At 71.5% G+C, this 57,062-nt stretch carries 45 protein-coding genes and 1 riboswitch; of the genes, 27 read left to right on the top strand and 18 right to left on the bottom strand.

The window, feature by feature from the left end; translation table 11 throughout:
- Positions 1 to 135 precede the first annotated feature (135 nt).
- The 4 genes from lipB (at position 136) to ACWD10_RS12240 (ending at position 3,440) form a co-directional block, all read left to right on the top strand.
- Entirely contained in the window at positions 136 to 966 is an 831-nt protein-coding gene (gene lipB / locus ACWD10_RS12255; RefSeq protein ID WP_451089779.1) for a lipoyl(octanoyl) transferase LipB, read from the top strand.
- Positions 967 to 1,133: 167 nt separating this feature from the next.
- Positions 1,134 to 2,099 carry a lipoyl synthase gene (gene lipA, locus ACWD10_RS12250; RefSeq protein WP_451089777.1) on the top strand — a complete coding sequence of 322 codons (966 nt, stop codon included), beginning with the start codon at positions 1,134 to 1,136 and terminating at the stop codon, positions 2,097 to 2,099.
- A gap of 408 nt (positions 2,100 to 2,507) precedes the next feature.
- Positions 2,508 to 2,711 (top strand): SCO2195 family GlnR-regulated protein, encoded by a 204-nt coding sequence (locus tag ACWD10_RS12245; RefSeq protein WP_451089775.1) that lies wholly within the window; start codon positions 2,508 to 2,510, stop codon positions 2,709 to 2,711.
- Between the two features lie 30 nt (positions 2,712 to 2,741).
- Complete coding sequence (locus ACWD10_RS12240) at positions 2,742 to 3,440, top strand: DUF4191 domain-containing protein (protein WP_451089773.1); 699 nt, start codon at positions 2,742 to 2,744, stop codon at positions 3,438 to 3,440.
- Positions 3,441 to 3,653: 213 nt separating this feature from the next.
- Here ACWD10_RS12240 and ACWD10_RS12235 read toward each other — a convergent pair whose 3' ends face one another.
- Positions 3,654 to 4,064, bottom strand: coding sequence for an RDD family protein (locus ACWD10_RS12235; RefSeq protein WP_451090048.1), 411 nt, complete (start codon positions 4,062 to 4,064; stop codon positions 3,654 to 3,656).
- Positions 4,065 to 4,490: 426 nt separating this feature from the next.
- Between ACWD10_RS12235 and glnA (ACWD10_RS12230) the strand changes: the two genes are divergently transcribed.
- On the top strand, positions 4,491 to 5,900 hold the full coding sequence (gene glnA, locus ACWD10_RS12230) for a type I glutamate--ammonia ligase (RefSeq protein WP_451089771.1): 1,410 nt from the start codon (positions 4,491 to 4,493) through the stop codon (positions 5,898 to 5,900).
- An 85-nt stretch (positions 5,901 to 5,985) separates the two neighbouring features.
- Here the strand turns inward: glnA (ACWD10_RS12230) and ACWD10_RS12225 are convergent, their stop codons facing one another.
- Together ACWD10_RS12225 and ACWD10_RS12220 are read right to left on the bottom strand one after the other, a co-directional pair.
- A complete protein-coding gene (locus tag ACWD10_RS12225) occupies positions 5,986 to 6,777 on the bottom strand; it encodes a class I SAM-dependent methyltransferase (protein ID WP_451089769.1) in 792 nt (263 codons plus the stop codon).
- Positions 6,774 to 8,114 carry an APC family permease gene (locus ACWD10_RS12220; RefSeq protein WP_451089767.1) on the bottom strand — a complete coding sequence of 447 codons (1,341 nt, stop codon included), beginning with the start codon at positions 8,112 to 8,114 and terminating at the stop codon, positions 6,774 to 6,776. The genes ACWD10_RS12225 and ACWD10_RS12220 overlap by 4 nt, the downstream gene beginning before the upstream one ends.
- 113 nt (positions 8,115 to 8,227) lie before the next feature.
- Between ACWD10_RS12220 and ACWD10_RS12215 the strand changes: the two genes are divergently transcribed.
- On the top strand, positions 8,228 to 8,698 hold the full coding sequence (locus ACWD10_RS12215) for an Lrp/AsnC family transcriptional regulator (protein ID WP_451089765.1): 471 nt from the start codon (positions 8,228 to 8,230) through the stop codon (positions 8,696 to 8,698).
- Positions 8,699 to 8,793: 95 nt separating this feature from the next.
- Here ACWD10_RS12215 and ACWD10_RS12210 read toward each other — a convergent pair whose 3' ends face one another.
- Entirely contained in the window at positions 8,794 to 9,852 is a 1,059-nt protein-coding gene (locus tag ACWD10_RS12210; protein ID WP_451089763.1) for a macro domain-containing protein, read from the bottom strand.
- Between the two features lie 310 nt (positions 9,853 to 10,162).
- On the opposite strand from ACWD10_RS12210, the gene ACWD10_RS12205 reads away from it, so the two are divergent.
- Positions 10,163 to 12,928: a P-loop NTPase gene (locus ACWD10_RS12205; protein WP_451089761.1), complete on the top strand. Its 2,766-nt coding sequence runs from the start codon at positions 10,163 to 10,165 to the stop codon at positions 12,926 to 12,928.
- A gap of 28 nt (positions 12,929 to 12,956) precedes the next feature.
- Here ACWD10_RS12205 and ACWD10_RS12200 read toward each other — a convergent pair whose 3' ends face one another.
- From ACWD10_RS12200 to metE, 6 genes are all read right to left on the bottom strand, one after another.
- Positions 12,957 to 13,592 (bottom strand): GTP-binding protein, encoded by a 636-nt coding sequence (locus ACWD10_RS12200; RefSeq protein WP_451089759.1) that lies wholly within the window; start codon positions 13,590 to 13,592, stop codon positions 12,957 to 12,959.
- Positions 13,573 to 13,971 (bottom strand): DUF742 domain-containing protein, encoded by a 399-nt coding sequence (locus tag ACWD10_RS12195; protein ID WP_451089757.1) that lies wholly within the window; start codon positions 13,969 to 13,971, stop codon positions 13,573 to 13,575. The genes ACWD10_RS12200 and ACWD10_RS12195 overlap by 20 nt, the downstream gene beginning before the upstream one ends.
- Positions 13,968 to 14,477, bottom strand: a complete 510-nt coding sequence (locus tag ACWD10_RS12190) for a roadblock/LC7 domain-containing protein (RefSeq protein WP_451089755.1) — start codon at positions 14,475 to 14,477, stop codon at positions 13,968 to 13,970. Before ACWD10_RS12190 ends, ACWD10_RS12195 begins: the two co-directional genes overlap by 4 nt.
- A complete protein-coding gene (locus tag ACWD10_RS12185; protein ID WP_451089753.1) occupies positions 14,474 to 17,413 on the bottom strand; it encodes a sensor histidine kinase in 2,940 nt (979 codons plus the stop codon). Before ACWD10_RS12185 ends, ACWD10_RS12190 begins: the two co-directional genes overlap by 4 nt.
- 171 nt (positions 17,414 to 17,584) lie before the next feature.
- Positions 17,585 to 18,367, bottom strand: coding sequence for an MHYT domain-containing protein (locus tag ACWD10_RS12180; protein WP_451089751.1), 783 nt, complete (start codon positions 18,365 to 18,367; stop codon positions 17,585 to 17,587).
- A gap of 306 nt (positions 18,368 to 18,673) precedes the next feature.
- Entirely contained in the window at positions 18,674 to 21,007 is a 2,334-nt protein-coding gene (metE, locus tag ACWD10_RS12175) for a 5-methyltetrahydropteroyltriglutamate--homocysteine S-methyltransferase (RefSeq protein ID WP_451089749.1), read from the bottom strand.
- 151 nt (positions 21,008 to 21,158) lie between these two features.
- A riboswitch (cobalamin riboswitch) is annotated at positions 21,159 to 21,367 on the bottom strand.
- 106 nt (positions 21,368 to 21,473) lie between these two features.
- Here metE and ACWD10_RS12170 point away from each other — a divergent pair.
- Entirely contained in the window at positions 21,474 to 22,085 is a 612-nt protein-coding gene (locus ACWD10_RS12170; protein ID WP_451089747.1) for a hypothetical protein, read from the top strand.
- A gap of 76 nt (positions 22,086 to 22,161) precedes the next feature.
- A complete protein-coding gene (locus ACWD10_RS12165) occupies positions 22,162 to 23,646 on the top strand; it encodes a PepSY-associated TM helix domain-containing protein (protein ID WP_451089745.1) in 1,485 nt (494 codons plus the stop codon).
- 115 nt (positions 23,647 to 23,761) lie between these two features.
- On the opposite strand, the gene glnII is transcribed toward ACWD10_RS12165, so the two are convergent.
- On the bottom strand, positions 23,762 to 24,796 hold the full coding sequence (gene glnII / locus ACWD10_RS12160) for a glutamine synthetase (RefSeq protein WP_451089743.1): 1,035 nt from the start codon (positions 24,794 to 24,796) through the stop codon (positions 23,762 to 23,764).
- A gap of 222 nt (positions 24,797 to 25,018) precedes the next feature.
- Here glnII and ACWD10_RS12155 point away from each other — a divergent pair, with 222 nt between their 5' ends.
- A complete protein-coding gene (locus ACWD10_RS12155; protein WP_451089741.1) occupies positions 25,019 to 25,969 on the top strand; it encodes a Gfo/Idh/MocA family protein in 951 nt (316 codons plus the stop codon).
- A 51-nt stretch (positions 25,970 to 26,020) separates the two neighbouring features.
- Here the strand turns inward: ACWD10_RS12155 and ACWD10_RS12150 are convergent, their stop codons facing one another.
- Together ACWD10_RS12150 and ACWD10_RS12145 are read right to left on the bottom strand one after the other, a co-directional pair.
- Positions 26,021 to 26,491 (bottom strand): hypothetical protein, encoded by a 471-nt coding sequence (locus ACWD10_RS12150; RefSeq protein ID WP_451089739.1) that lies wholly within the window; start codon positions 26,489 to 26,491, stop codon positions 26,021 to 26,023.
- 118 nt (positions 26,492 to 26,609) lie between these two features.
- A complete protein-coding gene (locus tag ACWD10_RS12145; RefSeq protein ID WP_451089737.1) occupies positions 26,610 to 26,987 on the bottom strand; it encodes an arsenate reductase family protein in 378 nt (125 codons plus the stop codon).
- A gap of 157 nt (positions 26,988 to 27,144) precedes the next feature.
- On the opposite strand from ACWD10_RS12145, the gene ACWD10_RS12140 reads away from it, so the two are divergent.
- The 9 genes from ACWD10_RS12140 to ACWD10_RS12100 all read left to right on the top strand — a co-directional run bounded on the left by ACWD10_RS12140 (position 27,145) and on the right by ACWD10_RS12100 (position 40,628).
- The gene (locus ACWD10_RS12140) at positions 27,145 to 27,489 is read left to right on the top strand and encodes a hypothetical protein (protein WP_451089735.1); all 345 of its coding nucleotides are present in this window, start codon (positions 27,145 to 27,147) and stop codon (positions 27,487 to 27,489) included.
- A 179-nt stretch (positions 27,490 to 27,668) separates the two neighbouring features.
- Positions 27,669 to 29,201, top strand: coding sequence for a DUF1996 domain-containing protein (locus ACWD10_RS12135; RefSeq protein WP_451089733.1), 1,533 nt, complete (start codon positions 27,669 to 27,671; stop codon positions 29,199 to 29,201).
- A gap of 192 nt (positions 29,202 to 29,393) precedes the next feature.
- Positions 29,394 to 32,579, top strand: a complete 3,186-nt coding sequence (locus ACWD10_RS12130; protein WP_451090046.1) for an alpha-N-acetylglucosaminidase — start codon at positions 29,394 to 29,396, stop codon at positions 32,577 to 32,579.
- Between the two features lie 85 nt (positions 32,580 to 32,664).
- Positions 32,665 to 34,680: a hypothetical protein gene (locus tag ACWD10_RS12125; RefSeq protein WP_451089731.1), complete on the top strand. Its 2,016-nt coding sequence runs from the start codon at positions 32,665 to 32,667 to the stop codon at positions 34,678 to 34,680.
- Between the two features lie 134 nt (positions 34,681 to 34,814).
- On the top strand, positions 34,815 to 35,774 hold the full coding sequence (locus ACWD10_RS12120) for a metal-dependent hydrolase (protein WP_451089729.1): 960 nt from the start codon (positions 34,815 to 34,817) through the stop codon (positions 35,772 to 35,774).
- Between the two features lie 2 nt (positions 35,775 to 35,776).
- On the top strand, positions 35,777 to 36,856 hold the full coding sequence (locus ACWD10_RS12115; protein ID WP_451089727.1) for a PDR/VanB family oxidoreductase: 1,080 nt from the start codon (positions 35,777 to 35,779) through the stop codon (positions 36,854 to 36,856).
- 47 nt (positions 36,857 to 36,903) lie between these two features.
- Entirely contained in the window at positions 36,904 to 37,602 is a 699-nt protein-coding gene (locus ACWD10_RS12110; RefSeq protein WP_451089725.1) for a TetR/AcrR family transcriptional regulator, read from the top strand.
- Positions 37,603 to 37,770: 168 nt separating this feature from the next.
- Positions 37,771 to 39,489: a glycoside hydrolase family 13 protein gene (locus tag ACWD10_RS12105; RefSeq protein ID WP_451089723.1), complete on the top strand. Its 1,719-nt coding sequence runs from the start codon at positions 37,771 to 37,773 to the stop codon at positions 39,487 to 39,489.
- A gap of 161 nt (positions 39,490 to 39,650) precedes the next feature.
- Complete coding sequence (locus tag ACWD10_RS12100) at positions 39,651 to 40,628, top strand: phosphatase PAP2 family protein (protein ID WP_451089721.1); 978 nt, start codon at positions 39,651 to 39,653, stop codon at positions 40,626 to 40,628.
- A gap of 43 nt (positions 40,629 to 40,671) precedes the next feature.
- Here the strand turns inward: ACWD10_RS12100 and ACWD10_RS12095 are convergent, their stop codons facing one another.
- The gene (locus tag ACWD10_RS12095; RefSeq protein WP_451089719.1) at positions 40,672 to 43,668 is read right to left on the bottom strand and encodes a bifunctional [glutamine synthetase] adenylyltransferase/[glutamine synthetase]-adenylyl-L-tyrosine phosphorylase; all 2,997 of its coding nucleotides are present in this window, start codon (positions 43,666 to 43,668) and stop codon (positions 40,672 to 40,674) included.
- Between the two features lie 221 nt (positions 43,669 to 43,889).
- Here ACWD10_RS12095 and ACWD10_RS12090 point away from each other — a divergent pair, with 221 nt between their 5' ends.
- Positions 43,890 to 44,312, top strand: coding sequence for a VOC family protein (locus ACWD10_RS12090; RefSeq protein ID WP_451089717.1), 423 nt, complete (start codon positions 43,890 to 43,892; stop codon positions 44,310 to 44,312).
- A gap of 78 nt (positions 44,313 to 44,390) precedes the next feature.
- Here ACWD10_RS12090 and glnA (ACWD10_RS12085) read toward each other — a convergent pair whose 3' ends face one another.
- Positions 44,391 to 45,752, bottom strand: coding sequence for a type I glutamate--ammonia ligase (gene glnA / locus ACWD10_RS12085; RefSeq protein ID WP_451089715.1), 1,362 nt, complete (start codon positions 45,750 to 45,752; stop codon positions 44,391 to 44,393).
- 208 nt (positions 45,753 to 45,960) lie between these two features.
- On the opposite strand from glnA (ACWD10_RS12085), the gene ACWD10_RS12080 reads away from it, so the two are divergent.
- Both ACWD10_RS12080 and ACWD10_RS12075 read left to right on the top strand, forming a co-directional pair.
- Positions 45,961 to 46,653 carry a DUF3105 domain-containing protein gene (locus ACWD10_RS12080; RefSeq protein WP_451089713.1) on the top strand — a complete coding sequence of 231 codons (693 nt, stop codon included), beginning with the start codon at positions 45,961 to 45,963 and terminating at the stop codon, positions 46,651 to 46,653.
- Positions 46,650 to 47,330 (top strand): DUF305 domain-containing protein, encoded by a 681-nt coding sequence (locus ACWD10_RS12075; protein WP_451089711.1) that lies wholly within the window; start codon positions 46,650 to 46,652, stop codon positions 47,328 to 47,330. The genes ACWD10_RS12080 and ACWD10_RS12075 overlap by 4 nt, the downstream gene beginning before the upstream one ends.
- Positions 47,331 to 47,336: 6 nt before the next feature.
- On the opposite strand, the gene ACWD10_RS12070 is transcribed toward ACWD10_RS12075, so the two are convergent.
- Positions 47,337 to 48,308, bottom strand: coding sequence for a hydroxyacid dehydrogenase (locus tag ACWD10_RS12070; RefSeq protein ID WP_451090044.1), 972 nt, complete (start codon positions 48,306 to 48,308; stop codon positions 47,337 to 47,339).
- Positions 48,309 to 48,616: 308 nt separating this feature from the next.
- On the opposite strand from ACWD10_RS12070, the gene ACWD10_RS12065 reads away from it, so the two are divergent.
- From ACWD10_RS12065 to ACWD10_RS12050, 4 genes are all read left to right on the top strand, one after another.
- Complete coding sequence (locus ACWD10_RS12065) at positions 48,617 to 49,471, top strand: ABC transporter permease (protein WP_451090042.1); 855 nt, start codon at positions 48,617 to 48,619, stop codon at positions 49,469 to 49,471.
- A gap of 128 nt (positions 49,472 to 49,599) precedes the next feature.
- Positions 49,600 to 50,463 (top strand): carbohydrate ABC transporter permease, encoded by an 864-nt coding sequence (locus tag ACWD10_RS12060; RefSeq protein WP_451090040.1) that lies wholly within the window; start codon positions 49,600 to 49,602, stop codon positions 50,461 to 50,463.
- A 41-nt stretch (positions 50,464 to 50,504) separates the two neighbouring features.
- A complete protein-coding gene (locus tag ACWD10_RS12055) occupies positions 50,505 to 52,169 on the top strand; it encodes an extracellular solute-binding protein (protein WP_451089709.1) in 1,665 nt (554 codons plus the stop codon).
- 70 nt (positions 52,170 to 52,239) lie between these two features.
- Positions 52,240 to 53,307, top strand: coding sequence for a LacI family DNA-binding transcriptional regulator (locus tag ACWD10_RS12050; RefSeq protein WP_451089707.1), 1,068 nt, complete (start codon positions 52,240 to 52,242; stop codon positions 53,305 to 53,307).
- Positions 53,308 to 53,392: 85 nt separating this feature from the next.
- Here ACWD10_RS12050 and ACWD10_RS12045 read toward each other — a convergent pair whose 3' ends face one another.
- Together ACWD10_RS12045 and ACWD10_RS12040 are read right to left on the bottom strand one after the other, a co-directional pair.
- Positions 53,393 to 54,238, bottom strand: coding sequence for an alpha/beta fold hydrolase (locus ACWD10_RS12045; RefSeq protein WP_451089705.1), 846 nt, complete (start codon positions 54,236 to 54,238; stop codon positions 53,393 to 53,395).
- A complete protein-coding gene (locus ACWD10_RS12040; protein WP_451089703.1) occupies positions 54,235 to 55,002 on the bottom strand; it encodes a DUF998 domain-containing protein in 768 nt (255 codons plus the stop codon). Before ACWD10_RS12040 ends, ACWD10_RS12045 begins: the two co-directional genes overlap by 4 nt.
- Positions 55,003 to 55,194: 192 nt before the next feature.
- On the opposite strand from ACWD10_RS12040, the gene ACWD10_RS12035 reads away from it, so the two are divergent.
- Positions 55,195 to 56,949 carry an NAD+ synthase gene (locus ACWD10_RS12035; protein WP_451089701.1) on the top strand — a complete coding sequence of 585 codons (1,755 nt, stop codon included), beginning with the start codon at positions 55,195 to 55,197 and terminating at the stop codon, positions 56,947 to 56,949.
- Positions 56,950 to 57,062 lie beyond the last annotated feature (113 nt).

Genomic DNA, 57,062 nt, shown 5'->3' with positions numbered 1-57,062 from the left:
GGCGGCCGCACCCCGCGGCCGCTCCCCGGGCCGGGCCGAACCGATCGCCCCGGCCCGTACGCCCCGTCTGATAGGGCCGTACAGTGGCTGAGGGCGCAAAACGTGCAGGGTGAATGTTTTCAGGGAGGCACTGCCGTGAGTGAAGCCGTGAGTGGTGGGCTGCGATTCGTACGCCTTGGTTTCGGCCCGGACAAGGTCGAGTACCAGGCGGCCTGGGACGAGCAGCGCCGGGTGCACGCCGCCCGCTTCGCCGACGAGATCCCCGACACCTGCCTGCTCCTTGAGCACCCCTCGGTCTACACGGCCGGCCGCCGCACCGCGGACAGCGAGCGTCCGCTCGACGGCACCCCGGTGATCGACGTGGACCGCGGCGGCAAGATCACCTGGCACGGCCCGGGCCAGCTGGTGGGCTACCCGATCCTGAAGCTGCCGCGCCCGGTGGACGTCGTCGCGCACGTGCGCCGACTCGAGGAAGCGCTGATCCGTACCTGCGCCGAGTTCGGCGTCGAGACCAGCCGGGTCGAGGGCCGTAGCGGCGTCTGGATCCTGGGCGACCCGAAGGACCCGGCGGAGCAGAGCCTGGGCGGCCTCACCCTCGACTTCGACCCGCGTACTCAGGACGAGGAGTTCGACCCGCGGCTCAACGGCCCGGAGTACGCCCCGTCCAACGCCGGTCAGCGCCGCGAGGACCGCAAGTTGGCCGCCATCGGCATCCGCGTCGCCAAGGGCGTCACGATGCACGGCTTCGCCCTGAACGTGAACCCGGACAACAAGGAGTTCGACAAGATCGTGCCCTGCGGCATCCGGGACGCGGGCGTGGCCTCGCTCGCCGACGAGCTGGGCCGTGACCTCACCATCGAGGACGTACTGCCGGTCGTGCAGAAGCACCTGCGGGACGTCCTGGAGAACGCCGAACTCAAACCGCGCGAGATCGTCCGCGAACAGCCGGAGACCGCGGCGGTCTAGCCCCGGCCGGAGCCCCCCGGCCCAGCCCCACCCAAGGGGAATCCCGGGGAATACGAACCGAGGTCCATAGGTTGGCCGGGCGTAGGCCCGAATGAACGACGGGCGTACCCTGGTGGTCGCCGACGAATCAAAGCTGTCGACGTAATCGAAGTTGTAGGGAGCCGCACGTGTCCGGAGTCGCACCCGACGGACGCAAGATGCTGCGCCTGGAGGTCCGCAACAGCCAGACCCCCATCGAGCGCAAGCCCGAGTGGATCAAGACCCGGGCGAAAATGGGCCCCGAATACACGAAGATGCAGAACCTCGTGAAGAGCGAGGGCCTGCACACCGTGTGCCAGGAGGCAGGCTGTCCCAACATCTACGAATGCTGGGAGGACCGCGAGGCGACCTTCCTCATCGGCGGCGACCAGTGCACCCGGCGCTGTGACTTCTGCCAGATCGACACCGGAAAGCCGCAGCCGCTGGACCGCGACGAGCCGCGCCGCGTCGGCGAGTCCGTGGTCACGATGGACCTGAATTACGCCACCATCACCGGCGTCGCCCGCGACGACCTGGAGGACGGCGGCGCCTGGCTGTACGCCGAGACCGTGCGGCAGATCCACGCCCAGACCGCCGACCGCGAGGACGGCCGTACGAAGGTGGAGCTGCTCGCCCCGGACTTCAACGCCGAGCCGGAGCAGCTGGCCGAGGTCTTCTCCTCCCGCCCCGAGGTCTTCGCGCACAACGTGGAGACGGTGCCGCGAATCTTCAAGCGGATCCGCCCCGGCTTCCGCTACGAGCGCTCCCTGAAGGTGATCACCGAGGCCCGCGAGGTCGGCCTGGTCACCAAGTCGAACCTGATCCTCGGCATGGGCGAGACCCGCGAGGAGATCAGCGAGGCGCTGAAGCAGCTGCACGAGGCGGGCTGCGAGCTGATCACGATCACCCAGTACCTGCGCCCGTCGGTGCGCCACCACCCGGTGGAGCGCTGGGTCAAGCCGCAGGAGTTCGTGGAGCTGAAGGATGAGGCCGAGCAGATCGGCTTCTCCGGCGTGATGTCCGGACCCCTGGTCCGCTCCTCGTACCGCGCGGGTCGGCTGTACCAGATGGCGATCGAGAAGCGCGGTACGTACATCGCCGCGCAGGCCGTCTGAGCAGTCCGAGTCGTTCGAGCCGTTCGCGGCCTACGCCTTTCAGCAGTTCGAGGCCTACGCCTTTCAGCAGTACGCCGTGGAGCACCCGCTGAAGCACCCGCTCGGCCCTTGAGCATCTGCTCGCCGCAACTCTGTGAATTCAGGCACAAGCGCATAACGGCCGGTCACGGCCGGGACGACGCGGTCCGTACAGGTCCCCGCAGGTGGGGGCGGGGTACGGGCCGCGTCGGCGTTCCGGCGGGCCGTCGGGGGGTGGGTGCCGGGCCTTCATGGGTGTTTGACCAGCTGGTCATGCGCTGGTAACACCCTTGAGTGACACTGTCCTTACGTCACGTAGCATCGCCCGCCCCCCGCACCCAGCGCACCCCCCACCCCGCCATTACCGGACATCCAGAGGGGACCCCCGCCATGCAGGCCGCGCCCGTTCGCGCCACCGCCATCCCGTCCGTCACCGGCGCTCTGCGCGCCGTCGAGTCAGTGCTGCTGCGCGGTGGACAGCGCACCGCCCGCCGTAACGCGTGGTCCTCCGTGCTCGAGGACCGGCGCCGCGCGAAGGACCGCGTCGAGACGGAGCAGGTGCTCCAGGCCGTTAGCCCGGCCCGGACGTCGTAAGCCATCCGGCGGGCACGTAAACTTCAAGGCATGGCGAGGAAGGACAACGCAGCGAGCACTGCGAACCCAGGGCGACTCAAGCAGATCGCCCTCACGTACAAGATGACCAGCAAGGCCGACCCCAAGATCGGTCTTGTCATCGCCGCTGTGGGAATCGTCACCTTCGGTGTCCTCCTCGGCATCGGCTTCCTGATCGGCCACCCTGTCTACCTGGGCATTCTCGGCTTCCTGCTCGCCTTCCTCGCGATGGCGATCGTGTTCGGCCGCCGGGCCGAGCGGGCCGCGTTCGGGCAGATGGAGGGCCAGCCCGGGGCTGCGGCCGCGGTGCTCGATCAGATGAAGCGGGGCTGGACGTCGACTCCGGCGGTGGCGATGAACCGCAGCCAGGACGTGGTGCACCGGGCCATCGGCAAGGCCGGCATCGTACTGATCGCGGAGGGCAACCCGAACCGCGTGAAGAGCCTGCTGGCCGCCGAGAAGAAGAAGATGGCCCGGATCGTCACGGACGTCCCGGTGCACGACTTCATCGTCGGCAACGGCGAGGACCAGGTCCCCCTGAAGAAGCTCCGCACCACGCTCATGAAACTGCCGCGCGTGCTGACCGGCCCGCAGGTCACGGCGACCAACGACCGGCTGCGCGCGATGGGCGACCTGATGAGCAACATGCCGCTGCCGAAGGGCCCGATGCCCAAGGGCATGCGGATGCCGCGGGGCGGCCCGAAGATGTGACGTCCGCGTTCACGGACATACGTGGAGGGGGCGCCGGAACCGATGGGTTCCGGCGCCCCCTTCGCGTATCCCCAGGCGTGTGAAACCCGCGTATCGCGCCGTATACGAAGACGTGGAAAGGCTGCCGCCTCGACCAGGCCCTGATCCGCCGGACCAGAACCAGATCCGCACCCGCACGGCGCGGAACCAGATCCGCACGCGCACGGCGCAGAACTAGATCCGTACCTGCACGGCGCGGGCGATGCGGTCGTGCAGGCCGCGGCCGTCGCGGTCCCAGATGAGGGGCGGGATCGCCAGGCAGAGCAGTACGCAGCGGACGAGGACCCGGCCGAGGCCGAGCCGGCCGCCGCCCTCGGCGACCACGCGCAGGCCGAGCAGCCGCTTGCCCGGGGTCGAGCCGAGCGTGCCGACGGTGAGCAGGCTCAGGACGAAGAAGATGCCCAGGGCCCAGTTGCCCTGCGCCTGCCGGTCGCCCTGTGCGAAGAGCCCGTATGCGATGAGCATGCACGCGGCCCAGTCGATCGCCAGGGCGCCGAGGCGCCGCCCGAACGGGGCGATGGCGCCGGAGCCTTCTTCCGGCAGCCCGAGGCGCTCGCCGCGGTAACCGAAGTCGGCGACACCCATGTCCTCGGCGGTCTGCCGGGGGCCATTGAGCCACGATCCGATGACCTGTCGCGTGTCCGCGCCCTGACTGTTCTTGGCGGACTGGCTCTTCTTAGCGGCCTGACCCTTGTCCGCAGCAGCCTGTCCCTGGTCCGCGGCTTGTCTCTTCTCCACCCGTCCACGGTACTGCGCCCGGTTTCGCCCGTACGAGGCCGGGTCCGGGCCGAGTCCCTGGCCGGGTCCGGGTCGAGTCCCTGGTCCGGGTCGAGTCCCTGGCGGTTCTTGACGCCCGTCTCACGCCCGGGCCGGTTAACTTCGGTGAAACAAATGGGTCACGCTTGAGAAATCCCCTGTCCCTATGGTCGGGTCCAGCGTGGGCCACCGCACTGGCCGCACCACGAGTGACACAGACCCGGCTCCGCCCGGACCGGGAGTAGGAGGAGCTGGATGTTCCAGAACGCCGACGAGGCCAAGAAGTTCATCGCAGACGAGGACGTGCAGTTCGTCGACGTCCGCTTCTGCGACCTGCCCGGTGTGATGCAGCACTTCACGGTGCCGGCGGAGGCGTTCGACCCGGCCGAGGAGCTCGCCTTCGACGGCTCCTCGATCCGTGGCTTCCAGGCCATCCACGAGTCCGACATGGCGCTGCGCGCCGACCTGTCGACCGCGCGCGTGGACCCCTTCCGCCGCGACAAGACGCTGAACGTCAACTTCTTCATCCACGACCCGATCACGGGCGAGCAGTACAGCCGTGACCCGCGGAACGTGGCGAAGAAGGCCGAGGCGTACCTGGCCTCGACCGGCATCGCGGACACGGCGTTCTTCGGCCCGGAGGCGGAGTTCTACGTCTTCGACTCGGTCCGCTTCGAGACCAAGTCGAACGAGTCCTTCTACCACATCGACTCCGAGGCGGGCGCCTGGAACACCGGCGCGATCGAGGACAACCGCGGCTACAAGGTCCGTTACAAGGGCGGCTACTTCCCCGCTCCCCCGGTCGACCACTTCGCCGACCTGCGCGCCGAGATCTCCCTGGAGCTGAACAAGGCGGGCCTGAAGGTCGAGCGCCAGCACCACGAGGTCGGCACCGCGGGCCAGGCCGAGATCAACTACAAGTTCAACACCCTCCTGGCCGCCGCCGACGACCTGATGCTCTTCAAGTACATCGTGAAGAACGTCGCCTGGCGCAACGGCAAGACCGCGACCTTCATGCCGAAGCCGATCTTCGGCGACAACGGCTCGGGCATGCACGTCCACCAGTCGCTGTGGCAGGGCGGCTCCCCGCTCTTCTACGACGAGCAGGGTTACGCGGGCCTCTCGGACACCGCCCGCTACTACATCGGCGGCATCCTGAAGCACGCCCCGTCGCTGCTGGCCTTCACGAACCCGACGGTGAACTCGTACCACCGCCTGGTTCCGGGCTTCGAGGCCCCGGTCAACCTGGTCTACTCGCAGCGCAACCGCTCCGCGGCCATGCGTATCCCGATCACGGGCTCCAACCCGAAGGCCAAGCGCGTCGAGTTCCGCGCCCCGGACCCGTCCTCGAACCCGTACCTGGCCTTCTCGGCCCTCCTCCTCGCGGGCCTCGACGGCGTCAAGAACAAGATCGAGCCGGCCGAGCCGATCGACAAGGACCTCTACGAGCTCGCCCCCGAGGAGCACGCGGGCGTCCCGCAGGTCCCGACCTCCCTCCCGGCCGTCCTCGACGCCCTTGAGGCGGACAACGAGTACCTCCAGGCCGGCGGCGTCTTCACCTCCGACCTGATCGAGACCTGGATCGACTACAAGCGCACCAACGAAATCGCCCCGATCCAGCTGCGGCCGCACCCGCACGAGTTCGAGCTTTACTTCGACATCTAAGAGGCGGCGGGTTTCGCCCGCCCCGGCCGACTAGCGATGAGGGCCGCTACTCCTGGTATGGAGAGCGGCCCTCATTCGTGTTCGGTCACTTCACGGCGCTGATGATGTGCATGCCGCGGGGGCCGACGGCGTCGTGCTGGATGCGGAGGCCTGCTGTGCGGCACTCCTGGGTCAGCCAGGCGGAGCTGATGCGGAGTTTGGGGTAGCTGCTGGTGTGCAGGGTCCAGGTGTCGCCGGTGCGTTCGTGGATCAGGTCGTGGACGGTGACCTTGTCCTCATCGGCGTACTCCAGGAAGCAGGTCATGATGCGGTCCGGGGTGCTTCGTACCGGGAGGAAGCGGTCGGTTCCCTTGAGGGGGTTGGTCAAGTCCCTGTAGGAGATGATCAGTTGGCCTCCCTCGGTGAGGCTTTCGGTGATCTCGCCCAGCAGGGTGGTGACGTCCTGTTTGCTCGGTAGGTGGGTGAGGGTGTCGCCCATGCAGACGACGGTGGACACGGTGCCCGGGCGGGTGTGCTCCGGGAGTACGCCGCGTATGTCCGCGTGCAGGGGGCGGATGGTGGTGGTGGCAGTGGCCGATGCGTGGTGGGTCAGTTCGTCCAACAGTCGGCGGCTGGTGTCGACGGCGAGTACGGAGGTGAAGCCCAGGTCGGCCAGGGCCAGGCTCTGTTGACCGGGGCCGCAGCCGAGGTCGACGGCGAGTGTCTCCTCTGCCGCCTCTGTCGCCTCTTCGGGACCGTCTACTCCTGCTCCTGCTCCCACTCCCAGCTCCTTGAGCAGGCTGGTCTGGGCTGCGGCGAGTTCGTGGACGTCGCCGCCGAGCATCCAGGAGTAGTGCTCGGCGAGTAGACGGTCGTAGTGGTCGGTGGCCTGGGTCATGTGGGGTTGTTTCCTTTCCGGGGAGTTGTCAGGGGCTTTGAGGGCTTCTTACGGGAGGACTTCTCACGTGTGGCGTAGGCGGTTGCTGCCAGGGCCGCCGGTAGGAGGAGGTACGGGCCGCAGAAGGTGAGTACGAGTGTGACCATGGCGGCGCTGGCAACGGCGGCGGTGCGGAGGAGGCTTCCGCGGGGCAGCAGGGTTGCCGCCGCCAGTAGCCCGGCCAGGGTGACTGCGGCCAGGCAGGCCGAGGTTGAGCGGAGGAGGGTCTCCAACTCGACCGCGCCTGCCGCCGCTGCGGCCGTGACCACCATCGACGCGGCCGTCAAGAGCGTGAGGCTGCGCCGGGGTGGTGCGCTCTCGCCGCCGGGCTCGGTGACCAGGCGGCGGGGCATCGCGCCGTCCTGGCCGAGTGCCGCGCCCAGGCGGGCGCCGCCCGCGAGGTAGGTGTTGACCGCCCCGAAGGTGAGGAGCAGCGCCGCCACCGCGGTCACCGGACGGGCGTACGTTCCGATGCTCCGCTCCAGGAGAAGGGTGAGGGGTGTGGTGGTGGCCCCCGCCCCGGCGCCGAGCACGCCGATGGTCACGAGTGCGAGCCCCCCGTACAGCGTTGCGACGATCCCCCACGCTCGTACCGTAGCGCGGGGCAGATCGCGCCCCGGTGCCGCGAACTCGGCCGACAGATGGCTGATGGCCTCCCATCCCGCGAAGGCGAAGAACAGCACGGCGGCCGCGCTGCCGACGGACGCCCAGCCCTGCGGCAGGAAGGGGGTGAAGTGCTCGGCCTCCATGTGTGTGCTCGATAGCGCGATGGTCGTACCCAGGAGCAGGGTGAGCAGGGCGATCATGAGCAGTTGCAGCCGTCCGGACAGGCGCAGCCCGGCGAGGTTGGCCCCCCAGGCGGCGGCAAGGACCAGGAGGGCGATCAGCGGTACGGCGCCACGCCCCAACCCCGCGGCCGAAGCGACGTATTCACCGCCGATCAGTGCCGCGGCCGGTACGCCGAGCGGCACCGCCCAGTAGAACCACCAGCCCACCGGGGCGGCCGGTCGCGGCCCGAAGGCTCGTTGGACGAATGCGGACACCCCGCCGCCGTCCGGGTGCCGGGCCCCGAGCGCCGCGAACACCAGGGCTATGGGCAGGCTCACCGCCACCAGGCCCAGCCAGGCCAGCAATGAGGCCGGTCCCGCCACCGCTGCCGCCGCCGAGGCGAGGGTCAGCGCGCCGGGGCCCAGGACCGCGCCCACGCTCAGTGCTGTGCCGGTTCCCAGGCCGAGGTGTCCGTGGCGGCTCGGCCGCCCACTCGACAGGCTCTCCGGCGGCCGTACGGTCTCGCTCATCCGCTGCCCCTTGCTCGGTGTTCGTTCGGCATTTCGCGGTGAACGTAGGGCAAATGAGGGCGAGTTCAGTGAGGAGCGGAATGAGATTCGGTATCGGGGCCAGAATGGTGGGCATGGACGAACTTGATTCGGCGATTCTGGAGCATCTCCAGCGCGACGCACGGATAACCAACAGGGAGCTGGCCCGCACGCTCGGCATCGCCCCCTCCACCTGCCTGGAGCGCGTACGCGTGCTGCGCAACCGGGGAGTGATCACCGGCTACCACGCCTCGGTGGACCTGCGGGCCCTCAACCGCCATGTGCAGGCGCTGCTTTCGATCCAGGTACGGCCGTTGAGCCGCGAGGTCATCGAGGGCTTCAAGCGGTACGTTTCCCAACTCCCGGAAGTTCTCTCGGTGTTCGTCGTCGCGGGCAGCGACGACTTTCTCGTCCACGTCGCCGTTCCGGACGTCGATCAGTTGCATGCCCTGCTCATGGACCGGTTCAGCGAGCGCCGTGAGATCGTCAACTTCCGTAGCTCGGTGATCTATCAGCACCACAGCTCTCCGGTGGTCGGGCCCCTCGGGGATCCCACCGAGTCGTGAGGCCGGGCGTCGCCCTCAGACCTCGGATTCAGACCTCGCGCCTCGGATTCAGACCTCGCGCCTCAGATTCGGACCTCAGGCCCCAGACCTCAGGCCTATGCTTCGGGGGATACGAGGTCCGCAGCCGCCTCGAGCGCCGCTTCGCAGGCCGCGGCCTGTACGTCCGTATGGGCAAGCAGGTACACGACGCGGATGCGGGACGACGGGTGGGAGCGGAAGTAGTCGACCGTCGCGGACAGGAGGGTGTCCACGGTCTTGTGCAGGTCGCTCTTGCCGCCGCCCGCGCCGAGGAGCGGCAGCACGAGGGAGCGTAGGGGCTCGCCGTCCGCGGCGCGCCGGTCGGTTTCGGTGAGGATGTTGCGTACGCAGCGCTGTAGGTCCATGACCGGGCGGTAGCCGGAGCCGGGTTCGCCCTCGACGGCGGCGACGTGCAGGATCCGTCGGACCTGGTTGCTCTCGGCCAGCTCGCCGGGGCCGGTGACCAGGACCTGGCCCGCCGATACGTGCGTACGGCCCGCCATGCGCTCGGCCAGTTCCAAGGCGATGGTGTCGTGGACGAGTTGGCCGGTGTCGTCCTTGCGGGCGCCGTGGTAGCGGATCGTCGCGGAGACGGTGCGTTCGTCGACGCGGGACATTTCCATGCGGGAGTTCTCCGAGTTGACCCAGACGTCCGTGCCCAGGACGTTGGCCAGGTTCCCGGTGATCATGCCGACGCGGTGGCGCCGGTCGCCACGCAACGGCAGTTCGTATCGGGTGCATTGGGCGAGCGGGCGGGGCTCGGACCGTCCGTCCCCCGGCGGGCGTGCGCTGCGGAGTCGGCGGCGCAGGGCGGTGTTCTCCCGTTCGGCGGTCTTCAGGCGGGCCGCCAGTTCGTCCCGTGGGCGGGTCCTGGCCAGCCAGGTGAAGGAGGCGAGCATGAAGAACGCGGCGAAGCCCGCGGCGCCACCGAGTCCGAAGCCAAGGGCCTTGCCCTCGGTGAGCGAGTCCGGGAAGGCGGAGAACAGGAACAGCGCCGCCGCCAGGGAGTAGAGCAGGATCGCCGGGAGCTGGAGGGCGTACTGCCGCTCGGAGCGGGCGGCCGCCGACGACCAGATCTGCAGCGCGATGCCCGCGGCGGCGAGGACCGCCGTGACAGCCAGGTGCAGCGGAGTCATCGGTGCGTCCCCCTCCTCGGTCGCTCAGTCTCTTGGTCGCTCAGTCTCTCGGCCTCTCGACCGTTCTCGGCCTCTTGACCTCTCGCGACCTCTCGATCTCTCGGCCCCTCGGTCCTTCGGCTCCTCGGCCTCTCAGCCCGTCGCCTCTCCTGCTCTTCGGTCCCTCGGTCCTTCGCCTCTTCGGCCCCTCGGTCCCTCTGCGCTTCCGCTCTTCGGATGCGGGCGGCCCCTCGGCATCGTCGCCCGTGCACAGGCGATCATATGCCTCAACACCGGTGCCAGAGGCATCAATTGGTGGTTTCATCTGGTCATGGATCCCATGGACTTCGGCGACGTCTCCGATCTCAGAATCCGCCTTCAGGTGGTCGCGGAGGAGGCCGATCGTCGCCTTGTCACGGTCTTCGGTTCGGGTATCAGCAGCGCCGTCATGCCCGGGGTCCCGGAGCTCACCCGGATCTTCCGCGATCACGTGCCGAGGGCGGGGCGCACCAAGTTCGACGAGATTCTCGAGCCCGTCACGGATCCGGGGCTGAAGTACCAGAACGCCGCCGCCCTGCTGACCAAGCAGGCCGGTGAGTCCACCGTCATGCGGGCGATCCGTACCGCGGTGCTTCGCGGGTGCGATGACGTGGCCGCGGAGGACGTGGCCAGGGTCGCGCGGGACGAGGAGCAGTGCCGGGCGTACGTGAAGTCGGGGAGCTGGCGGATTCCGGTCGGCTACCAGCGGTTCGCGCAGTTCTTCGCCGGTCTGAGCGGCAAGGTGCGCGGGCCGATCATCACGACGAACTTCGACCCGCTGATCGAGATCGCCTTGCGCGATGCGGGAGTTGACGCCGCGCCCATCCCGGTGCCGACGGATTCGGCGCCCACGCCGGAGCAGTTGCGGGAGGCGATCACCCAGCCGGTGCTGCACATTCACGGTTACTGGACGGGACCGGCGACGAGCAATGTGCCGTCCCGGATCACCGCGAAGCGCCCCAAGCTGGACCGGGTGCTTCAGGAGTTGCTCAAGAACTCCGTGGTTCTGGTGGTGGGCTACAGCGGGTGGCTGGACGGGTTCATGCGGAGCATGCGCGAGCGGGTCCTCGACGAGGCGGATCTGTTGCAGGCCGAGGTGCTCTGGGCGGCGTACGACTCGGATCCCGCGCGGGTGGTGGGGGACGGCGTCCTCGCGGAGCTCGTGGGTGCGCCCGGCTTCAGTCTTTATCTGGGTGTCGACGGGCACGAGTTGTTCACGGACGAGCTCGACCTGGAGGAGGCCGAGACCGGCGAGACGGCTTCTCCCTTCGGGTACTCGCGCGTGCCGCGCAGGGTGACCGCCCCCGCCTCGTACTCGCCCGGAGCCTTCGCGGAGGGCAGCCGTCCGGTGTGGGCGGACGCGAAGCCGGGGCGCTGGCCGGTCCTGGGCGCGACCGGGGACCTGGAGCGGCAGGTGTCCGGCTGGCTCGACCGCGGTGGCGGGGGCGGGGCCGTGGCCATCGGCCCGCTGGGTGAGGGCAAGTCCCTGGCCGTACGCCAGGTGGCCCTCACGGTGGCGGCGTCCCGGCCGGAGTGGAACGTGCTGTGGCGCGAGCCGGGCGCTCCCCCGGTGACCAAGTCGTGGCTGGACGAGGCCCGTTCGGCCGGTCCTACGCTGGTCTGTGTCGACGATGCCGACCTGGTCATGGACGATCTGCTCGCCACGCGTGACGTATGGGCCGCCGAGGACTCGGGGGTCGTGTTCCTGCTCGCCAGCCACGACCGGCTGTGGTGGCAGGGCGCGGGACCTTCCCTGAAGCGCTGGATCGACGACGTCCTCTTCCACGGCATAACGGGCGACGACGCCCGGAACATCGCCGCGGCGTGGCAGCACATGGGGCTGCTTCCGGCCGCACTGCCGGACGTCGAGGCGGCTGCGGACCGGCTCGCCGCGTCCGCGGACTCCATGGCTGCCGAGTCCAGCACGCTCTTCGGCGCCGTGCTCGACGTCCGCTACGGTCCTGAACTCGGCAGCCGTATCGAGGACTTGCTGCGCAAACTGCACGAGATCAAGCTGACCGACTCGGTGCGTCTCAGTGAGGTGGATCTCGGTGAGGTGGATCTCGGTGAGGTGTTCGCCGGGATCTGCGTGATGCAGCACGCGCTCGACAAGAACGGCAACGAGGGCAAGGGCGCCAGCCGGTCGGTGATCGCGGCCATGGTGGACCTCGGCTCCGTCTTCGCCGACGGCAAGATCCTCAAGACCCTGGGCCGCGAGGCGGCGGTCACCTTCGCCGGGGACCGGGTGTACTCGCGGCATCCGTCCATCGCGTCGACGGTGGTCGAGTACCTGCACCGCGAAGGGGCCGCGCAGAAGGTCTACGAACTCGTGGGCCGGGCCGGGGGCACCCTCTTCGAGGCCGGTGCCGCCGATGCCGACGGATACCGGGACGCCTATCTGCTGTCGCGGTATCTGCCGGTCCCGGAGGCCGTGTGGGCCGCCACCGGGGCGGTCAAGGGCACCGGGGAGCACGTGCTCGAGTCCCGGGTCTCGCTGATGCGCGCGCTGCGCCGGGAGGGCAGGTCCGACGCGTACGGCCGAGGACTGGCGCCCCGCCTGCGCGACTACCGCGACTACTACGGCGCGGTCCGTGGGTTCCTCGTGGAGTTCTCGATCTCCTTGCGGGACGACGGGCACGCGCAGACGTCGGCCGGTCTGGCGGCGCTCGCCCTCGACGACCGGGCCGGGATCACACTCGACGAAAGCCGGGCCAGCTACGCCCTCGTGAGCCTCGCCAAGTCGGCGGCGAAGCTGAACGCGCAGCTGGGCGACGGTGCCGGAACAGATGCCCCCGAGGTCTGCTACGTCCTCCTCGAGCGGGTACGCGGTGAGGAGCGGGCGGAGAAGTTCCTGGGCGGCGGCCGTTACCGGGGCAGCGCCCGCCTCGACGAGATCCGGCAACTGTCCGACGGCAAGCTCTGCGCTCGGCTCGCCGCCGCACTCCACCGGCCCGCGGCCGCGGCCGTGCAGGAGACCGGGATACCTGTCGAACTGGATGACATGCTGTCCTTCGATGGCCTGCGTCGGCTTGCCGAGCGTCGGCGCGGCCGGGCTTAACCGGTCAGGTGGGGGCAGGCGTAACCGGTCAGGTGGTGGCCGGTGTGCGGGTGGTCAGGACGTGTTCCACCAAGGTGATCAGGACGTCCTTGCCGGATTCGCGGTGGCGGGCGTCGCAGAGGACGACCGGGGTGGCGGGGTTCAGGTCCAGGGCCCGGGAAACCGCTTCTTCCGTGTGCGTACGGACGCCGTCGAAGCAGTTGACCGCCACCACGAAGGGGATGTCGCGGCTCTCGAAGTAGTCGACCGCCGGGAAGCAGTCCGGCAGGCGGCGGGTGTCCGCCAGGACGACCGCGCCCAGGGAGCCCGTCGCCAGCTCGTCCCAGACGAACCAGAAGCGGTCCTGGCCCGGGGTGCCGAAGAGGTAGAGGGCCAGGTCGTCGCGGAGGGTGATGCGGCCGAAGTCCATCGCCACCGTGGTGGTGGTCTTGGTCTCCACACCGGTCAGGTGGTCCACCGGGCGCGATGCCTCGGTCAGTTGCTCGTCCGTGTTCAGCGGACGGATCTCACTGACCGCTTCCACCAGGGTCGTCTTGCCGACGCCGAAGCCACCGGCGATGAGGAGCTTCAGGGCGGTGAACCGGTCGGACGGCTGGGCGGAATGCTGGTCGGACCGCTGGTCGGACGGCTGGTCGGCGTGGTGCTCAGAGTGCGCGGAGGCCATTGATCACTTCTCGCAGGAGGTGGGCGTCGGGGCGTGTGGACGTCGACGCCTCCGAGTCGGGTGGGGTGATGCGGATGAGGCCGTGGGCGGTGAGGTCGCCGAGCAGGACGCGTACGACGCCCAGCGGAAGGCCGGAGTCGGAGGCCAGGTCCGCGACCGGGCGCGGCCCGTCGCCACAGAGGGTGAGCAAGTGGCTTTGCTCGGGCGGCAGTTGGGCTTCAGGGGCGCTCTTCGTACGGCGGACGATGGCCATGAGGTCGACCCGCTCCGCGCCGTTGTCCGTGCGGGCGCGGCCCGCGGTCATGGCGTAGAGGCGGACGAGCGGGCCCGCCTCGTCGTCGTAGCGGTCGGTCCAGGCGTCGGTCGGGCCCTCGGTCATGGGGCCGCGCCTTCCGCGCCGGAGCCCGAGCCGGGGCCCTCGTCGTCGGGCCGCGTTCGCGCCGGTACGCCGAGGTGTTCGCGTACGCGGTCCACCAGGAGGGCCATCTCGTACGCCACCAGGCCGATGTCGGCATGGCCCGCCGTGAAGACGGCCAGGCAGGAGCCCTCCCCGGCCGCGACCACGAAGAGGAAGCCGCCCTCCAGCTCGACCATCGTCTGGATGACGCCGCCCGCGCCGAAGTGGCGGCCCGCGCCCTTGGCCAGGGAGTGGAAGCCGGAGGCGATCGCCGAGAAGCGCTCGGACTCGTCGCGGCCCATGCCGGTGGAGGCGCCGATGGCCAGACCGTCGCTGGACAGCATGACCGCGTAACGGACTTCGGAGACCCGGTTCACCAGGTCGTCCAGCAGCCAGGTCACTCCGGCGGCGCTCGCGCTCCCGGCTGCGGCCGGTGCCGCCGCGTCCGCCAGGTGCGTCACGGTGTAGGTCGGGGGCTCTTGGGTCATCGGGGGCCTTCTTCGTTCGGGGTGTCGGCCGGAGTGGCGTTCGAGGGGTCGGCCGGGGTGCCCGCCTCCCCGTGGATGTCCCGGGTCACGTGGGCGCGGCGGCGGCCCGAGCGCAGCGACGCCATGGTGGCGCGGGCCGCTTCCGGGGAGCGGCGGGTCGGGGCGGCGGCCGATGGGGCTGCCGCGGCGGCGGAGGCGGAGGCCTGTGGGGCGTCCGAGCCGTCGCCCTCGCCGCCGCTCTCTTCGGGCCTGCGCAGTTCGGGGGCGAGGCTGGCCTGGCGGACGCGACGCGGGAGGCCGTCGCCGGGGTCGGGCGCGGGTGCGGGGTCGGGCGCGGGTGCGGGTGCGGGTGCGGGTGCAGGTGCAGGGTCGGGCGCGGGCGCGGGTTCCGGTTCGGGTGCCCTGAACTGCTCGGGTGCCCTGAACTGCTCGGGTACGCGATCGAGTGCGGGCTTCGCGCCAGGCTCGGGCTGCCGCTGCCGACGCGGGAGTTGAGGTGCCTCCGCCGACGGGGGCGGCGGCGCCACGGGCCGCCCGTGCGCCGGAGTCAGGGCAGAACCCGGAGCCGGGACCTGAGCCGGAGCCGGAGCCTGGGCCGGAGCCGGAGCCGGAGCCTGGGCCTGGGCCGGAGCCTGAGCCGGGGCCGGGGCCGGGACCTGAGCCTGGGCCTGAGCCGGGACCTGAGCCAGTTGCTCCGCCCTCGCGGCGGCCGCCGCCCGTCCCGGCAACGGCCGCAACCCCGGATGTGGAGCCTCCAGAATGTGCTCCGGCACGAAGACAACCGCCGTGATCCCGCCGTACACGGAGCGCCGCAGCGTCACATCCACCCGCTGCCGCTCGGCGAGCCGGTTGACCACGAACAGGCCGAGCTGGCGGGAGTCCAGCAGGTCGATGTCGGTGGCGTGCAGCTTCGCGTTGGCCGCGGCCAGGGCCTCGTCGCCCATGCCGAGCCCACGGTCCTCGATCTCCAGGACCGCCCCGGCGCCGACCTCCTCGCCGCGCACCACCACGGGCGTGTGCGGCGGCGAGAACGTGGCGGCGTTCTCGGTGAGTTCGGCCACCAGGTGCACCAGGTCGGCCACCGCGCTGCCGGACAGGCGCAGGTCGGGGATGGCCTCGACGCGTACCCGGGCCAGGTCGGCGGTCTCGGCGATGCCCGCGCGTACCGCGTCGAGCAGCGGCACCGGGTTGCGCCAGGCGCGCCCCGGCGCCGAGCCGGAGAGGATGAGCAGCGACTCGGCATGCCGCCGCATCCGGGTCGTCAGGTGGTCGAGGCGGAACAGGTCTTCGAGGTCGTTCGGGTTCTCGGTACGCCGCTCCATGGCGTCCAGAAGCTCGAGTTGGCGGTGGAGCAGGACCTGGCTGCGGCGCGCGAGGCTGACGTACACGCCGGAGACGCCGGTGAGGACGGCGGCGCGGCCCGCGACGGCGCGCAGGGCGGCGCGCTGCACAGTGGTGAGCGCGGCGCCGACCTGCGCGATCTCGTCGCGCGCGGCGGTGCGGTCCAGGTTCTGTCTCCCCGGTCGCCGTGGATCAGTCTGCGCCCGCCGCGGAGCGGCTGATGGATGCCGTTGGTGCGTGCTGTCGGCGTGCCGGTCGGAGTGCTGTTCACTCGATGGCCCTGGCGTACGTGGGGCTTCGGTCGGTGCGGCGAGAGTGCGCCCGCCGCGCCAGCGGCTCATGTCACGGCGGCGTCGCGGGCCCGCGGAGACCGGAGAGACCGGAGAGACCGGGGAGACCTGGGAGACCTGGGAGACCGGGCCCAGGGGTGCCTCCGTGTCGAGGTCGAGCTCTTCGCCGTTGTGGATCCGGCGGATCGCGGCGGGCAGCCGGGTGGCGGCGAGGTCGAGGGCGGAGTTGCGCAGTCCGGTCAGGTCCGCGACGAGGCCGCGGCCGATGCGTACGGAGAGGAGCAGCGCGACCACGACGCCGAGCAGGCCGAGGAGCACGGCCAGGCCCGAACTGCCCAGGGTGGACAGGGCGTACGGTTCGGCGGCGCCCGCGGCCGTCGCGCTCGCCTCGGCCCGGGCGAGCCCGGCCCGCACGGTGGTGGCGGCGTGCTGCCAGCGGTCGGCGGGTACGGCGTCGGCGGCGCGCTCGGCGCCCGCCGCGAGGACGGCGTCCTGGGCGGTGGCGAGGTCGGCGGCGCCGCTGGAGTCGAGGACCTTGCGGTAGGCGGCCGCGTCGTCGGGGCGCAGGTCGGCCACGGCGCCGCCGGTGAGGGCGCGCTGGAGGGTGACGTCGCCGACGAAGCCGCGGTACTGGACGGCGGTCATCTTCCCGGCGGCCTGCGCGGCGCCGAGCACCGCGTCCTGGCGGCTCAACGCCTCGGCGGCGCGGGCGAGTTCGAGGACGGTACGGGTGTCGGAGGCCGCGGCTGCTCCCGTGCTGCCGTGATCGGCGCCCGCGAGTCCGGACCGTACCGCGAAGGCCCGGTCCACGGCGGTGCCGTAGCCGGAGAGCACGGCGCCCGCTCCTCCTCCCTGCCCGGCGTCGGCGGTGGCCGCCTTACGGGTGGCGGCAAGGCCGTCGGCGGAGTCGCGGAGTCGCTCGATCCGGCCGGGCAGCCCGGCGTCAAGGGCGGCCAGGTCGGTGCTGTTGGACGCGACGCCCCGGCGCAGCGCGGTGACGGCCCGGTCGGTACGGGACTCGGCGGCGTCGAGGGCCTGCCGCTCGGTGGCGCCGGGGGCGGCGCGGTACTTCAGGGCGGCCGCCCGTTCGTCCTGTACGGCGGTGGTGAAGTCCACGACCGGGGTGACGAGGGCCGAGTTGATCTGCTTCAGCTGCTCGGTGTCCGAGACCTGGGACGCGGTGGTGACCGCGGCGTGGCCCCACAGGGCCATCAGCGAGACGACCGGGACGGTGAGCAGGGTGACGACCTTGGCGCGGATCGATTTGGGGCGCAGCCGTTCGGGCAGCGGTAGGCGTGCGGGCATGGCGCAGCTGTCTCCTTGACGGTGCAGGAGTGGGGGCGGCGCGGACGGAGCGCCATGACGGGTTCGGGGACGGTGCCGGAAGGAAGCCGGAATCGGTGCCGGAAGGGACCCTTCAGGCCGAAGGACCGTTAGAGATGGAAGGGGCCAAGTAACCGGAACGGAGCAGACCGTTCAGGTCGCCGGAAGCTCCACCTCGTGCAGCGGCCGGGCCGCCGCCCGGTCCGCGTCACGTTCCCGCGCGGTCGGCGACAGCGCCACGAACGCGCAGGTCAGAAAGAGGAACGAGCCGAGCACCACGGCGAGCGGAAAGATGAAGGCGGGGGCGCTGGCGCCCGGCAGCGGCTCGGTGCTCGCGTGCACGGTGACGCGCACCGCGGCCATGCCGGTGTAGTGCATGCTGCTCACCGCGAGCCCCATCACCAGCGAGGCGACGGCCGCGATCACCGGCCCTTGCACGGCGAGCGTCGCCCAGAGCGCGGCGGTGGCGGCGACCACGGCGATGACGACGGAGGCGGCCACGGTGGCCGGGTCGTACGCGATGTCGCCGTTGAGCCGGACCGCCGCCATGCCGATGTAGTGCATCGCGGCGACGCCGAGCCCGGTACCGAGCCCGCCGAGCAGCACGGCCCGGGGGCGCGAACCGCCGTACCCGGCGGTGAAGATGCCCGCGCCGACGACGGTGATGGCGACGAGCAGGCTCAGCAGGGTGAGCGGAATGTCGTAGCGGATCGCGGTGCCCTCGACGGTGTAGCCGAGCATCGCGATGAAGTGCATGGTCCAGATCCCGGCCCCGATCGCCGCCGATGCGGTGATCAGCCACTTCCGCTTGGATCCCGGCCCGGCGGCCAAGGCCCGTACGGTGCACCGGAGTCCGAGCGCGGCGCCCAGTACGGCCATCGCGTACGACAGGACGGGCGTGATCCATCCCCCCGCCATGTGGTGCATGTGACCCACGGTTCTCCTCTCGCAGTCGCGTTCGGCCCCCGATCGCCGGGGACGCTAACACGGGGTCGCGGGGCGGGTCCGGGGGTGAAATCGGGGTCGGATCCAGGGCCTACCGATCGGTAAAGCCCGAGTTCACGGGGCGGGAGCGGACTACAGATCCTCACCGGCACCTCCACGCTTTCTCCACAGTGCGACTCATGTCACGCCGCGTCACGGGGCGCTTCGGACATCCCGGGCCGGGGGTTACGGCAAGGGTCTTACCGGGGTGGGGTGGCGGGGTGGGGGGTTCCGCCGTGGGGCGGAACCCCCGGGCGACTAGCGCAGCCGCTTCGCCGCCTCGACCATCCGCTCAAGCGCCGGGCGCACCTCGTCCGGTGTCCTGGTCTTCAGGCCGCAGTCCGGGTTGATCCAGAGGCGGTCGGCCGGGACGGTGTGCAGGGCGCGGTCGATGAGGTCGGTGAGGTGGCGTTCCGTGGGGACGGCGGGGGCGTGGATGTCGTAGACGCCGGGGCCCACCTGCCGTGGGTAGCCGGTGAGTTCGGCGGCGATCTCCAGGTGGGAGCGGGCCGCCTCCAGGCTGATCACGTCCGCGTCCAGGGCCTCGATGGCGGGCAGGATCTCGCCGAACTCCGCGTAGCACATGTGCGTATGGATCTGGGTGTCCGCGCGCACCCCGGAGGTGGCCAGGCGGAAGGACTCCGTCGCCCACTCCAGATAGGCCGCGTGTCCGGCGCGGCGCAGCGGCAGGGTCTCGCGCAGGGCCGGTTCGTCGACCTGGATGACGGCGGTACCGGCCGCCTCCAGGTCGGCGACCTCGTCGCGCAGGGCGAGCGCGACCTGCCGCGCGGTCTCGGCGAGCGGCTGGTCGTCGCGTACGAAGGACCAGGCGAGCATCGTCACCGGGCCGGTGAGCATGCCCTTGACCGGGCGGTCGGTGAGCGATTGGGCGTACGTCGTCCAGCGCAGCGTCATCGGCGCGGGCCGCGACACGTCGCCCGCGAGGATCGGCGGGCGGACGTAGCGGGTGCCGTACGACTGGACCCAGCCGTGCCGGGTGGCGAGGTATCCGGTGAGCTGTTCGGCGAAGTACTGGACCATGTCGTTGCGTTCGGGCTCGCCGTGCACGAGGACATCGAGCCCGGCCTTCTCCTGGAAGGCGACGACCTCGCGGATCTCGGCGGCGATGCGTTCTTCGTACGCCGAGTCGGTGAGCCTGCCCGTGCGCAACTCGGCGCGGGCGGAGCGCAGTTCGGGGGTCTGCGGGAAGGAGCCGATGGTCGTGGTGGGCAGCGGCGGCAGGTTCAGGCGGGCGCGCTGGGCGGCGGTTCGTTCCTCGTACGCGGCCGCGCGGCGGGTCTGGTCCGCGGTGACGGCGGCGCAGCGGGCGCGTACCGCCGGGTCGTGGGTGAGCGCGGATCCGGCGCGGGTCGCCAGGTCGGCGCGGCGGGCGGCGAGCGCGGCGGCGACGGTGTCCCGGCCGTGCCGCAACGCGCGGGTGAGCAGGGAGACTTCGCGGGTCTTCTGGCGGGCGAAGGAGAGCCAGCGCAGGATCTGCGGGTCGAGGCCGCGTTCCATGGCGGTGTCGAGCGGCACGTGGAGCAGCGAGCACGACGGGGCGACGTCGACCTGGTCCGCCAGGCCGAGCAGGGTGCCGAGGGTGGCGAGGGCCCGTTCCAGGTCGGCGGCCCAGACGTTGCGTCCGTCGACGACCCCGGCGATCAGGCGCTTGCCGGGGAGCCCGCCGATGGCGGCGAGCGCGTCGAGGTTGCCCGCGGCGGCGCCGGTGAAGTCGAGGGCGAGGCCGTCGATGGGAGCGTCCGCGAGTACGGGCAGGGCGTCCCCGAGTACGTCGAAGTAGGAGGCGACGAGGAGTCGGGGGCGGTCCGTGAGGGCGCCCAGGTCGCGGTAGGCGCGGGCGGTGGCGCTCAGCACGGCGCCCGGCCGGTCCTGGACCAGGGCGGGCTCGTCGAGCTGTACCCAGGCGGCGCCCGCGGCCCGCAGATCCGCGAGGACGGAGGCGTACACCGGGAGCAGCCGGTCGAGCAGCGTGAGCGGGTCGAAGCCGTCGGGAGCGCCCGGCGCGGGCTTGGCGAGCAGCAGGAAGCTGATCGGCCCGAGCAGCACGGGCCGGGCGGCGAAGCCCTCGTCACGGGCCTCGGTGTACTCGGTGAGCTGCTTGCGGGAGTCGGCGGTGAAGACGGTGCCGGGCCCCAACTCCGGTACGAGGTAGTGGTAGTTGGTGTCGAACCACTTGGTCATCTCCAGGGGCGCGGCGGTGGCGGTGCCGCGCGCCATGGCGAAGTAGAGCGCGAGGTCGTGGGCCGCTGAGCCGCCCGTCCACTGCTCGCCCGCGGGTACGGCGGCGCGGTGCCGGGGCGGGATCGCGCCGACCATCTGGGCGGTGTCGAGGACGTGGTCGTAGAGCGAGAAGTCGCCGGTGGGGATCTCCTCGATCCCGGCGTCACGGAGTTCGCGGCGCCGGGCGGCGCGCAACTCGGCGGCGGCGCGGTGCAGTTGGGCGGCGTCGGTGCGCCCGGCCCAGTAGCGCTCGATCGCCTTCTTCAGCTCGCGGTGGGGGCCTTGGCGGGGGTAGCCGTGCAGGGTTGCGGCGGTACGGCAGAGGGTGGTGTCGGGGTGATCGGCGGTCACGGAACTCTCCTTCGCGAGTTCTCGGCGGGCCGCGCGGCCGAGCACGTACGACGAAGGAGGGGCGGCGCACGCACTGGTGCCGTCGCCCTGCCGCCGCCGACCCGCCCACGAGGTCCCGGTGCGACCGCGGCCCGTGCGGGTCCGCGGGCAGTGGCAGGTCTTCGGACTCGCGGGCGTGCTCCTCGGCCCGGGCTCTTTCACCCGTACCAGGGGCTCCTACTGGCCGTCGCTTCCCGGACGTGGATGTCGTACGTCCAGTGCGTGTGACGGCGGTCGTTCCCGCTCACCGCTGCGGGGCAGTCCCGGATTCCCACCGGGTTCCCTCTTACGACGCCACCGCCTGGCGGGCGGGGCGAACCAGCTGCGTGGGCCAGCCTAGACGTTCGGTGCTACGGGCGGGGGCGGAGGTGTGATTTCCGCTTCCCGGGGGCAGCGGGCGCCGGGGGCCATGGCAGCATGTGCGGCCATGACGCACGCCCGTTCCACTCTGCGCGCCTTCCGGGCCGCGCTGTTCGCCGCGGTGTGCGTCACTCTGGGCACCGCGGGGCATTCGTACACGTCTGGACATCAGGTCCCTCTTGGTGGCCTATTGAGCGCTTTGGGCGTTACGGGTGTTCTGGCCTGGGTGGGGGCCCGGCGGCGTCGCGGTCCGGTGGCCATCGGGGCCGGGCTGCTCGCGGTGCAGGGGGCACTGCATTTGGCCTTCGCCGGGGCACAGGAGCATGCCGCCGCCATGGGGCACGGCCAGGACCACGCCGCCATGGCGCACACCCAGGGGCACGGCTCGGCCGGGATGCTCGCCGCGCACCTCCTGTCCGCGCTCCTGTGCGCCCTGTGGCTGGCCCGTGGCGAGGCGGCACTCTTCCAGCTCCTGCGCACGCTCGAAGCGCTGACCTTCACTCCGTTGCGGCTGCTCGGCGCGGCGGTACGGCTTCCGGAGCCGCCCGGCCCCGGACGGCGGCCGTGGTCCTGGTACGGCCCGGCCCGGCCGCGTACCGCCGTACTCGCGCACGTGGTGTCCCGGCGCGGGCCGCCGGTGACGGCGCGTCTCCCGCGTTACGCACCCGCCGCCGCCTGACCTCGGCTTCCTTCGCGCTCCGGCGCCGCGGTGGGTGCGCTGTCACCTGCCCACGCACCGAACTCCGAAGGACGTCATGGCCATTGACAACCGGCACGAGCCGGACATCGCCGAAGAAAATCCACCAGATACACCAGATACGAAGGGGCAGGGCGACGGCGGCGAGCGCCGTCCGGGCGCCTGGGCCGCGCTCCGCCCGCTGCTCCTCCGCCTCCACTTCTACGCCGGGGTGCTCATCGCCCCGTTCCTGCTCGTCGCCGCCGTGAGCGGGATGCTGTACGCGCTCTCGTTCCAGGCCGAGAAGGTCGTCCACCGGCACGAGCTGCGGGTCCCCGTCGGGGATGAGACCGTGCCGCTGAGCGAGCAGGTCGCCGCCGCCCGCAAGGCACACCCCGAGGGCACCGTCACGGCCGTGTGGCCGCCGGCCGAGGAGGGCGCCACGACGCGGGTGCTCTTCGCCTCGCCGGACGTGCCCGAGGACCGCGAGCTCGCGGTGTTCGTGAACCCGTACACCGCCGAGATCCGCGGCGAGCTGGCCAGCTACGGCAGCTCCGGCGCGCTGCCGCTGCGCACCTGGATCGACGAGCTGCACCGCGATCTGCACCTGGGCGAGCTGGGCCGCAACTACAGCGAACTCGCCGCCAGCTGGCTGTGGGTGGTCGCGCTCGGCGGCGTCGCCCTGTGGTTCGGACGCCGCCGCGCCCGGCGGCGCGACCTCGTCGTACCCGGCAAGGGCGCGGAGAAGGGGCGGGCCCGCACCCTGTCCTGGCACGGCGCGGTCGGCCTGTGGGCGGCGATCGGGCTTGTGGCGCTCTCGGCGACCGGCCTGACCTGGTCGAAGTACGCGGGCGCCAATATCGACACGTTCAAGGCACAGCTCGGCGGGGCCACGCCCGTCGTCGACGCCACGCTCGCGAGCGGCGCGGGTGCGGGCGGCGGCCATGAAGGGCACGAGGGCCACGCCGGGCACGGCGGGGGTACCGGCGGTACCGGCGGCTCCGGGCGCGGTGCGGACATCGGCGTCGACCGGGCCCTGGAGATCGCCCGTGGCAAGGGCGTCGACGGGAAGGTGTCGGTGATCCTGCCGGTCGACGGGCAGGGCTACGTCGTCAAGGAGACCGACGCCCAATTCCCCGTCCACCTCGACTCGGTGGCCGTCGACCCGGCCGACGGGAAGGTGCTCGACGAGGTGAGGTTCGCGGACTACCCGCTGCTCGCCAAGCTCACCCGGGTCGGCATCGACGCGCACATGGGCGTCTTCCTCGGCCTGCCCAACCAGCTCGCGCTCGCCGCGCTGATGCTCGCCACGGTGCTCCTGATCGTCTGGGGCTACCGGATGTGGTGGCTGCGCCGCCCGACCAGGGAGCGGAAGGCGAGCTTCGGGCGGCCGATACCGCGGGGTGCCTGGCGGCGGGTGCCGCTGCCGGTCCTGGTGCCGCTGCTCGCGGTCACGGCGGTGGTCGCCTGGTTCGTGCCGCTCCTTGGTGTGAGCCTGGTGGCGTTCCTGGTGCTCGATGCGCTGATGGCGGTACGCGGCCGCGCCCGTTCCGTACGTACGTAGAAGCGCCGGGTACGTAGCAGCGCCGGAAGCGAAACACGTACGTACAGAAGGGGCGCCCGTTACGAGACGGGCGCCCCTTCAGTAGTTACTCGGACCTCGGTTACTCAGACCTCGCTCAGGCCTGACCGGCCTTCTCCAGAGCCGTGCAGCAGGTGTCCACGATGAGCCGCGTCACCACGTACGGGTCGACGTTCGCGTTCGGGCGGCGGTCCTCGATGTAGCCCTTGCCGTCCTTCTCGACCTGCCACGGGATACGGACCGAGGCGCCACGGTTGGAGACGCCGTAGGAGTACTCGTTCCACGGGGCGGTCTCGTGCAGACCGGTGAGGCGGTCGTCGATACCGGCGCCGTAGTTCTTGACGTGGTCCATCGGCTTGGAGTCCTCACCGAGGGACTCGCAGGCGGTGATGATCGCGTCGTAGCCCTCGCGCATCGCCTTCGTGGAGAAGTTGGTGTGCGCGCCCGCGCCGTTCCAGTCGCCCTTGACCGGCTTCGGGTCGAGGGTCGCCGAGACCTCGAAGTCCTCGGCGGTGCGGTAGAGCAGCCAGCGGGCCACCCACAGCTGGTCGGAGACCTCGAGCGGGGACAGCGGGCCGACCTGGAACTCCCACTGGCCCGGCATGACCTCGGCGTTGATGCCGGAGATGCCGAGGCCCGCCTTCAGGCAGTTCTCCAGGTGCGCCTCGACGATGTCACGGCCGAAGATCTCGTCCGCGCCGACGCCGCAGTAGTAGCCGCCCTGCGCGGCCGGGAAGCCGCCCTCGGGGAAGCCGAGCGGGCGGGAGCCCTTGAAGAAGGTGTACTCCTGCTCGATGCCGAAGATCGGCTCCTGGCCGCCGAACCGCTCCGCGACCTCGGTCAGCTGCGCCCGGGTGTTGGTGGCGTGCGGGGTCATGTCCGTGTTCAGGACCTCGCAGAGGACCAGGATGTCGTCGCCGCCGCGGATCGGGTCCGGGCAGGAGAAGACCGGCTTGAGCACGCAGTCGGAGGCGTGGCCCACGGCCTGGTTGGTGCTGGAACCGTCGAAGCCCCAGATGGGCAGCTCGGCGACGTCGCTGGAAGCGGAGCCCGTGAGGATCTTCGTCTTGGAACGCAGCTTCGCCGTCGGCTCGGTGCCGTCGATCCAGATGTATTCGGCCTTGAACGTCACGGGCGTCATCCTTTACGGGCTTGCGGGGCTTGTGTCGCGCTGCGGTCGCAGCCTGGCAACCCGCGATTTCCCGACCGTTGCTCGACTGTGAACCCCATGTAACGCGGCTCGCTCACCCGCCCCACCAGCACTGGGAGGGCCTGCCCCGGCGCCGCGCGGGGCATCGTATACAGGCCGATAAGGGGGTACGGCGGGGCGTTCGTATACCGGAGACTGGACCCCATGGCCACCACCGACCGCGACCCTCGTGAGCACACCACCGACCGTCACCCGCGCAAGCGGCCGCCCGTCCGCACGGCCCTGCTCGGCACCGGCCCCTGGGCGCAGCGCGTGCACGGGCCCGCGCTCGCCGCGCACCCCGGCATCGACCTCGTGGGCGTCTGGGGACGCAGGCCGCAGGCGGCGGGCGCCCTCGCGGAGACCCTCGGCACGCGCGCGTACGACAACGTCGACGCCCTCTTCAAGGAGGTGGACGCGGTCGCCTGTGCCCTGCCGCCGGACGTCCAGGCCGAGCTCGCGACGCGGGCCGCGCGGGCGGGCTGCCATCTGCTGCTCGACAAGCCGGTGGCGACCTCGCTGCCGCGGGCGCGGGAGCTCGCGGACACGGCCACGGCGGCGGGCGTGGCCTCCGTGGTCTTCTTCACGCTGCGGTTCGCCGCCGCGGTCGGGCCGTGGCTCGACGAACAGACCGCCGCCAAGGGCTGGTTCACCGCCCGCGCCGACTGGTTCGGCTCCATCTACGCGCCCGGCAGCGGCCGCAGCGCGGCGACCGAGTCGCCCTGGCGGCACGAGAAGGGCGCCCTGTGGGACGTGGGCCCGCACGCCCTGTCGGTGCTGCTCCCGGTGCTCGGCGACGTCACCGGGGTGAGCGCGGCACCCGGCCCCGAGGACACCGCGCACCTGCTCCTGCGGCACGCCTCGGGGGCGTCCAGCGTGGCGACGCTCACGCTCACGGCGCCGGAGAAGGCGGGCGGCGTGACGGTCGAGCTGCGCGGTGACGCGGGCGTGGCCCAGCTGCCCGAGGTATGGGGCGACGGCCCGGCCGACTCGTACGGACGCGCCGTAGACGCCCTCCTGGACTCGGCGGACACGGGCATCCCGCACCCGTGCGACGTGCGCTTCGGGCTACGGGTCACGGAGATCCTGACGGAGGCGGAAGGCGTGCTTACGTGAGTGGGGCGTCGGCGCCCGCGCTTACCTGACCGGGGCGTTGGCGCCCGGCGGTTACTTGATCAAGGCGTTGGCGCCCGCGATCAGCAGCCCGATGGCGGCGTCCGCGCCGCCGATGGCCACCGCCGAGCGGCGCCGGTAGCCCACGCGCAGCGCGGCCACGGCGCCCCAGGCGAAGAGCAGGCCCGCGTTGGCGGACAGGCCGATCGTGGACACGGCCTCCTCGGGCCAGTCGGCGAAGCCCGCCGCCACGAGCAGCGCCACCGTGGGCAGACAGGCCACGACCAGGGGCCACTCCCCGGCGAGGGCAAGGCCCAGCTGCCGCCAGCGGTGGCCGCCCGAGCCCTCGGCGTGCGTCGCCATGTGGTGCGCGTAGCCGTGCGCGAGGGCGGCGGTGCCCGCGGTCACCAGGACCCAGGAGGCGTCGTAGAAGGGGGTGTAGCTGTGACCGGTGCGCTGGAGCGCCGCGAGGAGGGCACTGGCCAGGACGGTCCCGTACACGCCGCCGAACATCCAGTTGCGCATGCCCTCAAAGGTTACGGACGTTCCAGGAAATTTCGGTCGTCAGCAAGGACCATTTACGGGCCTTTCGCCCTGACCGAAAGGACGAGACGAGCCGATGCCGTCCGCTGGCGCACCTGCCCTACGCGCCGCCCCGGCCCAGTGCCTCCCGTACCGACTCCTCCGAGCGCCCGACGACCGCCGTGCCGTCGTCCGCGGTGATGATCGGGCGCTGGATCAGCTTGGGGTGGGCGGCGAGCGCGGCGATCCAGCGGTCACGGGCGGCGGGCTCGCGCGGCCAGGTCTCGCGGTCCGTGAGACCGAGCTCCTTGGCGTCCGCCTCCTGGGTGCGGGTGATCTCCCACGGTTCGAGGCCGAGTCGGTCGAGTACGTCGCGGATCTCGCCCTCGGACGGTACGTCCTCCAGGTAGCGGCGCACCGTGTAGTCGGCGCCCTCCTCGTCGAGCAGCTTGATGGCGCTGCGGCACTTCGAACAGGCCGGGTTGATCCAGATCTCCATGGCGTAAGCGTAAGGGAATCGTCCGCTCAGGGGCGGTCCCCGCGGACCGTCAAAGCCCTTGTGGCCAGGGCCTTTTGTCAGTGGTCGGCCGTAGAATAGAAGCAGTGTTCGAGATGGGTCGCACGGCGAGGTGCGGCCTCCCGACCACCCCAGGAGGATGCCCATGGCCGCTGCCGTACTGTCCGCCAAGTCCGCCGAGTCGACCAAGTCCGCCGCAACCGCGACTACTTCGAGGACCACGAAGTCCCGGTCCATCGACCTGCCGTACACGCCTCTCCTGAAGAAGCCGCTGCCCGCCGGCCGGCCGCGGGAGTGGTACATCAGGCACAACCGCCGTCTGAAGGCCATGCGCCTCGCGATCGCCCTGCTCGACTCGGGTGTCTACCGCCCGGAGCAGGCCCACGACCGCCTGATACGCAGCACCGCCGAACTCGTCGGCGTGCACCGGCCCTCGGAGATCACCTGCCACATGGTGCGGGCACTGATGCGGTACAGCAGGTGATGCAGTACAGCCGGTGATGCAGCACAGCCGGTCAACACCCGTCGCTGAGGCGACGGGCGCGCACAACGGGCACCACTGGCTGTGGTGCCGCGCGTTGGCGTCCTGCTCCACTCCCGGGTTTCGGGGGTGGAGCTGGGGCGCAGTTGAACACGACGGGCCCGCGTTACGTATGCAGGCCCATGGGACGCACATCACGGAAACGACCGACACTCGCCGCCCGGGCGATAGCCGCCGCAGCGGCCCTGCTCCTGGGCGGCGGCGGCCTCGCCCTCGCCAACGGCTACGCCTCCGCGGGCCAGGATCCGCCACCGGAACAACAGACCCGACAACAGTCCGACCAGCAGCGGGCGGCACAGGCCGCCACCGTCGACTGCCCCGACCCCTCCCTCGAATTAGTGGAGGTCCCGCAGCGGGCACGGCTCACCGTGGACCGCCAACTCGCCGCCATGGACCGCCAGGTCGGCGAGGCGTACTTCCAATACGTCCAGGGATCCGGCGGAGCGCAGGAAGCGCAGGAGTCGGTGCTCGGCCCCCTGGAGAAGCAGCGCCGGGCCTCCCTCGACCGCATCGCGGGCGCCGTGGAGCAGGCCGGGGGCCGCATGCCCGACAACTTCGACGCCCTGGCCCCGTGCACGCTGCGCGGATCCGTACCGCAGGAAGGCCAGGTCCAGCAGGACGGCGGTGACGGACAGGCCGACGGCCAAGGTGACAACCAAAGCGACGGCCAGGGTGACAACCAAGGCGACGGCCAAGGCGACGGCCAGGGTGACAACACCGGCGACGGCGCCGAAGGAGGCCACGGCGGCGGTCACGGAGGCGGCGCCGGAAACGGCCCCTCCCCCGACGACTTCGCCGACATCCGCTCCGTAGAGCCCAACAACGAGCAACCCGAGCCCGGCGAGAACGCCTCGCGCGGCTCCTTCACGACCGACTGCGGCGTCAACGAGAACGGCAAGCGCAACCCGGACAACGTCATCGTCGCGCCCGGCGTGCCCAACGGCGCGCACCACATGCACGACTACATCGGCAACCAGGCCACCGACGCCTTCTCCGACGACGAGGACCTCGCGAACGGCGACACCAGCTGCCGCAACCAGGGCGACCGCTCCACGTACTACTGGCCCGTCCTGCGGGTCCAGAACGGTCAGGACGAGGAGGACGCTAACGCCGACGGCGGCGGCAACGACCACAACGTGGGGCAGATCCAGACCCCCACCGAGGTCACCACGGAGTTCCGGGGCAGCCCGGTCGGCGAGGTCGTGCCGATGCCGCGGTTCCTGCGCATCATCACCGGCGACGCCAAGGCGTTCACGAACGGCGATGCGGAGGCCAACGCCTCCTGGAGCTGCACCGGCTTCGAGGACCGGCAGCTGACCGACAAGTACCCGCTGTGCCCCGAGGGCAGCAACGTGGTGCGGACCTTCCGCTTCCAGAGCTGCTGGGACGGTCAGAACACCGACAGCGCCAACCACCGCACGCACGTGGCGTTCGCCGACGAGAACGGCGCCTGCCCCCAGGGCTTCCAGGCGATTCCGCAGCTGGTCCAGCGGGTCGTGTACGACGTGGCGCCGCAGCCCAACTTCGCGGTGGACTCCTTCCCGGAGCAGCTGCACAAGCCGGTGACGGACCACGGCGACTTCATCAACGTCTTCGACGAGGAGCTGATGCGGGAGCTGACCGACTGCATCAACGACGGCCGCCGCTGCTCCTGACCCTGACCCTGCCCCCTGGGCCGCGTGGTCCACGCATGCCACTCGTGTGGCCCCGGCCCGGACGTCAACCCCCTCCCCAGTCGGCCGACACGAACACGCCACCTCCGCACGTCTCGTTGAGCGGCGGGGACCCTCCGGTTACCGTGCGCCGCACCGCACAAGTCGACGCAGGGGGGCACATTCATGGCAGAGATGGCAGAACCGTCACGTCGGGGCGTCCTCGGCACCGCCGGTGCCCTGGGGCTCGGCACCGCGCTCGGCGCCGCGGTGCCGGCCGCCGCCTCGGAATCCACCGGACCCACCGGACCCACCGTCCCGCGCCCCGCCCGGAGCGGGGCCGTAGATCTCGGCCCCGCCCGGGCGGCGCTCCGCCGGCTCCTTCCGGACCACGCGGACCAGTTCACCGTCGTACCTCTGGTAGGGGACGACGATCGCTTCCGGGTAACCGGTCTTACCGGTATTGCTGGTGACGCCGACTCAGGCACCACGAAAGGCGCCGTCCCCAGGGTCACCGTCGCGGGCACCACGCCCGCCGCCGTCCTCACCGGCGTCCACTGGTATCTGAAGTACGTCTGCGGGGCGGTGATCTCCTGGTCCGGCACCCAGCTCGACCTGCCCGCCCGGCTGCCCGTACCCGACCGGCCCCTGGAGCGCAGGGCGACCGTCCCGCACCGCTTTGTCTTCAACGACACGCACGACGGCTACACCGCCCCGTACGCCGACTGGGCCCACTGGGAGCGCCTGATCGACGTACTGGCGCTGCACGGCTGCAACGAGGTCCTGGTGACGGCCGGTCAGGAAGCGGTCTATCACCGGCTCCTGAAGGACTTCGGGTACTCCGATGCCGAGGCCCGCGCCTGGCTGCCCGCGCCCTCGCACCAGCCGTGGTGGCTGCTGCAGAACATGAGCGCGTACGGCGGCCCGCTCAGTCCGGAGCTCATCGCGAAGCGGGCCAAGCTCGGCCGCCGCATCGCCGACCGGCTGCGCGAGCTCGGCATGCACCCCGTGCACCCCGGCTACTTCGGCACCGTCCCGGACGGCTTCGCCAAACGCAACCCGGGCGCCCGCACCGTCCCGCAGGGCAAGTGGGCGGGCCTGAAGAGACCGGACTGGCTGGATCCGCGCACCGACGTGTTCGAGCGCGTGGCCGCGGCCTTCTACCGCCACCAGGCCGACCTCTTCGGCGAGATCAAGCACTTCAAGATGGACCTCCTGCACGAGGGCGGCGACCCGGGCGATGTGCCGGTGCCGGACGCCGCGCGCGCCGTCGAGAAGGCGCTCCAGAAGGCGCGGCCCGGCGCGACCTGGGAGATCCTCGGCTGGCAGGAGAACCCCCGCCGCGACCTCATCGACGCCCTCGACAAGCGGCGTCTCCTCATCGTGGACGGCCTGTCCGACCTGGAGACGGTCACCGACCGCGAGGAGGACTGGGGCGGCGCGCCCTATGCCTTCGGCACCATCCCGAACTTCGGCGGCCGCACCACCATCGGCGCCAAGACCCATATGTGGACGGAGCGGTTCACCGACTGGCGGGACAAGGACGGCTCGGCGCTCGCGGGCACCGCGTACATGCCGGAGGCCTCCGACCGCGACCCGGCCGCCCTCGAACTCTTCACGGAACTCGCCTGGCGCGAGGAGGCGGTGGACCGGACACGGTGGTTCCAGGACTATGCGGATCTGCGCTACGGCGGCCGCGACGCGAAGGCCCGCGCCGCGTTCGCCGCGCTGCGCGACACCGCGTACAAGATCACCAGCAAGGACGGCCGCCCGCACGACTCGATCTTCGCGGCGCGCCCGAGCCTGTCCGCCAACTCCGGTACGCACTACGCCACGCACACCCCCGCCTTCCCGCCCGGCGGCTTCGACAAGGCGTTCGCGGCGCTGCTCGGGGTGCAGGAGTCGCTGCGCGGTTCGGACGCCTACCGCTACGACCTCACCGACCTGGCCCGGCAGGCCCTCGCCAACCGCTCCTGGCAACTGCTTCCACAGCTGAAGGCGGCGTACGCGCGCAAGGATCAGGACACCTTCAAGTCGCTCGCCCGTCTGTGGCTGACGCTGATGCGGCTCAGCGAGGAGATGTCCGGCGCGCACCGGGCGTTCCTGCTCGGGCCCTGGCTGGAGGACGCCAAGCGGATGGCGTCCTCGACGACCGAAGCGGCGCGGCTTGAGCGCACCGCCCGGACCCTGGTCACCACCTGGGCGGACCGGGTCACGGCGGACGGCGGACGGCTCGCGAACTACGCCAACCGGGACTGGCAGGGCCTGATCGGCGACTTCCATCTGCCGCAGTGGCAGGCGTACTTGGACGAGCTCGAGGACGCGCTCGCGGCGGGCCGGAAGCCGAAGACGTTCGACTGGTACGCCATCGAGGAGCCCTGGACCCGCGAGCGCAAGGAGTACCCGCTGCGCCCGCCGAACGACGCCCACCGCACCGCGAGACGTGTCCATCAGACCCTCTCGCGCGCGGCCTATCAGGGCCGGGTCGCGGTCTCGGCGGAACCCGCCGCCTTCCCGCCCGGCGGGCACGCGCGCGTGGCGGCCGAATTCACCAACGTCAACGGCCTGCGCGCCACCGGACGCGTCGACTTCACGTTCACCACCGGGGACGGCCTGGAGGCCGAGCCGGAGGGAGCCATGGAGCTGCCGTCCGTCCCCGAGGCCGGCAGCGGCACGGTCCGCTGGCGCGCCACGGCCCCCGACAAGCCCCTGACAAGGCCGCTCACCCCGCTGCCCTACGAACTGAGCGCCACATACGGCCCGTTGGGCGAGCGCCGGGTCACGACGGTCCACAAGGGCACGTTGTACGTCGCCGGGCCGCTCGACGACGCGTGGCGCACCTACACCAACAACGGCGCCGTCTTCGGACAGCTGCAACAGAAGTACGGCGTCAACGGCGGCGGGCAGGACCTCTGGAAGGGGACGGCCGAGTTCGGCACGGCCTACCGCGCCGGAGTGTTCGAGGACGGCGTGACGGTCACGGTCGCGGTCGACGCCCAGGAGAACACCGGCCCCTGGGCGCGCGCGGGCCTCGTCGCCCGCAACTCCCTTGCCACCACGGGCTCCCCGGGCTTCGTCAACCTGTCGGTCACTCCGTCCAACGGTGTCGTCCTCTCCTACGACAGCAACGGCGACGGCACCCTGGACACGTACCGCCGTATCACCGGCATCAAGGCGCCGGTACTGCTCCGCCTGACCCGCACCGCGGAGGGCTGCCGCGGCGAGTGCTCCATGGACGACGGGGCGACGTGGCGCACGGTCGCCGCGGTGCCGGTGCCCGGGGCCGCGGCCGCCCAGGACGTGGGGATCTTCATGTCGGCGGCGCACGGCGGGAGCGGGTCGCGCGGCACGGTGGAGTTCAGCGGCTTCTCCCTCGACTGAGCTCGCCCACCGGGTGGCAGGGGCCGAACTCCCTTGCCACCCACCGCTGGGGTGACCATCGGACGATTCGCTCGTTTTGCTGAACGTGAGTTCACCGGAAACCGTCACCCGTCCCGCCGCGCCCGAGCCCGAATCCTCGGGCTCTCCCGGTCCGTTGGTCGACCTGGAGCAGGCCGAGGCCGCCCTGGTCGAGCACTACCCGCGCCTGGTGCGTCTCGGTTACCTCGTGCTTCCCGCGACCCTCGGCCGCACCCGCCGCGTCCTGACCGCGCACGCCCTCACGCAGCGTGCCCTGCCCCGGGGCCGGGCCGCCGCCGTTGCCCCGGACGCCCCCGTCATCCCGGGGCCGCGCGGCGGCGAGGGCGACGGCCTGGGCGAGAGCGACGGCGACCCGGGGTACGGGTACGTGCGGCTCCGGGTCGTGCGCAGCGCCGTGGAGGCGGGGCTTCCGCGGAGCCGAAGGACCTGGCGGAAGCGGCTCGCGGTGCCGCCGCCGCTGCCGCAGGTGTGGGGCCTCAAGCTGTTCCCGCGCTCCGGCGGCGCCGATGAACTCGCCTTGGACCAGCGGCTCTCCGCGCTCAGCGGCCCGGCCCGCGCCGCCTTCGTGCTGCGCGGCCTGGAGCGCCTGCCGGACTCCGGGGTACGCCGCATTCTGGACGCCGCCGGGGTCGAGGACCCGCACGCGGCGCTCGCCGAGGCCGACGGCGTCGCGGCACCCGGCGGCCCGCTCGGACCGCACGGCCCCGGCGGCAGGGACGCCCGCGCGCTCCTGGAGTCCCCCGAGTTCGACCCGTGCTCGCTCCAGGCCAGACCGACCGATCTGATGCGGCGCCGCCAGCACACGAAGGCCGCGCTCGCGGCCACCGCCGCCGTCCTCGTCTGCGGTGCGCTGCTCGGCCTGCCGGGCGAGGGCTGGGGTCCGGACGGCGCGGCCGCCCCGCCGTACGCGCGGAACCCGGCCGCCGAAGCCGCCCTGGATCCGGACCGGTTGAGCCGGGAGAAGGCCACCACCTGGAAGCGCTCGACGCGCACCGATTTCTCCGTTTGGCCCGCGCGCGGCTCGCTCACCGACGACCAGGGCCTGCTCCGCCGCGCCCTCGCCGTCTGGGCGCGGCCCGGCAGAACGGTGCAGGTGTCGGCGACCCCGGGCACCCCGTCGGGCGCCCCGCCCGGACCGCCGCAGCTCCTGTACGCGGGCGAGGTGGACGGCGCGCGTGTGGTGCTGCTCCACGACGGCCTGCGGGTCGTGCGGTACGCCGAGCCGGTCGAGGGCGAGGGCGGCGCGGCGCTCGACTTCGCGCGCGTGGACGGAGCGGACGCGGCCTCGTCCACGGCGGTGGTGGTGGCCCGCTCGGACGGCAATGTGCGCTATCTGACGGCGCCTTGGGTGCGCAGCGCGGCGGTACGCGACCTGCGCGCGCCGGACGGACCGGCCCGCCGCCTGGCCCGCTCGGCGGACGGCGTGACGGCGCCGGTCGCGAGCCCGGCCCAGGACCGCGACTGCGGCAAGGTGAACTCCCTGGAGCTGCGTGACGCCTCGGGCCCCCGCCTGCTCACGGACCTGGGCGAGCTGGTCCCGGCCCATCTGACGGGCGGCCGCCCGGAGGCGCCCCGCGAGGTGAACACACCAGCGGCCCGGTCGAGCTGGGCCCGCACGGCCTGCCTGCTGCCCGCGGTACGCGCGCACGGCGTGCGCTCGGTCAACTCCTGGGCGTACGCGAGCCAGCGGCTCCCCGAGGCCAACGGCACCGCGACCTGGGTGTGCACCCGCGCCGAGACCTGGCGGGGCACGGGCGGCCGGGTGTTCGCCCAGTTCCAGGCGCCGGGCAAGGACACGGGCGCGATCGCGGCGAAGGCCGAGGGCGCGCCGTCCTGCGGTCCCCGCGAGCCGCGGGTCCTCGCGGGCGTGCTGTGGAAGGCACGTTCCGGCAACTGGTACGTGCTCGCGGCGGGCAGCCGGGACATCGCGTCGGTGACGGCCACGGGCGGCGTACAAGGGACGGCGCGGGGCCACCGGCTCGCCGTGCGGGCGCAGGAAGGGGCGCGGGCGGAACTGTCGGGGAAGACGGCGAGCGGGGCGCGGGTGGAGTCGCTGCGCTAGGGGGCGTCTTCCCGATCCACCCGATCCACCCGATTCACGAAGATCGGGAAGATCGGGAAGACGGGGCCCCAGCCGCCCGAACAATCACTGCACAAGGGTGTTGCCAGTCGCGTACTCGTCAGTACATTGACGCCATGTCTAATACGCAGGCCCGGCTTCCCCAGCCCGTCGCCTCCGAGCACATAGCGCTCAAGGCACGCAAGGTCTCCTTCGCGTGGGAGGAGACGCCGCTCCACTGGATCCCGGGCGACCCCTTCACCACGCACACCATCAATGTGCTGCATCTGCTGCTGCCCGCCGGCGAGCGCTGGTTCGTGCATGTCTACAAGCAGGTCCTGCCGTACATCAAGGACGACCGCCTGCGCGAGGACGTCATCGGGTTCATCGGCCAGGAGGCGATGCACTCACAGGCCCACGACGAGGTCCTGCCGCACCTGCGCGAGCAGGGGCTCGACCCCACGCCGTACACCGCGCAGGTCGACTGGCTCTTCGAGAAGCTGCTCGGGGACCGGACCCTGCCGCCCGGCAAGGCCCGCAAGTGGTGGCTGCTCGAACGCGTCGCGATGATCGCGGCGATCGAGCACTACACCGCGTTCCTCGGCAACTGGGTCCTCAACGCCGACGAACTCGACCGCCGGGGCGCCGACCCCACCATGCTCGACCTGCTGCGCTGGCACGGCGCCGAGGAGGTCGAGCACCGCTCCGTCGCCTTCGAGCTGTTCATGCACCTCGACGGCAGTTACAGCCGCCGGGTGCGGACCTGGGCCACGGCGTTCAGCGCCCTGGTGTTCCTGTGGCAGCGCGGGGCCCGGTTCTTCATGGCGAACGACCCGACGCTCACCGAGGGCCGGGCCTCGTTCCGGGAGTTCTTCGCCAAGGGCCGCGAGGGCGTACTGCCGTCCACCGGCGCCATGGTCCGCTCCATCCCGCGCTATCTGGCGCGCGCCTACCACCCCTCGCAGGAGGGCTCCACCGCGCAGGCCATGGCCTATCTCGCCTCCTCCCCCGCCGCGACCGCCGCCGAAGCGCGCGAGCAGGGGACGGCGACCGCGCCCGCCAAGGCCCATGCCCCCACCTCCGAGGGAGCCGCCTGATCATGCCCCGGCTCCGTACCCTCGCCGTCGCCGCCGGTGCCGCGCTGCTCGCCAGGCGGGCGCTGCGGCGCCGTATCGACCGCGCACCGCTGTGGCCGCTGCCCGCCCTTGAGCAGCCCATCTCCGGTCGCCCCCGGAGTCGTGCGATGCGGCTGCGTATCGCCGAACGCACCGAGCCCGCCGACGGGGTCGTCCAACTCCGCCTGACCGGCGATCAGTCGACACCCCTGCCGCCCTGGGAACCGGGCGCGCACCTCGACCTGGTGCTGCCGTCCGGCACCGTCCGGCAGTACTCGTTGTGCGGCGACCCCGCCGATACGTCCGCGTACACCGTCGCCACCCGCCTGATCCCCGAGGAGGCGGGCGGCCGCGGCGGCTCCCGCGAGGTGCACGAGCGGCTCCGCGCGGGCATGGAGGTCGAGGTCCGCGGCCCCCGCAACCGCTTCCCGCTCGCCCCGTCGCATGCGTACGTCTTCGTGGCGGGCGGCATCGGGATCACGCCAATCCTGCCGATGCTACGCGCGGCCGAGGAGTCCGGGGCGGAGTGGCGGCTGCTGTACGGCGGGCGTACGCGTGCGTCGATGCCGTTCGTCGAGGAGGTCGAGAAGCTCGGCGGGCCCGAGCGCGTGCGGGTGGTCGCCGAGGACGAGGAGGGACGGCCCGACCTGGCCGGGCTGTTCGCCGGAATGCCACCTGCCGCGGCCGTGTACTGCTGCGGCCCCGAGGGGCTGATGGACGCGGTCGCCGCCGCGCTGCCCGCCGGGTGCACGCTGCACCTGGAGCGGTTCACGCCCGCGGCCAGGGAGGACACTTCGTCCAACACAGCCTTCGAGGTCGAACTGCGGCGCACCGGCACCACGGTGGCCGTGGCCGCGGACGAGACGGTTCTCAGCGCCGTACGGAAGGAGCTGCCGAACACGCCGTACTCCTGTAGGCAGGGATTCTGCGGCACCTGCCAACAGCGCGTCCTGGCGGGCGAGATCGACCACCGGGACGAGCTGCTCGGCGACGCCGAACGCACCGATTCGATGCTCATCTGCGTCTCGCGGGCGCGTGGTGAGCGTCTGGTCCTCGACATGTGAGGGTGACCTCCGACTGTGGTCGCGCCCCGGGCCGTTAGGGTGTTCGTATGACGACCGGGGTGCGCCGCAGGATGGGGGTCGAGGAGCGGCGGCAGCAGCTGATCTCCGTTGCACTCGAGCTGTTCAGCCACCGCTCCCCCGACGAAGTCTCCATCGACGAGATAGCAGCCGCGGCGGGGATCTCCCGGCCGCTGGTGTACCACTACTTCCCGGGCAAGCTCAGCCTGTACGAGGCGGCGCTGCGCCGGGCCGCCGAGGATCTGGCGGAGCGGTTCACGGAGCCGCGCCAAGGGCCGCTCGGCGCGCGGCTGCTGCGCGTGATGGGCCGCTTCTTCGACTTCGTGGACGAGCACGGGCCGGGCTTCTCGGCGCTGATGCGCGGCGGCCCGGCGGTCGGCTCCACGACGACCAACGCGCTGATCGACTCGGTGCGGCAGGCGGCGTACGAGCAGATCCTCCTTCACCTCGGCATCGCGCGGCCGTCGGCGCGGCTCGAACTCGTGGTGCGGTCCTGGGTGTCGCTCGCGGAGTCCACGGCGTTGATCTGGCTGGACGGGCGGCGGGTGCCGCGGGCGGAGCTCGAGCTCCAACTGGTGCATGATTTCGCCGCGTTGACCGCGGTGAGCGCGGCGTACAACGAGGAGATGGCGGGGGTGCTGCGGGATCTGCTGGCGGATGAGCCCGCGGACGGGCCCTTCGGGGATCTGGTGGGGCGGCTGATCGCGCTGGCGCCGGAGCCTGGCTGAGTCGGTTTTTCCTCCCCGGCCCCGCCCCTTCCCGAAAGCCTGACGGCAGCCTCGGGGGCCTGCGGCCCCCGGACCCCCGCCGCAGATATCGCGCTGAACGCGCTCGTCCTCAAACGCCGGACGGGCTGATAGGCGTATCCGCCCCCGGGCAGCGCGCGTTGACCGGGTATGACCCAGGAGATCACCCGCCCCCACATCCTCGACGCCGAAAGCACCCCCCCTCGTTGGTGGCGGGACGCTGTTATCTACCAGGTGTATGTGCGGTCGTTCGCGGACAGCGACGGGGACGGGGTGGGTGATCTGCGGGGGGTTCGTGAGCGGCTGCCGTACGTGGCCGAGCTCGGGGCCGATGCCGTGTGGCTGACGCCGTTCTATGCCTCGCCGCAGGCCGATGGCGGGTACGACGTGGCCGACTACCGGGCCGTGGACCCGCTGTTCGGGGAGTTGTCGGACGCCGACGATCTGGTGCGGGAGGCGCACCGGCTCGGGCTGCGGGTGATCGTCGACCTCGTGCCCAACCACACGTCGGACCAGCACCCGTGGTTCCGCGCGGCGCTCGACGGCGGCGCGGAGCGGGAGCTGTACCACTTCCGGCCGGGGCGGGGCGAAAGCGGTGAACTGCCGCCGAATGACTGGGAGTCGGTGTTCGGCGGACCTGCCTGGACGCGGGTCCCGGATGGCGCCTGGTATCTGCATCTGTTCGCGCCCGAGCAGCCGGATCTGAATTGGGACCACCCCGAGGTGCGGGCCGAGTTCGACTCCGTGCTGCGGTTCTGGCTCGATCTGGGTGTGGACGGGTTCCGTATCGATGTCGCGCACGGCATGGTCAAGGCGGCCGGGTTTCCGGACATCGGGTGCGGCGAGCAGGCCCGGATGATCGGCAGGCAGGTGCTGCCGTTCTTCGATCAGGACGGTGTGCATGCCATCCACCGCTCCTGGCGTGCGCTCCTCGACTCGTACCCCGCAAATGAAATCGGGCCCGAAGGGCCTTCCTTGGAAGGGCGGCGGCGGGCGACGGGCGGGCGGATCGGTGTCGCCGAGGCCTGGGCGCCGAGCGCCGAGCGGCTCGCGCTGTACGTACGCCCGGACGAACTGCACCAGGCGTTCAACTTCCAGTTCCTGACCTGCCCGTGGGACGCGGAGGCGATGCGCTCCGTCATCGACGGGTCACTTCGCGCCACCGCTTCGGTGGGTGCCCCCACCACCTGGGTGCTCTCCAATCACGATGTCGTCCGCCATGTCACGCGCTACGGCGGCGGGCAGCGTGGGCTGCGGCGGGCCCGTGCGGCGGCGCTGCTCACGCTGGCGCTGCCCGGCTCGGCGTATCTCTACCAAGGCGAGGAGCTGGGGCTTCCGGAGGTGGTGGACCTGCCGGACGAGGTGCGGCGGGACCCGGCGTTCTTCCGCGGTTCGGGGCGGCAGAGCTCCGGGCGGGACGGCGGCTCCGGGCAGGGCGGTGGCTCCGGGCAGGACGGGATGCGGGACGGCTGCCGGGTGCCGTTGCCGTGGTCCGGCGCGTCCGCCCCGTACGGCTTCGGGCCCGGCGGCAGTTGGCTGCCGCAGCCCGCGGCGTGGCGGGAGCTGAGCGTCGAGGCGCAGCGCGGCGACGCGGGCTCCACACTGGAGCTGTACCGCTCGGCGCTCGCCCTGCGCCGCGAGCTTCCGGCGCTCGGGGACGGCGGGATGGAGTGGCTGGACACCCCGGCGGGTGTCCTGGCTTTCGGCCGCCGCCCCGGCTTCGTCTGCACCCTCAACACGCTGCCGACGGAGGTCGCGGTCCCGGCCCCGGGCGGCTCAGCGCTGCTCTGCTCCGGGCCGGAGCCCGCGTGCCGCGGGGCGGAGGTGGTGCTGCCTCCGGAGAGCACCGTCTGGTGGGCACCCCTCTGACCTCACTGACCTCTCTGATCGCTCCGATCCCGTTACCACAGCAGGTTGTACGGGGTTCAACGGCCCTAGGGGTGGGATCGTCCCAGGGGTGGAGAAAATGCGGCACGAACCCACCCAAGGGATGATCGTTGCAGTAGGCCCATCTGGCAGACTCCTTGTCCATGGGTGAACCGACTGTGACCACACTCGAAGGCCGGACGGCGGCCGAGGCACCACCCATCGGGAGCGGGACGGCGGACCGTACCGAACGCTCCTTTCTGCACCGTGTGCGCAGGCCCCGGCGGCCCCGGTTGTGGTACGAGCTGGCCCTGATCGCGGTCGGTTACTGGTTGTACTCCCTGATTCGCAATGCGGTACCGGAGCAGAAGGCCTCCGCGCTGCGCAACGCGGACTGGATCTGGCAGGCGGAGCACGCCATCGGGCTCGGCTTCGAGCAGGCCGTCAACCACGCCGTGAACTCGGTGACTTGGTTGATCGTCGCGATGAACTACTACTACGCGACACTGCACTTCGCCGTGACGATCGGGGTCCTGGTCTGGCTCTACCGCCGTCATCCGGGGCGGTACGCGGCGACCCGCACCGTGCTCTTCGTGACCACCGGAGTGGCCCTGGTCGGCTTCTACTTGTTCCCGCTGGCGCCGCCGCGCCTGATGTCGGGCGAGAACTTCATCGACACGGTCCTGGTGCACCAGACGTGGGGTTCGATGGCGTCCGGCGACCTCAAGCACATGACCAACCAGTACGCGGCGATGCCGTCGATGCACATCGGCTGGTCCCTGTGGTGCGGACTGACCATCTTCGCCCTGGCCCGGGTGCCGTGGGCCAAGGTCCTCGGCCTGCTCTACCCGGTGCTGACGCTCGTGGTCATCATCGCCACGGCCAACCACTTCTGGCTGGACGCGGTCGGCGGCATGCTCTGCCTCGCGATCGGCTTCGGCTTCTGCTACGCGTGGTACGGGCGGCTGCCGTACAGATTGCCGCGGTGGGTGAAGCCAGCGTGTCCGGCGGCGAATCAGCCCCAACAGGCCCAGCAGGCCCAGAATCAAGCCCGTCCGGCGTTGGATCGGGTCCAAAATCAAGCCCGTCCGGCGATTGAGGACGAGCCCGCAGGGCGATTGCCCCCGCCACGGGGAACGTGAACCAGACCTTCCAGAGCCCCCGCCCGGTGCGCCCCTGCGCGACCTACGCCCCGTAGAACAGTTCCTCCACGACCGCCCGCGCCCTGCGCGTCGTACGCCGGTAGTCGTCGATCATCTCGCCGACGGTGCCCGGCCCGTAGCCCAGGTAACGGCCCACGGCGGCCAGCTCACGCCCGCCCGACGGGAACGTGTCGCCCGCGCGGCCGCGGACCAGCATGACGGCGTTGCGGACGCGGGTGGCGAGGACCCAGGCCTCGTCCAGGATCGCCGCGTCCTCGGTCGAGATGACCTCGGCGGCGCAGGCGGCCGCGAGGGCGGTCCGGGTGCGGGTGGTGCGCAGGCCCGGCTCCGCCCAGCCGTGCTGGAGCTGGAGGAGCTGCACCGTCCACTCGACGTCGGAGAGGCCGCCGCGGCCCAGCTTGGCGTGGAGCGTCGGGTCGGCGCCGCGGGGCATGCGTTCGGCCTCCATGCGCGCCTTGAGGCGGCGGATCTCGCGGACCGCGTCCTCGCCGAGGCCCTCCGCCGGGTACCGCAGCGGGTCGATCAGCTCCACGAACCGGGCGCCGAGGTCGGCATCGCCCGCGACCGGCTCGGCGCGCAGCAGCGCCTGGCTCTCCCAGACGTGCGACCAGCGGCGGTAGTAGGCGGCGTACGAACCGAGGGTCCGCACCAGCGGGCCGCTCTTGCCCTCGGGGCGCAGATCGGTGTCGATGAGCAGCGGCGGGTCGGAGCTGGGCAGCTGAAGCAGGCGGCGCATCTCGGAGACGACGAGGTTCGCGGCCTTCGCCGCCTCCTGCTCGTCGACGCCCTCGCGGGGCTCGTGCACGAAGACGACGTCCGCGTCCGAGCCGTAGCTCAGCTCGTGGCCGCCGAAGCGGCCCATGCCGATGACCGCGAACCTGGTGGGCAGCTCGTCGCCCCAGCCCTCGCGCACCACGGCCCGCAGGGTGCCCGCGAGCGTGGCGGCGGTCAGGTCGGAGACGGCGTTCCCGACCCGGTCCACCAGGGCTGCCGGGTCACCGTCCACGGGGCTCTCCTCGGTCCCGTACGAGCCGATGAGGTCGGCGGCGGCGGTGCGGAACAGCTCCCTGCGCCGCACCCCGCGCGCGGCCGTGACGGCCTGCTCGGGGCCGTCCGCGCGGCCCACGGCGGCGAGGATCTCCTGCTCCAGGTGGGACCGGTCGCGCGGCTCGAGGCCGCGGGCGTCGCCGAGCAGGGCGACCGCCTCGGGGGCGCGGAGCAGCAGGTCGGGGGCGAGCCGCCCGGCGGAAAGGACGCGGGCGAGGTTCTCGGCGGCGGCGCCCTCGTCGCGCAGCAGCCGCAGGTACCAGGGGGTCTTGCCGAGCGCGTCGGAGACCTTGCGGAAGCCGAGCAGGCCCGCGTCCGGGTCGGCGGAGTCCGCGAACCAGCCGAGCAGCACGGGCAGCAGCTGACGCTGGATGGCGGCCTTGCGGGTCACGCCGGAGGCCAGGGCCTCCAGGTGGCGCAGGGCGGCGGCCGGGTCCGCGTAGCCGAGGGCGACCAGGCGTTCGCGGGCGGCGCCGGCGGAGAGCCGGATCTCGCCGGGGGCGAGCGCGGCGACGGCGTCGAGCAGCGGCCGGTAGAAGATCTTCTCGTGCAGGCGGCGTACGACGGCCGCGTGCCGCTTCCACGCCCGGCCGAGCTCGGTGACGGGCTCGGTGCGCAGGCCGAGCGAGCGGCCCAGGCGCCGCAGGTCCTCCTCGCTCTCGGGCACGAGGTGGGTGCGGCGAAGGCGGTGCAGCTGGATGCGGTGCTCCATGGCGCGCAGGAAGCGGTACGCCTCGTCGAGCTGGGCGGCGTCGGTGCGCCCCACATAGCCACCGGCCGCGAGGGAGCCAAGGGCGTCCAGGGTGGTGCCGCTGCGCAGCGTGGCGTCGGACCGTCCGTGCACCAACTGCAGGAGCTGTACGGCGAATTCGACGTCCCGCAGGCCGCCGGGCCCGAGCTTGAGCTCCCGCTCGACCTCGGCGGCAGGGATTCCGGCGACGACCCGGCGACGCATCGTCTGCACGTCGGTGACGAAGTTCTCGCGCTCGGCGGCCTGCCAGACGAGCGGTGCCAGGGCCTCGACGTACGCCTCGCCGAGCTCGGGGTCCCCGGCGACCGGGCGGGCCTTGAGGAGCGCCTGGAACTCCCAGGTCTTGGCCCACCGTTGGTAGTAGGCGAGGTGCGAGGAGAGGGTGCGCACGAGCGGACCGTTGCGCCCCTCGGGCCGCAGATTGGCGTCGACGGGCCAGATGGTGCCCTCGACGGTGGTGTCGGAGCAGATCCGCATGAGGTGCGAGGCGAGCCGCGTCGCGGCCTGCATGGCCTTCGCCTCGTCGACGCCGCCGGGGACGTCAGCGGGCTCGGCGACGAAGATGACGTCGACATCGGACACGTAGTTGAGTTCGTGTCCCCCGCACTTGCCCATCGCGATGACGGCGAGGCGGCACGCGGCGTCGTCCTCGGGCGCGGCCGCGCGCGCGATGGCGAGGGCCGCGCGCAGCGTCGCGGTGGCCAGGTCGGCGAGCTCGGCGGCGGCCTGGGCGACGTCGGTGGTGCCGCAGACGTCGCGGGCGGCGATGGCGAGCAGACAGCGGCGGTAGGCGACACGCAGCGCGACGGGGTCGGTGGCGTCCGCGAGCCCCTGCTCGAACTCCTCGACGCCCGGGTGCAGATCGGCCGGTTCGTACGTCACCAGGGCGTGCCAGTCGTACGGGTGCCGGGCGAGGTGGTCGGCGAGCGCCTCGGAGGCGCCGAGCACGCCGAGCAGCCGGTCGCGCAGCGGCTTCGCGGACAGCAGCGTGTCCAGCAGGACCCGCCGCTCGTCCTCCGGCTGTGCCTCCACGAGGCGGACGAGCCCGAGCAGCGCGAGGTCCGGGTCGGCGGTGGCGCCGAGCGCGTCGAGCAGCACGGGGTCGGCGCGCACGGCGGACAGCTCGGGGGTGTCGAGCAGACGCTCGGCGGCGGCCGGTGCGGTGAAGCCGTGCCGGAGCAGCCGCGTGAAGGTACTGCTCCTACGCCCCGGCGCGGTCATTGCGGTCCTCCCGTCCGATCAAGGTCCGGCCTTGAGCCTAACCGCAGTGGCCGAAAGCGGACCCACCGATGAGTTCCGATCTCCTGCGGGGTGCCGATCGGGGAGGCAGTATCGACGTCAGACCGGCCGGCAGTTCTGACGGTCCGGACATGCATGTCCCGACCTTCACGTCCGACCTTCACGTCCTGAGATTCACATCCTGAGATTCAAGGAGCAGACCCATGGAGTACACGCTCGAAGTCGTCATGATCCCCGTCTCGGACGTGGACCGGGCCAGGGACTTCTACCGCGAGAAGGTGGGCTTCCAGCTCGACTTCGACGGCGAGGTGCTCCCGGGGGTGCGGATCGTGCAGCTGACCCCGCCGGGCTCGGGCTGTTCGGTGGCGCTCACCAGTAATCCGGAGGCGCTCGGCCTCTCGCCGGTTCCGGAGCCCGGCAGCTATCAGGGGCTCCAGCTGTGCGTGCCGGACGCGAAGGCGGCGTACGCGGAGCTGCGGGAGCGGGGCCTGGACGTCAGCGAGCCGGTGGTGCACTCGCAGCAGGACGGCGGCACGTTCCTGTACTTCAAGGACCCGGACGGCAACGGCTGGGGCATCCAGGAGTACCAGGTACGGGCGAACAAGCCGCTGCGCTCGGCGATCTGACCCGGACAGCAGGCGGAGGGGCCGGAAGCAGATGCTCCGGCCCCTCCGGCGTCGTACGCGCTTCACCAGTCCCGTGGCTTACAGCACCGGAAGGTTCTTCCGCAGCTCGAAGGCCGTGACCTCGGAGCGGTACTCCTCCCACTCCTGCTTCTTGTTGCGCAGGAAGAAGTCGTAGACGTGCTCCCCGAGGGTCTCGGCGACGAGTTCGCTGCGCTCCATGAGCGCGATGGCCTCACCGAGGTTCTGCGGCAGCGGCTCGATGCCCATCGCGCGGCGTTCGGCGTCGCTCAGCGCCCACACGTCGTCGTCCGCGCCGGGCGGCAGCTCGTACCCCTCCTCGATGCCCTTGAGGCCGGCGGCGAGCAGCACCGCGTACGCGAGGTACGGGTTCGCGCCGGAGTCGAGGGAGCGGACCTCGACCCGTGCCGAGCCGGTCTTGCCGGGCTTGTACATCGGGACGCGGATCAGCGCCGAGCGGTTGTTGTGGCCCCAGCAGATGTACGACGGGGCCTCGCCGCCCGCGCCCGCGGTGCGCTCGGAGCCGCCCCAGATGCGCTTGTACGAGTTCACCCACTGGTTCGTCACCGCGGCGATCTCGGCGGCGTGGCGCAGCAGGCCCGCGATGAAGGAGCGGCCGACCTTCGAGAGCTGGTACTCGGCGCCCGACTCGTAGAACGCGTTCCGGTCGCCCTCGAAGAGCGAGAGGTGGGTGTGCATGCCCGAGCCGGGGTGCTCCGAGAACGGCTTCGGCATGAACGTGGCCTGCACGCCCTGCTCGAGCGCGACCTGCTTCATGACCAGGCGGAACGTCATGATGTTGTCCGCCGTCGAGAGCGCGTCGGCGTACCGCAGGTCGATCTCCTGCTGGCCCGGGGCGCCCTCGTGGTGGCTGAACTCGACCGAGATGCCCATGGATTCGAGCATCGTGATGGCCTGGCGGCGGAAGTCCATGCCGACGTTCTGCGGGGTGTGGTCGAAGTAGCCGGAGGAGTCCGCGGGCGTGGGCCGGGAGCCGTCCACCGGCTTGTCCTTGAGCAGGAAGAACTCGATCTCGGGGTGGGTGTAGAAGGTGAAACCCAGGTCCGAGGTCTTCGCGAGGGCGCGCTTGAGGACGAAGCGGGGGTCCGCGAAGGACGGGGAGCCGTCCGGCATCAGGATGTCGCAGAACATGCGCGCGGTGCCCGGGGCCTCGGCCCGCCACGGCAGGATCTGGAAGGTCGACGGGTCCGGCTTGGCGATCATGTCGGACTCGTAGACCCGGGCGAAGCCCTCGATCGCCGAGCCGTCGAAGCCGATGCCCTCGTCGAACGCCTGCTCCAGCTCGGCCGGGGCGACGGCGACCGACTTGAGGAAGCCGAGGACGTCCGTGAACCACAGGCGTACGAAGCGGATGTCGCGCTCTTCGAGGGTGCGGAGCACGAATTCCTGCTGCTTGTCCATAGCTATATCCTTGCAGTTCAGACGGTCTGTGCACCACCGCCCCGGCATCGGTGCGGGCTCCAGTATCAGGGCCAGGGGTTTCCGCCAGATTACGCACCCCTTGTGGCCCACGACATCCCGGTGACGACTACGATCAGCGGGCCCCACTCATACGTACATCCGACTCGTACGTACACCCGCACCTTTCTCGACGAAGGACGACGACGCCATGGGTCCCCACAGCTCCGGTTCCAACCCACGCCAGGCCCGGATAGCGGAGATGCGCCGGGCGGAGCAGGCCCGCGAGCGCCGTACCCGGATCATCGCCGTCACCGCGATCACGGTGGTCCTCGCGGGGGCCGTCGGCGGGGGCGCGTACTTCTTCGTGTCGAAGCAGAACGAGCAGGAGCGGCAGCAGGCCGCGGCCGAGGCCGCGAAGAACAAGCGTGAGAAGGACCTGCAGAAGGCGGCGGCCCGGCCGATCGAGAACGAGAAGACCTGGGACGCCAAGGAGCTCGGCCGCAACCACGTCGAGAAGCCCGTCGACTATGCGATGACGCCTCCGGTGGGCGGCGATCACCACCCGTACTGGATGAACTGCGACGGCGATGTGTACGAGAAGCCGATCCCGGCGAAGCACGCGGTGCACTCCCTGGAGCACGGCGCCGTCTGGGTGACGTACAACGCCAAGGCTCCGGCGGGCGAGGTGAAGAAGCTCAAGGCCAAGGTCGAGGCGACCCCGTTCTCCCTGATGAGCCCGGTGCAGGAACAGCAGGGCGCGATCATGCTGAGCGCCTGGGGCAAGCAGGTGACCGTGGACGGCGCGGACGACCCGCGGGTCGACAGCTTCTTCGCGAAGTACGTGCAGGGCAAGCAGACCCCCGAGCCGGGTGCCCCCTGCACCGACGGGATCGCGCAGTGAGGCGTGCCGGTTGGGTCGGCGTCTGCGCCGCGGTGGTGGCGCTCGCGGGGGTGACCGGGGGCGTGACGGCGGCGCTCGCGGGCGGTGGGGGTGACGGCGGCCCCACGGGGTCCGCTGCCTCCTCGGACGCGAAGGGCGACCCGCGCCCGGCCGGTGACTCCGCGGACGCCGGGTTCGCCCGTGACATGGCCGTGCACCATCAGCAGGCCGTGCGGATGTCGTTCCTCGTACGGGACCGCACCGAGGACGAGGAGATCCGGAACCTCGCGTACGACATCGCCAATACGCAGGCCAACCAGCGCGGCATGCTGCTCGGCTGGCTGGATCTGTGGGGCCTGCCCAAGGTGTCCGGGGACCAGCCGATGGCCTGGATGGGCGGCGGGCACCACGGCACGGACCACGGTGAGCACGGCGACGACGGCGCCCTCATGCCCGGCATGGCCACCGAGGCCGACCTCGACCGGCTCGCCAAGGCCAAGGGCGAGGACGCCGAGGTGCTCTTTCTGCGCCTGATGACCGAACACCACAAGGGCGGCGTCCACATGGCGCAGGGCTGCACCGACCGGTGCGAGGTCGGCGTGGAGCGGCGGCTCGCGCAGGGGATGGTGGACGCGCAGGAGTCGGAGATCAAGCTGATGGCGGACATGCTCAAGGAGCGGACGGACGACAGCCGTTAGGCGGGTTTATGCCACCCGCCCCAGATCCCCAAGCCCCACCCTCCCCCACAGCTCCTCCCCCGCCACGAACCGCTCGACCTCCGCGACCGCGTACTCGCCGAGGCGGCGGACCTCCTCGCCCTGGGCCCCGGCGATGTGCGGGGTCACCAGGACGTTCCGCAGGGACAGGAGCGGATGGTCCGGGGGCAGCGGTTCCGGGTGCGTGACGTCGAGGTAGGCGGAGAGGCGTCCGGAGGCGCACTCGCGGGTCAGGGCCTCGGTGTCGACGAGGGAGCCGCGGGCGGTGTTGATCAGGGTGCCGCCGTCCGGGATGCGGGCCAGTTGTGCGTGGCCCACCATGCCGCGGGTGCCGGGGAGTTCGGGGGCGTGCACGGTCACGATGGTGCTGCGGGCGCAGAGTTCGTCCAGGTCGACGCGTTCCGCGCCCAGCTTCGCCGCTTCGGCGGTGGCGACGTACGGGTCGGTGAGCAGCAGTTCGTGGCGGGTGTCGGCGGCGCGCAGGCCCTCGAGGACGCGGCGGCCGATCCGGGACGCGCCGATGACCCCGATGGTGCGCCCGTCAAGTCCCGGCCGTCGTACCTGAGTTGACCAGGGCTCGCCGTAGCGGGAGGCGGCGGTGAGCGCGCCCTTCGCCGCGAAGGTGATGGCGGCGAGCGTGAACGCGGCGACCGGTCCGGCGTTGGCGTCCGCGGCCGAGGACACGGCGATGCCGCGGTCCCAAACCGCCTCGGTGACCAGGTGTTTGACGGTTCCCGCGGCATGCATGACGGCGCGCAGGCGGGGTGCGTGCGCGAGTACTTCGGCGGTGAGCGGCGGGCAGCCCCAGCCGGTGACCAGGATCTCGGTGCGGGCGAGCACGGCGCGCGCCGCGGGTGCGGTGAGCGGGCCGGTCAGTGGGGCGCCTTCCAGCGCGGTGCTCCGGGCGAGCCGGTCCCGTACCTCGGGTGGCAAGGCCAGGTCGAGTACCTCGCGGTCCATGGCCAGGGCCGTGATCGGTCGGTCTGCCACGCGCGGCCGCCTTTCCAGGAGGTCCGGGAGGTCCAGGGAGATCCGGGAGGTCCTGAGGGTCGTAGTAAACGGTTACCGTAATGGGCTCTCAGCGGTACGCCAAGACCTCCGTGCATCCCAACATCGAGGCGGCTCAAGGGGGTTGACCGGGCACAGTAACCGCTTTAGCTTTCCGGGCACTGTGTCCGTCCCACAACGAAGGGGTGGCCGTGTCCGCGGTGACAAGAAACGCGGTGACAAGCAAACGGCTGCGGCGGTCCCGGGTCCTGGTGCTGCTCATGCTGCCGGGCCTGGTGTACTTCCTGGTCTTCCACTACGGCGCGTTCATCGGCAACGCGGTCGCCTTCAAGGAGTACGTCCCGTTCGACGGCCTGTGGTCCAGCCCCTGGATCGGCATCGACAACTTCTCGCGGATGTTCGGCGATCCGGGGTTCTGGGCCGCGACCTGGAACACGCTGTTCCTCGCCACGCTCCAGCTGATCTTCTTCTTCCCGGTGCCGCTCGGTCTCGCGCTGCTGCTTCACAGCCTGACCTCGGATCTGACCCGGCGGTTCGTGCAGTCCGTGGTCTATCTGCCGCACTTTCTGTCGTGGGTGATCGTGGTGGCCCTGTTCCAGCAGGTGCTCGCGGACACCGGACTGCTCAACTCCGTTCTGGGGCAGGCCGGTCTGCACTCCGTCGACATCATCGGCAACCCGGACGCGTATCCCGCCCTGGTGGTCGCGCAGGTGGTCTGGAAGGACGCCGGCTGGGGCACGATCATCTTCCTCGCCGCCCTGATGCAGGTGGACGAGCAGCAGTACGAGGCCGCCGCGATCGACGGCGCGGGACCGTGGCGCCGGTTCTGGCACGTCACGCTGCCCGCGATCCGGCCGGTGGTGATCCTGCTGCTGATCATGCGGCTCGGGGACATCCTGTCCGTCGGCTTCGAGCAGATGCTGTTGCAGCGGAACTCGGTCGGCCCAGAGGCCGGTGAGGTGCTCGACACCTTTGTGTTCTGGCAGGGCATCGTCGGCGGCGACACCGGATATGCCGCGGCCGCGGGCCTGTTCAAGGGCGTGATCGGCGCGCTCCTCGTCTTCGCGGCCAACAAGGTCGCCCACCGCCTCGGCGAGCAGGGGGTCTACAAGTGAGCACCAACGGCTCAGCGGTCGCGAGCAGTACGAAGACCGAGCGCCCGGAGGACTCCCCGGCGAGGACCGTACGCACGAAGACCGTACGGGTACGCGGGGCCGCGCGCGTGAAGAAGCGCCCCGCCTGGATGGAGCCGCCCGGGCCGATCACCCAACTCGGCAAGGGACTGGCCCTGTTGACCATTCTGCTCCTGGTCACGGTCCCGTTCCTGGTGATCGTCTCGACCTCGCTCGCCTCCAACCGGGAGGTGGTCGCGGGCGGCGGCTGGGTGCTCTGGCCGAGCGATCCGACGCTGCGCTCGTACGAGCAGATCTTTGCGGGCGGTGTCGTCTCCAAGGCGCTCTGGGTGAGCATCGGGGTCACCGTGTGCGGCACGCTCGCCTCGCTCGCCTGCACCACGTTCCTGGCGTACGCGCTCAGCCGCCCCACCACGTACGGACGCAAGCCGGTGCTGCTGCTCGTGCTCTTCACGTTCCTCTTCCCGCCCGGCATGATCCCGGCGTATCTGCTGGTCAAGGGCCTGGGCATGCTGGACACCTACCTGGCCCTCGTCGCACCCGTACTGATCAATGTGTTCAACCTGGTGGTGCTCCGCGGCTTCTTCCAGGGGATTCCCGAGGACCTGTACGAGGCGGCGAGGCTCGACGGCGCGGGTGACTGGCAGGTGCTCCGGCGGATCGTGCTTCCGCTGTCGAAGGCGGCGCTCGCGGTGGTCGGCCTCTTCTACGCGGTCAGCTACTGGAACGCCTGGTTCCATGCCTCGATCTATCTGGAGTCCGAGCACTGGCCGCTGCAGCAGGTCCTTCGGACGTACGTCATGGGCGGCACGCAGATCGCCGACACCGGCCTGAGCGACGCGGCCAATGTGTCGGCGCCGCAGACCATGCAGATGGCCGTCCTGGTGGTGGCGACCGTACCGATCCTGCTCGTCTACCCGTTCCTCCAGCGGTACTTCACCAAGGGCGTACTCACCGGCGCGATCAAGAGCTAACGGCACCAACCGTCTGTCCGACTCCTGCGAAAGGTGTTCCCATGCCCGGCACCCCCATGTCCCGCCGTACCCTGCTCCGCTCCATCGCCGCCGGTGGGGCCGCGGTGGCCGCGCCCGCGCTGCTCACCGCCTGTTCCTCCGGCTCCGGCGGGGGTTCGGTGAGCAACGCGGGGAAGAAGGCGGCGCCCTGGCCCACGTTCACCGCCGCGAAGGTGCCGCCGCCGGACCTCGCCGGAACCGAGGCGGGCGTGCAGCCCGGCTACGTCAAGTACCCGCAGAAATTGGTGCAGTCGGTCGCCGAGAAGCCCGGCACCGGCACCGGCACCGGCAAGCAGAAGCTCCGGGTCCTGACCATTACGTACGGCACTCCGCCCAAGCCGGTCGGCGCCAACAAGTACTGGCAGGCGATGAACGAAGCCCTCGGTGTCGAGGTCGAGTTCACGGTCGTGCCCGACGCGGACTTCCGGGCCAAGATGTCCACGCTCATGGCGGGCGACGACCTGCCGGACATCATCAACATCGGCGGCGGCTACACCCTGCCCAGAGAGCAGCAGTTCGTGCAGTCCCAGTGCGCCGATCTGACGGACCATCTGTCCGGCGACGCGGTCAAGGAGTACCCGAACCTCGCGAACATCCCCAGATACGCCTGGGAGGGCATGGGCCGGATCGGCGGCCGGATCTACGGGGTGCCGGTGGAGCGGCCCAAGGTGCAGGGCGGCATGTTCATCAACCGCGAGGCCTTCGACCAGGCGGGCTACGAGCCCGGCATGGCGACGGACGACTTCCGCGCGATGGCCAAGGAGGCCGCGAAGGGCGGCAAGTCCGGCCTGGGCGCGTCCACGGTGTCGTACTACGGCTATCTGTACCACTGCATGTGGCATGGCGCCCCGAACGAGTGGCAGATCAAGGACGGCAAGGTCACCGACATGTACGGGACCGACGCGTTCCGGGCGGGCCTGGAGTTCATGGCGGGCATGCGCAAGGACGGCTCGTACATCCCGAACGCGACGTCGATCTCGCAGGTCGACCTGAAGACGCAGTTCTACAACGGCACGGTCCGCTCGATGACCGACGGCTGGGGCGCGCTCCTCGCCAACGCGCAGGGCATCAAGGACGAGTTCACCCTGGACATCGCCGAGCCGTACAAGGTCGACGGGGCGACGACGGTCTACCAGCAGAACCGTGGGATCTTCGGTTACACGGTGCTGAAGAAGGCCCCGAAGGACCGGATCGAGCTGGCGCTGCGCGTCCTCAACTGGCTGGCCTCCCCGTTCGGTTCAAAGGAATTCGAGCTGATGCACTTCGGCCTGGAGGGCCCGCACTTCACGTACGACAAGAACGGCGACCCGGTCCCCACGTCGCTCGGCCTGGTGGAGAACAAGACGCAACTCCCGTTCGCCTACCTCTGCGACGCCCCGCAACCGCTGTACAACCCCGACTTCCCGGACCTCACCAAGCGCTCACACGCCTGGCAACAGAAGGTCGCCCCGCTGCTCGTCCCCGCCGACCACTACGGCCACTTCGGCGACACGTACAACCGCAAGGGCGCCCAGCTCCGACAGATCATCGAGGACGGCGTCACGGCCGTGGTCTCCGGCCGCAAGAAGCTCTCGGAGTGGGACGCGGTGTACCGCGAGTGGCAGCAGCAGGGCGGCAAGAAGGTCAACGAGGAGTTCCTGAAGGAGTGGGAGGCGGCACGGGCGTGAGGGAAACGACGGTGCGAGGGCTCCGGGGGCGCGGCCTCCAGCTGCGGCGCTGCGGACGACGGTGCGGGCCGTGACCCCCCGCAAGACGGTCACCATCCGCGACGTGGCAGCCCGCGCGGGCGTCTCCGTGGCGACCGTCTCGCGCGTGCTCGCCGGGAACTACCCGACCTCGGCGGCCTCGCGGGCCAAGGTGCAGCGGGCCGTGAAGGAGCTCGACTATGTCGCCAACGCGCACGCCCGCGCACTCGCGGGAGTGGGCCGGGGGACCGTCGCGGTCCTCGTCCTCGACGTGCTCAGCGCCTTCTACGCGCAGATCGCGCACGGCGTGGAGCAGGAGGCCGCCGACCTCGGCCGCCTCTGCCTGGTCAGCTCCACGGCCGCCGATCCGGCCCGCGAGCTGGCCCTGGTGCAGCTGATGCGCGAACAGGGCGTCGAGGCGGTGATCCTGGTCGGCGGCGTCGTCGAGGACGAGGAGTACCGGGCGCGGATGGCCCGCTACGCACAGCAGTTGGCGGCGGCGGGCTCCCGCCTGGTCCTGTGCGGCCGCCCGGCTCCGGCTCCCGATGTCCCCGCCCTGGTCGTGGAGTACGACAACGAGGCGGGGGCGTACGCCGCCACCAGCCACCTCCTGGGCCGGGGCCACCGCAGCATCGCCCTGATCGGCTACGCGCCCCGCAACACCACGGCCGAGGCCCGGGTCAACGGCTACCTGCGGGCGCTCGCGGACCACGGGGTGCCGCGCGAGCAGGCGATCCTGCTGGGCATCGGCTTCGGCGGCAACCACGGCCGCGACGCGATGCGCCGCCTGCTCGACGCCCGCGGCGGCAAGCCGGAGTTCACGGCGGTCTTCGCGGGCGACGACCAGGTGGCGGCCTCGGCGGTACGCGTCCTCGCGGAGTACGGCCTGCGGGTCCCGCAGGACATATCGGTGATCGGCTACAACGACGACCCGGTGGCGGCGGACCTCACACCGGGGCTGACGACGGTGCACATCCCGGGCGAGGAGCTGGGGCGTACGGCGGTACGGCGGGCGCTGGCGGGGGCGCCGGGGGCAGGGCAGGAGCGGCACGTGCTGGGGACGCACATCGTGATACGGGAGAGCGTGGCGGGCCCGCGAGGCGGGGGTGCTATTAGATAGCCCCTCCGGCGTTTGAGGAGCGGGGGTCCGGGGGCAGAGCCCCCGAAGCTCCGCAGGATTTCGGGAAGGGGCGGGGAGAGACCCCCTACCCACCCAGCGCCGCCCCCGCCACCGCCTCCGGCGCGTCCAGCGCCACCAAGTGGCCCGCATCCGGCAGGACCCGGAACTCCGCCCCCAAGAGCCCCGCAAGCGCCCGCTGCCGAGCCACCCACCCCGAACCGCTCCCGGCCCCGAGCACCACCACCGGCACCCCCGCACCCAGCGGGAACTGGCGCCGGACATACACGAGTTGGGCCGCCGCATCCCCGTACGTGGCGTACTCCGTGAGGATCGCGCGCACCGCTCGCCCCGTGCCGTACACCCGGCGCACCAGGTCGTACGGAGCGGGGTCGCCCCCGCCCATACGCCCCGCCCGCACCGCGGCGCGCCGCAGCGCGGGCCCGGCCGCGCGGGGCAGCCCCACCGCCGTGAGCAGCCCGGCGCAGAACCGAGTGACCCCCGTGCGCAGGGCGGGCGCAGGCACCGGCCGCGCGTTCTCCTCGACGCTGGAGTCGACCAGGACGAGCCGCCCCACCCGCCCCGGGTGCAGCCGCGCGAACGCCTCCGCGTGGAAACCGCCGAGCGAGTGCCCGACCACGGTCGCGGGCCCGTCCGCACCACACGCGTCACCGCACGCGTCGAGGACGCGCAGGATCCGGTCGGCCTCGCCGCTGAGCGAGGGCGGCACGCGGGCGGGGGCGCTGAGCCCGAGCCCGGGCCGGTCGAAGCGGATCACCGTGCGGTGCGGGGCGAGCAGCCGGGCCACCGCGTCCCAGTCGAACCAGGCGGCCCCGAGCCCGCCGGTCAGCAGGCAGGGCGGCCCGGACCCCTGCACGACGACGTGGTGCGGCACCCCACCGATCCGTACGAACACACCCGTTGCGACTGTCACCGCGCCCACCTCCGCCCCGCCGAACGTACCCCCGAGGCCGCGGGCACCCGTGCCAGGGACAGCGCGAGCACCGCCAGCCACACCGCGATGAGCAATACCTGCGCACGCTGCCCGAGACCGAGCAGCCAAGTTCCCCGGCCCGCCTGGAACGCGGCGACAGAGGCCAACGTCCAAGCGGTGACGCCCAGTTCGAGGAGCACGATCCAGGGGCCGAGGCGAGTTAGGGCAAAGGGCGGGGAGACACCCCCTAGGGCCGACCGGGCGCGGGCGCGGCGGGCCGCGACCGTGAGGGCCACCATGCCGACGAGCGCCCCGGCCATCGCCAGCGAGCTGCTGACCGCGTGCGCGGTGTGGGTCGCGGGGACCAGACCCGCGGTCTCGCGGGCGGCGCACTCGGGGTCGGCGGTCGGCGTGCAGCTCAGCGGAAGTCGCGAGTCGACCGCGGTCGCGGCCCCGAAGACCAGCAGCCCCGCCCAGCCGAGCCGCGCCCAGGCGCCCCGGTACGGCTCGCGGCACAGGCGTACCAGTCCCCACAGCGCACCGCCTCCGACCAGACACCCCGCGAGCAGATCCGTGGCGCGGAACAGACCGCCCAGAGGCTCGCTCGCGGCGGCCAGTTCACTGACGTACGTCCGCATCGGGTCGAGCCCGGTGGAGAGCACCACCTCGAGCACCCAGGCGGTATACGCGACGGCGCCGAGCCCGAGCAGCAGGGCGACGGAGCGCGCCCCGCGCGGGGACGGCGGAGGCTCAGGTGTGGACATACGAAGGAGACGCAGGTGTGGGCATAGTGGGGCAAAGCTTAAGGGGCCGGGGCGGGAAGGCCGGGGCGGGGCAACGCAGGACGGCCGGGGCGGGAAGGCCGGAGCGAGGTGGGGAATGCCGGAGCGGGACGTGGGCCGCCCCACACCCCTCGCCCGGGGCATCGCGTCGCTCTGACGATTACACTGGGCCGCGTGCCTCAACTACGCCTCGCCTTGAATCAGATCGACTCGACCGTCGGCGACCTCGCCGGGAACGCCGAGGCGGTCGTGCACTGGACCCGGCACGCCGCCGAGCAGGGCGCCCACCTCGTGGCGTTCCCCGAGATGATGCTCACCGGCTACCCCGTGGAGGACCTGGCCCTGCGGCCGTCCTTCGTCGAGGCGTCCCGCAAGGCGCTGGACGCGCTTGCCGCGCGCCTCGCGGACGAGGGCCTCGGCGAGCTGCCGGTGATCGTCGGCTACCTGGACCGGGCCGACAACGCCCAGCCGAAGTACGGCCAGCCCGCGGGCGGCCCGCAGAACGCCGCGGCGGTCCTGCACCGTGGCGCGGTGGCGCTCAGCTACGCCAAGCACCACCTGCCGAACTACGGCGTCTTCGACGAGTTCCGCTACTTCATGCCGGGCGACACGATGCCCGTCATCCGCGTGCACGGCGTCGACGTCGCGCTCGCCATCTGCGAGGACCTGTGGCAGGAGGGCGGCCGCGTACCCGCCGCCCGGACCGCCGGGGCGGGCCTGCTCGTCTCCATCAACGCCTCGCCGTACGAGCAGAACAAGGACGACACCCGCCTGGAGCTGATGCGCAAGCGCGCCCAGGAGGCCGGCTGCACCACCGCGTACCTCGGCATGATCGGCGGCCAGGACGAGCTGGTCTTCGACGGCGACTCGATCGTGGTCGAGCCCGGCGGCGAGGTCGTCGCGCGCGCCCCGCAGTTCTCCGAGGGCAGTGTCGTCCTCGACCTGGACCTGCCCGCCGCCGCGCCCGAGCCGCCGTCCGGGATCGTCGACGACGGTCTGCGGATCGAGCACGTCACGCTCTCCGCCGAGCCGCTGCCCACGTACGAGCCGGAGCTGACCGGCGGGTACGCGGAGCGGCTCGACGACGACGAGGAGGTCTACTCGGCGCTCGTGGTCGGGCTGCGCGCGTACGTCGCGAAGAACGGCTTCCGGTCCGTCCTGATCGGCCTCTCCGGCGGCATCGACTCGGCGCTCACCGCCGCCATCGCCTGCGACGCGCTCGGCGCGCAGCACGTGTACGGCATCTCGATGCCCTCCAAGTACTCCTCGGACCACTCGAAGGACGACGCCGCCGAGCTGGCCCGGCGCACCGGGCTCAACTTCCGTACGGTGTCGATCGAGCCGATGTTCGACGCGTACATGAAGTCCCTGGGCCTGACCGGGCTCGCCGAGGAGAACCTCCAGTCGCGGCTGCGCGGCACGCTCCTGATGGCGGTCTCCAACCAGGAGGGCCACATCGTCCTCGCGCCGGGCAACAAGTCCGAGCTGGCGGTGGGCTATTCGACGCTCTACGGCGACTCGGTGGGCGCGTACGGCCCGATCAAGGACGTCTACAAGACGGCGATCTTCCGCCTGGCGAAGTGGCGCAACCGGGCCGCCGAGGAGCGCGGCCAGACCCCGCCGATCCCGGAGAACTCCGTCACCAAGCCGCCGAGCGCGGAACTCCGCCCGGACCAGGTCGACACGGACTCGCTGCCGGACTACCCGATCCTCGACGGCCTCCTCGCGATGTACGTCGACCAGGACCGCGGCGCCGACGACATCGTGGCCGCGGGCTACGCGCAGGAAACGGTGAGCCGAGTACTCCGCCTCGTGGACACGGCAGAGTACAAGCGCCGCCAGTACCCGCCGGGCACGAAGATCTCGGCGAAGGGCTTCGGCAAGGACCGGCGGCTGCCGATCACGAACAGGTGGCGGGAGTCGGGGTAGCCGTTCGGTTGCGGGGTGGTTTAGTAGCCCCTCCGGCGTTTGAGGAGCGGGGGTGCAGGGGGCAGCGCCCCCTGCTTACGGGAAGGGGCGGGGCGGGGGATAGGAAGAGCACA

This window comes from Streptomyces sp. NPDC002851, assembly GCF_053591935.1.
This window is presented reverse-complemented; position numbering and strand designations above follow the sequence as displayed.

Excerpts from the sequence above, each read along its gene's own strand:
- ACWD10_RS12245 (WP_451089775.1), top strand. The coding sequence starts at position 2,508 with ATGCAGGCCGCGCCCGTTCGCGCCACCGCCATCCCGTCCGTCACCGGC.
- ACWD10_RS12240 (WP_451089773.1), top strand. The coding sequence starts at position 2,742 with ATGGCGAGGAAGGACAACGCAGCGAGCACTGCGAACCCAGGGCGACTC.
- ACWD10_RS12235 (WP_451090048.1), bottom strand. The coding sequence starts at position 4,064 with ATGGGTGTCGCCGACTTCGGTTACCGCGGCGAGCGCCTCGGGCTGCCG.
- glnA (WP_451089771.1), top strand. The coding sequence starts at position 4,491 with ATGTTCCAGAACGCCGACGAGGCCAAGAAGTTCATCGCAGACGAGGAC.
- ACWD10_RS12225 (WP_451089769.1), bottom strand. The coding sequence starts at position 6,777 with ATGACCCAGGCCACCGACCACTACGACCGTCTACTCGCCGAGCACTAC.
- ACWD10_RS12220 (WP_451089767.1), bottom strand. The coding sequence starts at position 8,114 with ATGAGCGAGACCGTACGGCCGCCGGAGAGCCTGTCGAGTGGGCGGCCG.
- ACWD10_RS12215 (WP_451089765.1), top strand. The coding sequence starts at position 8,228 with ATGGACGAACTTGATTCGGCGATTCTGGAGCATCTCCAGCGCGACGCA.
- ACWD10_RS12210 (WP_451089763.1), bottom strand. The coding sequence starts at position 9,852 with ATGACTCCGCTGCACCTGGCTGTCACGGCGGTCCTCGCCGCCGCGGGC.
- ACWD10_RS12205 (WP_451089761.1), top strand. The coding sequence starts at position 10,163 with ATGGATCCCATGGACTTCGGCGACGTCTCCGATCTCAGAATCCGCCTT.
- ACWD10_RS12200 (WP_451089759.1), bottom strand. The coding sequence starts at position 13,592 with ATGGCCTCCGCGCACTCTGAGCACCACGCCGACCAGCCGTCCGACCAG.
- ACWD10_RS12195 (WP_451089757.1), bottom strand. The coding sequence starts at position 13,971 with ATGACCGAGGGCCCGACCGACGCCTGGACCGACCGCTACGACGACGAG.
- ACWD10_RS12190 (WP_451089755.1), bottom strand. The coding sequence starts at position 14,477 with ATGACCCAAGAGCCCCCGACCTACACCGTGACGCACCTGGCGGACGCG.
- ACWD10_RS12185 (WP_451089753.1), bottom strand. The coding sequence starts at position 17,413 with ATGCCCGCACGCCTACCGCTGCCCGAACGGCTGCGCCCCAAATCGATC.
- ACWD10_RS12170 (WP_451089747.1), top strand. The coding sequence starts at position 21,474 with ATGACGCACGCCCGTTCCACTCTGCGCGCCTTCCGGGCCGCGCTGTTC.
- ACWD10_RS12165 (WP_451089745.1), top strand. The coding sequence starts at position 22,162 with ATGGCCATTGACAACCGGCACGAGCCGGACATCGCCGAAGAAAATCCA.
- ACWD10_RS12155 (WP_451089741.1), top strand. The coding sequence starts at position 25,019 with ATGGCCACCACCGACCGCGACCCTCGTGAGCACACCACCGACCGTCAC.
- ACWD10_RS12150 (WP_451089739.1), bottom strand. The coding sequence starts at position 26,491 with ATGCGCAACTGGATGTTCGGCGGCGTGTACGGGACCGTCCTGGCCAGT.
- ACWD10_RS12145 (WP_451089737.1), bottom strand. The coding sequence starts at position 26,987 with ATGGAGATCTGGATCAACCCGGCCTGTTCGAAGTGCCGCAGCGCCATC.
- ACWD10_RS12140 (WP_451089735.1), top strand. The coding sequence starts at position 27,145 with ATGCCCATGGCCGCTGCCGTACTGTCCGCCAAGTCCGCCGAGTCGACC.
- ACWD10_RS12135 (WP_451089733.1), top strand. The coding sequence starts at position 27,669 with ATGGGACGCACATCACGGAAACGACCGACACTCGCCGCCCGGGCGATA.
- ACWD10_RS12130 (WP_451090046.1), top strand. The coding sequence starts at position 29,394 with ATGGCAGAACCGTCACGTCGGGGCGTCCTCGGCACCGCCGGTGCCCTG.
- ACWD10_RS12120 (WP_451089729.1), top strand. The coding sequence starts at position 34,815 with ATGTCTAATACGCAGGCCCGGCTTCCCCAGCCCGTCGCCTCCGAGCAC.
- ACWD10_RS12115 (WP_451089727.1), top strand. The coding sequence starts at position 35,777 with ATGCCCCGGCTCCGTACCCTCGCCGTCGCCGCCGGTGCCGCGCTGCTC.
- ACWD10_RS12110 (WP_451089725.1), top strand. The coding sequence starts at position 36,904 with ATGACGACCGGGGTGCGCCGCAGGATGGGGGTCGAGGAGCGGCGGCAG.
- ACWD10_RS12105 (WP_451089723.1), top strand. The coding sequence starts at position 37,771 with ATGACCCAGGAGATCACCCGCCCCCACATCCTCGACGCCGAAAGCACC.
- ACWD10_RS12100 (WP_451089721.1), top strand. The coding sequence starts at position 39,651 with ATGGGTGAACCGACTGTGACCACACTCGAAGGCCGGACGGCGGCCGAG.
- ACWD10_RS12095 (WP_451089719.1), bottom strand. The coding sequence starts at position 43,668 with ATGACCGCGCCGGGGCGTAGGAGCAGTACCTTCACGCGGCTGCTCCGG.
- ACWD10_RS12090 (WP_451089717.1), top strand. The coding sequence starts at position 43,890 with ATGGAGTACACGCTCGAAGTCGTCATGATCCCCGTCTCGGACGTGGAC.
- glnA (WP_451089715.1), bottom strand. The coding sequence starts at position 45,752 with ATGGACAAGCAGCAGGAATTCGTGCTCCGCACCCTCGAAGAGCGCGAC.
- ACWD10_RS12080 (WP_451089713.1), top strand. The coding sequence starts at position 45,961 with ATGGGTCCCCACAGCTCCGGTTCCAACCCACGCCAGGCCCGGATAGCG.
- ACWD10_RS12070 (WP_451090044.1), bottom strand. The coding sequence starts at position 48,308 with ATGGACCGCGAGGTACTCGACCTGGCCTTGCCACCCGAGGTACGGGAC.
- ACWD10_RS12065 (WP_451090042.1), top strand. The coding sequence starts at position 48,617 with ATGCTGCCGGGCCTGGTGTACTTCCTGGTCTTCCACTACGGCGCGTTC.
- ACWD10_RS12060 (WP_451090040.1), top strand. The coding sequence starts at position 49,600 with ATGGAGCCGCCCGGGCCGATCACCCAACTCGGCAAGGGACTGGCCCTG.
- ACWD10_RS12055 (WP_451089709.1), top strand. The coding sequence starts at position 50,505 with ATGCCCGGCACCCCCATGTCCCGCCGTACCCTGCTCCGCTCCATCGCC.
- ACWD10_RS12040 (WP_451089703.1), bottom strand. The coding sequence starts at position 55,002 with ATGTCCACACCTGAGCCTCCGCCGTCCCCGCGCGGGGCGCGCTCCGTC.